The following is a 54,207-nucleotide window of genomic DNA, read 5'->3' on the forward strand; positions in this document are numbered from 1 at the left end:
CACAAAGCGCGCAAGCCCCGAATGAAATCCCGGGAGCCCACGCGAATGCCGCCTTCGCCCTGGATCGGCTCGACCAGAATGGCGCCGGTCTGCGGCCCGATGGCCTTTTCCACCGCGTCAAGATCGCCGAACGCAACCTGATCGAAGCCGGGCGTCTTTTCGCCAAAACCGTCGAGATATTTGGGATTGCCGCCGGCGGCGATGGTGGCGAGCGTGCGGCCGTGGAACGCGCCTTCAAAGGTGATCATGTGGAAGCGCTCGGGATGTCCGTTCGCCGCATTCCACTTGCGCGCCATTTTGATGGTCAGCTCCAGCGCCTCGGCGCCGGAATTGGTGAAGAACACGCGATCCGCGAACGTCACGTCGCACAACCGCCGCGCCAGCCGCTCGCCTTCGGGCATCTGGAACAGGTTGGAAGTGTGCCAGAGTTTTTTCGCCTGCTCGGTGAGGGCCGCGACCAGATGCGGATGGTTGTAGCCCAGGCTCGCCACGGCGATGCCGCCGCCGAAATCAAGATAGTTTTCGCCGGTCGTCGAAACCAGCCATGCGCCCTCGCCGCGCTCGAACGCCAGCGGATAGCGTGCGTAAGTCGGCAGTAGAGCAGAGGTCATGTCGAACTCCCAACTGGTCCTGGCGAAGGCGTGCGCGCGAAGACTCTTGCGCAAACATGCCGTGTGCGGCCCAGAAAATGAAAGAGCCGTCCCCCCGGGGACGGCATCGGCTCATGATCTTAGGGAATCCTCGCGCCCCGGTCAATTGTCGGGCGCCGCGCGACAGTCCGGAGCGTCCGCAATGGGCTGGGGAAAACCTTTTTGCGGCGTTAACGACTCTTGCGCCCGATTCCGCGCTCGTTGTAGATTCTCATCTGTCGGCTACGACATTTTGTTGTGCGGCGCGCGTGTATCGGCGTCGTCCTCGTCAGTCCCGTTGCTAGATTTTTCGCTCGCGGCGCGCTCGTCGCGCCGGCGAAGGTTGAGTCCTGCGCGTCATGACGCACGAAGAATAAACTGGAGATCGCGGTATGTCCTGGACCGATGAACGTGTCGAGCAATTGAAGAAAATGTGGCTCGACGGGTTGAGCGCGAGCCAGATCGCCAATGAACTGGGGAATGGCGTCAGCCGCAATGCCGTGATCGGCAAGGTGCATCGTCTCGGCCTGTCGGGCCGCGCCAAGTCGCCGGCGCCTGCTGCTGCTGCGGCGGCGGCCGTCCGGCCACGCAAGGATGAGCCGGCGCGTCCAGCCCCCGCTCCGATGACCCATGGCGCGCTGGCGCTGGCGATGGACGCGCGTCCGGCCCCCGCGCCGGCGCCGCGCGTCGCCTTCGATGACGTGGTCATCCCCATTTCCGAGCGCGTGACCATCATGGACCTGCGGGAATCCATGTGCCGCTGGCCGCTCGGCGATCCCACCAACACCGACTTCCGCTATTGCGGCGCCAAGATGCAGATCGGCGCCGGGCCCTATTGCCTGGCGCACGCCCGCATCGCTTACCAGCCGGTGCAGGACCGCCGCCGCGAGCGCGAAAAGCGCGCGGCGCGCGGCTGAATTCCATTCAGTAGCCCTCACCCTGCGGAGCAGGCGTCTCGAAGGGCGAGGGCGGTTCACGGCTGAGGGGCGCTACGGCGCCCCTTTTGTTTTGTCCACGGCGCTCGCTTCCTTTTCGGGACGGGCGTGCTCGGCAGGACATAGCAGGCTCCACAGGGCCGCGCGCATCCCGTAATCCGCGCGGCTCGGCGTGGACGCCCCTGGACAAGCCCGGCCATGACGGACGGACAGGCGCGCAAATTGCGGCTGTCGTCGACAGAGACCCCGCAAAAAACAAAACGCCCCCGTCTCCGGGGGCGTCAAACGTTCCGCGCTGTCGCAAATCTCAGAGCACGTTGACTCTGGTTCCGATTTTCACGCGGTTGTAGAGGTCGATGGCGTCGACATTGCGCATGCGGATGCAGCCCGACGACACGTGCTGGCCGATCTTGTCCGGCTCGTTGGTGCCGTGGATGCGGTACAGGGTGTCCTTGCTGCCCTGGTACAGGTACATGGCGCGCGCGCCGAGCGGATTGTCCGGACCGCCCGGCAGACCGCCGGCTTCGGCGGTGGGACGCAGGTGCGGCCAGCGCTCCAGCATGTCGGCCGGCGGCATCCAGCCCGGCCATTCCGCGAGCTTGCCGATGGTCGCCGTGCCCTTCCAGCCGGCCGCCTCGCTGCCGGTGGCGACGCCGTAGCGGATCGCCTTCTTGTTCGGCATGGAGAAATAAAGCAGGTTCTTGCCGGAATCGATGGTGATCGTGCCCGGCGCGGCGCCGGTCGGGTCATCGACGACATAGCGCTCGAACTCGCCGCCGACATTGGCGCTGGGCGCGAGCGAGAGAAATTCCTTGTCCCTGGCGTTGAGCGCCGGGTCCGGAGAGCGGACGCCGCCCACGCCATTGCAGCCGGCCAAGGCCGCTCCTATCAAGCCTATCGTTGCAAAGGTTCGAAACTTCATCGCCCGCCCCAAAAAGATCACGCCCAAGCTGACCGCCCGTTAACGACCATATGAAGCGGCAACTTGCCCCGTTGCAACCGTGAAGGCGGCCGTCCGCCTGCGAAACCGGGGCGATGTGACACATGCGCCACACAGTTGCCCACCCGCGACACAGTGCGGGATTGGCGCGCCATGTCCGAGCGTCATCTGCGAACATGGTGAATTTGTTGGCCTAAGGGCACGACTTTCGACGAAAGCCATAAACAACGTTGGACAGATGCGGCAAATAGCGCGATGTTGGTTTTCAGAGTGGGAAAGCATGGCTTTGCCGCCAACAAGCGGGGCGCGCGCCGTCAGGCGAAGCGTCGCGCCAAATCAATAACGGTGAGGCGAGGCGAAGCGCTGAGTCGAACCAAAGGGAAGGAAGACGCCGAGGTTTTTCCCGCGCGGAATGCATGGCCGGCGACCCTGCGGATCATTTTCGTCCGCCAAAGGAGCGCTCGACATCCAGACAGGGGGAAATGCCCGGAGTTCGCCGCCCGCCGGCCGGCGGAGGCGGACCTGTCGAGGACATTGGCGAGTAGAACTTGAACACGTTGCTGATTACGCATCCCAGCGGGCTCGATCACGACAACGGGCCCGGGCACCCCGAGCGCCCCGATCGCGTCCGCGTCGTCGAGCGCATCCTTGAACACGAGCGTTTCATGACGCTCATCCGCGACCAGGCGGTCGAAGGCTCGCGCGAACAGGCCTTGCGCGTCCATCCCGAATCCTACCTCGCCGCGCTGGAGCAGACCTCGCCGCGCGACGGTTTTGCGCGGCTCGACAGCGACACGACCATGAGTCCGGGGACGCTGGCGGCGGCCTATCGCGCCATCGGCGGCTGCTGCCAGGCCATCGACGAGGTGATGACCCACAAGGTCAACAACGCCTTCGTCGCCATGCGCCCGCCGGGGCATCACGCCGAGCGCGCCACGCCCATGGGCTTCTGCTTCTTCAACAATGCGGCGGTCGCCGCCCGCCATGCGCTGGCCATTCATGCGGCCGAGCGCGTGGCGATCATGGATTTCGACGCCCACCACGGCAACGGCACCCAGGACATTTTCTGGTCGGATGCGCGGGTGATGTACGCCTCGACCCACGAAATGCCGCTCTATCCCGGCACCGGCGCGACCGGCGAGCGCGGCGAATACAACAACATGGTCAACGCGCCGCTCGCCGCCGGCGACGGCAGCATGAACTTTCGCGAGGCCATGGAAGTGGCGGTCCTGCCGCGCCTGGAGGCGTTCAGCCCCGACCTGCTGATCATTTCGGCCGGCTTCGACGCCCACCGCCGCGATCCGCTCGCCAACCTGAATCTGGTCGAGCAGGATTTCGCCTGGGCCACGGGCAAGCTGATGGAGGTCGCCGACCGCAAGTGCAAGGGCCGCGTGGTGTCGCTGCTTGAAGGCGGCTACGACCTCGACGGCCTCGCCCGCTCGGTCGCCGCCCATGTGCTGACGCTGATGGGGATGTGACGGGAGTGTTCCCTCGCCCCGCGAGCGGGGAGAGGGTTAGGGTGAGGGGGACTCCGGCGGCTGTCCTCGACGGCCGACCCGCCTCCTAGAGGCTTTTTCACGTTTCATGAAAACATGAAAAAGCTCTAGATTTTTGTTTTGACGCATTTTCTTCACGCGAACCGGCATCCACTTCGCTTGAAAATGCTCTAGAACATTCAGTATCCCTCACCCTGAGGAGCCCGCCTTGGCGGGCGTCTCGAAGGGCGGGGGCGGTCCACGGATTTTTCATAAGCCGACTAAACCGGAAATCCCCCCAGCTTTTTCGTCAGCGACAGCAGCAGGCTGGACGCGGATTTGCGCCAGCGGGGCAGGCGCTGCGCTTTTATGCGCTCGCGCAGGTCGCGCACGGTGGCCTCGCGGGTGACATGCACCTCGACCACTTGCTTCAGCGCCTCCGGGTCCTGCAGCGCGGCGCGTGAAATCAGGCCGTGCTTGACCAGGGCCGAGGCCTGGCAGGCGATCGCCATGACCAGCCGGTCAGCCACAGGGTCGCCCGAAAGCTTTTCGCAGCGGGCGAGGTTGGCGAGCAGGTCCTGTCGCGCGTGAAAAAGCGCTTCGGCGTTGTCGGTCGAGCGCGAGGCGGGACGGACGCGATAGATCTGGGTGGGCGCCATCACCGCCTCGCCCTTGAACCCGGCGAGGCAAAAGCGTGCGTAAAACTCCCAGTCCTCGAACAGGGCGCGCATCGCCGGGGCATAGCCGCCCAGCGCGTCGAAGGCGGCTTTGCGCACGAGAACGGCGCTGTGCGCAAAATTCTCGTCGAGCACGGTCATGGGATTGGCGTCGGTGGTGAACCAGAAATGGTTGCGTTCGCCATGGGAGCGCTGGACGCCATAGGCCATGTCGATGTCGGGGTTGCGGCGCAGGGCCGTCCGCGTGGCGCGGAATCCGTCGGCGTCGAGCATGTCGTCGGCGTCGAGGAATTGCAGCGCGTGGATGTCGCCCACGGCGGTCGCGCCGGCGTTGCGGGCCGCCGAGGGACCGCCGTTGCGCGCGAGCAGGATCAGCCGCGCCTCCGGCGTCCCCGCCGCATTGGCCGCCGCCACAATCGTTTTCGCGCGCGCGACTTCCTCCGGCGAAGAGCAGTCGTCCACCACGACGATGGCGTCGCCCTCGTTGGCGCAGGCCCGGATGGAGGCGAGGCAATCGGCGAGATCGGCGGTGGAATTGTAATGCGGCACGACGAAGCCGACGGAAAAATCCGCGCCCTCGGCGGGCGGGGGCGCGACCGGCGCCTCGACCAATGCAAAATAGTCGCGGATCATCTTGGCGTTGGACTGACGCGCCACGTCGTCGAATTTTTCCCGCGCGCAAGAGTCGGGTTGGGTGGGGCGAAGGGCGGCGAGGAATGCAAGAATCGCGTCGGGCGCGTCGGGCGCCAGCGGATCGTAGCGCGTGATTTTTGGGAAGGGGGCGGCGATCTCCGGCATGCCGCCGCGCGCGCTCACCAGCGTCGGGCAGCCATAGGGCAGGGTTTCGAGCAGGGCGTTGGGATAATTTTCGAAAATGGAGGGAAAGACGAAGGCGTCGACGTGGCCGAAAAATTCGGTCGGCAGCGCCTGCTGGTCGACATAGCCGAAAATCGCGACATGGGCTTCGAGTCCGGCGGCGGCCACGGCGGCGCGGATAAGCTCGCCATTGCTGCGCTTTTCGTCATGGGGCAGGTCGAGCCCGACCAGATGGAATTGCAGGTTGCGGTCCTTGATCAGCCGGACGATCTCGGGCGAGGCCGCGATGGTGTCGAAGAAGGTCGCGATTCCCTTGCGGTTTTCCAGCCGCCCGACATAGCAGAGGGTGAGCGGGCGATCCTCGGGGCGCAGCGCCAGCGGCGGCGGCGGCGCCTCGGTGAGGCCGAACAGGCCCGGCTCCGCCTTGGGATGCGGGATTTTTTTCGTGCGCGCCGAAATGTCGACGCCGTAACGCCCGCAGATGTTTTCGATGCGGTCGCGCATCGCCTCGGCGCCGTAGAGCAGGACGTCGGCGTGGCGATAGCAGAACAGCTCATAGACCAGCGACTTGCGTCGAATCACGGAATCGATGTGGAGGGGATCGCCATTGTCCTCGAACAGCATGAGCAGCGGCGAATGCAGCCGCACCGCCATCCTGTCGGCGCGCAACTGCCCGTGCCGGCGCATTTTCAGGCTGAAATAGCCCTCCATGCCGTAGTCGGGGAATTCGATGAAGCGAAACGCGTGCCCGTGCTGTTGCAGCGCCTGGAGCGTCTCGGCCACGGCGAGCGAAAAGCGCATGTGGTCGTCGCCGACATCCTCGACATGGAGGCCGCGCCGGTGGTGGATCGGCGGCGCGACAATGACGCAAACCTCCGGCAGCAGTTTGCGCAGGCGCGGATCGGGTTCGACGGCGCAGATCAGCAGGATCGATGTGTGCCCGGCGTCGCGCGACAGCAGGCGCAGCAACAGGCGCGAATAGGTGCCGATGCCGCCGGTGACCATGCTCAGCGGCTCGTAGCAGGTCAGGACGAAATCCCATGCGCGGGGCGAAAGTCCAAATTGGGCATGGCGATCTTCGAAAAAGGCGCCGAACGGGGTCGGCGCGTCTTCGGCGACGAGAGGCATGTAAAAATCCGAAAAAGGTTGTTTCCCTCTCTAGCAGGCCGGGCCCTGGAAATCGAGCGTCGCGGCCGGCTGGCCCATCCTTGAACGCGCGCGACATTTTTATTAAGAGGAGCAGAATCGCGCCGGCGGATTGAAGACGCGCGTCATTTCGCGCAATGCGCGAATCGAGACAGGCTTTGCCCGGCATGAAACGCAGATTTGCCTTCCTCGTTTGCCAAAATCGTCCTGGCCTCGTTCAGGACGACGAGATCTTCACTTCAATCACGCTCGACGCGGGGAAGGCGGACGCGCCGACGACGCCGTTGCGCGACGATTCCGGGGACTCGATTTCGACAAAATCCTCCGCCTTCGCCGAGCTCACCGCGCTCTACTGGATGTGGAAGAACCTGGACGCGGACCATTACGGCTTCTTCCACCACCGGATCTGGCCGAATTTTGCCGAGGCAAGGCCTGAGTTCACCGCCTTCCAGGACTTCAGCCCCGAGCGCCAGGACGCTTTCGGCTGGTCGCAGGAGCGAATCGCGCGCGTGTGCCAGGACCACGACATCGTCGCGCCCCCGTGGATGGATACGACCGTACACGGCCTGTCCCAAAGGGTGATGACGAATTACGAGCTCTATCGCCGCGACCACGTCATCGACGACCTCGACCTGGCGCTGCGGCTGATCCGGGAACGGACGCCGGCCGTCTATCCCTTCGTGGTGCGGCGGCTGCATTGGCGCCGCCAGCGGGCGGGCCATGTCTTCGTGATGCGGGCGGACCGTTTTCGCGCCTATGCGCAATGGCTGTTCGACATCCTGTTCGCCTGCGAGGCGCAGATCGACCTCGCCGCGCGCCGGCGCGAACCCGTGCTCGCCTGTCTCGCCGAGCAACTGTTTCCCGGCTACCTCGATTATGTCGCGACGACCCATGGCGCGTGGATCGCGGGTTTTGGCGTCGCCTACGGCCAGTTGGACCGGCCGGTGCTCGACGGGGCGCCGATCCTTGACACGGTCGCGGCGCAACAAACCGAGGCGCCAAGAACGCGGGTCGCCGAGCGCATTCACGTCACCTTTGCGATTGACGACAATTACACGCCGCATTGCGCGGCGGCGCTGGCGTCGCTGTTCGCCCACCTCCACCCGCAGCAGCGGTTGACGGCGCACATTCTGCACGACGACAGCCTGTCCAGGGACAGCCAGGCGCTGCTCGCGGCGCTGCCGCCGAATCCGCACGTCGAATTGGATTTCGTCCCGGTCGCGGCCGAGGAATTCGAGCGCTATCCCCACAACCGCCCACACATTTCGCGCGCCACCTATTACCGCCTCGCCTTGCACCGACTGCTGCCGGACAGCGTGGACAAGACCATCTATCTCGACGCCGACATCATCCTCGCCGACAACATCGCCAAAATCTGGCTCGATCTCGGCGACCATCTCGCGGCGGCGGTCGCGGACGAGGGCGGGGTGTCGCAATCGCGCCGGCTGGCCTTGCCGCTGTCGCACGCCTATTTCAACGCTGGCGTCTGCCTGTTCAATCTCAAGGCGCTGCGCGCCATGGACGCCGACGCGCTGTACTGGCGCAGTTTCGACAGCCGGCGCGAGGACATCAACCTGCAGGATCAGGACATTCTCAACATCGCCTTCTGCGGCCGCACCCTGCGGCTGCCGTTGCGCTGGAACGCCAACGGCCGGCTGTTCCGCACCAACGAGCTCGATTACGATTACACCGAGGCCGAAGCGCACGAGGCGGCGCTTCGCCCGGCGCTGATTCATTACACGGACGTCCACAAACCCTGGCTGCCCGACTGCCCCCATCCGCTGACGCCGCTGTACTGGCGCTGGCGCGAGGCGGCCCTCGCGGCGCAGGACAAGCAGAAGGCGAAGGCTTGAAGCTTATTTCCGCCGGGCGCGGCCGAGGCGGCGCGCGACCGACAGCGCCAGCCGGGCCAGTTTTTTCCGCCACACTGGCAAGGGCTGGGTTTTTAGCTGTTCCTCGAGGTCGATCAGGTTGACGATCTCGACGGTCCGCTGCTGCACGCTCTGCGACCGGCTTTGCCCGGCGGCCGGACAGAGCAGCCCCGCATGTTCGAGTTTCGCGGCATAGACGGCCAGCGTCGCGGCGAGCCTGTCGCGGTGGGGGTGTCCTGAAAGTCTGGCGCGCGCGACATGGGCCATGAGCGCCTCGCGCGACTGGTTGGTCTTCTCGGCTTTTTCGAACGTGCGGGAGGCGTGGCCCATGCGGTATTGCTGGGTCTGCGCCACGACCATTTCGCCGGCGAACCCCGAGAGGTGCAAGCGCACATTGAACTCCCAGTCCTCGTAATGGCGGCGCAATGCGGTCGCCTGTCCCCCCAGCGCCGCAAACACGGCGCGGCGCACAAGCGGCGCGCTGTGACAAAAATTCTCGTCGAAAATCGTGAGCGGGTTGGGGTCCATGGTGACCCAATAAAATCGGTCCGCGCCGAAATTGCGCTGCATGCCATAGACCATGGCGAGGTCGGGATTGAGCAGCAGGGCGCGGCGGGTCGCCCGAAACCCTTCGGGATGGAGGGCGTCGTCGGCGTCGATGAACTGCACCAGTTCGGCGCGCCCCAGTTTTTCCACGCCGGCGTTGCGCGCCGCGGCGGGTCCGCCATTGTGCGGCAGTTCGTGCAGGACAATCTCGGGCGCGCCTTGCGCGTTCAGCCGGGCGACAAGATCGCGCAGCGCCTGCTTCTCTTGGGGGCGCGAGGCGTCGTCCACCACCAAAATTTCGTCGCCCGGTTCGGCGCAGGCGCGCACCGACGCCAGGCACCCCTCGATGAAGGCGGCATTGTTGAAATGGGGAATGACGAAACCGACGGGAAGATTTTCGGGTTCGGCCGGGAGGCGCGGAGGCGGCGGACGCAAGGCGCTCCACAGCGGCGCGGTTTCGCGCCGCGCGCGCGCCTGCGCGTCGAAGCCGAACCGCCGGCAAAGCTTTTGGACGCGCGCCCAGGTCGCGTCGTCGCGATGCACCAAAATATCGGCGCGGCGCAGGCAGGCGATTTCCTCGACCAGCAGATTGCGGGCCTCCGTACTCATGTCGTGCAGCGGCGCCGCGCGATCCTCGAACGCCAGCGCGGTGGGGCCATGCAGCCGCACGGCCAGGCCGTCGAGGCGCAACTGCCCGTGGCGACGCATCTTTTCGATGAAAAACCCTTCGGCGCCCCGGTCGGCGCAGCAGGCGAGGGCGAATTCATGGCCGCGCCGCTGCAGCTCCAGCAAAAGTTCGGCGGCGGCGAAGGCGAAGCGCAGGGCCGGCGCTTCGAGGAAGTGGACATAGCGTCCAAAAGCATTCTGGCGCGGCGGCGCCACCAGCACGGACGCCCCGGCCAGCGCCGGTCTGAGAGCATTTTCAAGCGAAGTGGATGCCGGTTCGCGTAAAGAAAATGCGTCAAAACAAGAATCTAGAGCTTTTTCATGTTTCGATGGAACGTGAAAAAGCTCTAGCGCGGGATCGAGGGGTTCGGCGCAGATCAGCAGAATGGCGCGGTCGGGCGCTTCCGCCGCCAGCGCGCCCAGCAGGCGCAGGGTCTCGCCAGCCAGCCCCTGGTCCCCGGGGGCGAAGGGTTCGCCGCAGGTGAGCACGATGTCCCAGCGTCGCGGCGCCGGGAATGAGTCTGCCGGACAATTGGCCTCGTTGGCCCAATCCTGGTCGTTGAAAAAACCTGCCGCCATCTCTCAAAACCCGCATGCGCCGTTTGGCCCCTGTTCGGATCGAATCCGCGCTGGAAGACCAATCAGGCCAAGCCGAAGCCATAATTCCTTTTTGCCCGCGCGCCAAATCCGCGGCGAGACACAAATAGCCGACCACCCCAGCGGTTGTTAAGAGAAAAGCAACCTGGGGTGAACATGGTGCTGATCGTGCAACTTTAAATTGAATTTGCTGGTGTTTTGCCACCGGCGAATTCCCGCGAGGACGCCATGGGCCGTTTGGTTTACCGTTTCGAGGATCAGAGCCGGCCGCTGGGAAAATTCGACGGCGCCGCGCAGACCGTCCAATTCCTTGGCCGATTGGTGTTGGCGACGCTGCTGGTCGGCTTCCTCGCCGGTCTCTCGTGGATGATGGCCAGCGGCGACACCCGCTTCTTGATGCGGGTTCTGCATCAATTCTTGTAATCGGACGCCCGCGCCTGGTCGCGCGGGCGCCTGAAGGCCGCGCTCACGCCGGCTGAAACGCCGCGCAGGCCCTAAAACCTTCGCGCAATTCCTTTTCCTTGAGCTTGCGGCCGATGAAGACGATGCGGCTGTTGGGCTTTTCCTCCGCCTTCCATTCCCGCTGCAAATCGCCGTCCAGAATCATGTGGACGCCCTGGAAGACATAGCGCCGGGGCTCGTTCGGAAACGCCAAAATTCCTTTTGAGCGCAGGATGTCGGGCCCGTCGCGCTGCACCACTTCGTTGATCCAGGGCAGGAACAGGTCGGGGTCCACGGGACCGTCGATCTCGATGGCGACCGATTTAACCTCATCGTCATGCAGCACTTTTGGCGCGTGATGATGGTCCTCGTGATCGCAGTCGGGCGCGCAATCGTGGTCGTGATGGTGGTGATGGCCGTGATCATGGTGATGATGATCGTGGCCGTGATGGTGATGCTCATGACCATGGTGGTCATGGTCGTGGGCGTCCACCTTCAAAAAATCCGGGTCGAGATCGAGGATGCGGTCGAGCTCGAAGGCGTTTCGGTCGAGCACGTGCTCCAGCGCGATGTCGCAACGGTTGGTGCGGTGCAGTTTCGCATAAGGGTTGAGCCCGCGAATGCGCGCCTCCACCTCTTCGAGTTCGTCGCGGTTCACCAGATCGGTCTTGTTGAGCAGGATGACGTCGGCGAACACGATCTGGTTCTTGGCTTCCGGCGCGTCCTTGAGCCGGTCGGCCAGAAACTTGGCGTCGGCGACGGTGACGATGGCGTCGAGCCGCGTCTCCTTCTGCACGTCGGCGTCGACGAAAAAGGTTTGCGCGACCGGGGCGGGATCGGCGAGCCCGGTGGTTTCGACCAGAATGGCGTCGAACTTGCCTTTTCGCCGCATCAAGCCCTCGATGATGCGGATGAGATCGCCGCGCACGGTGCAGCAGATGCAGCCGTTGTTCATCTCGAAAACTTCTTCGTCGGCGTCGACGACGAGTTCATTGTCGATGCCGATCTCGCCGAATTCGTTGACGATCACGGCGAATTTTTTGCCGTGGTCCTCGGTGAGGATGCGGTTGAGCAGCGTGGTCTTTCCCGCGCCGAGATAGCCGGTCAGCACGGTGACGGGAATTTTTTGTTCGGACATCAAAACTCCATTTCGGTTCTCGACCGCGAGGGGTCGCGGTCAATCGCTCGCACAGGCTCGACGCCGCGTCCGCTCCCGAGCCTCGCGAGCGAGCCCCGGTCAGCTGTGGGGGGCGAGCGCCTTCTTCAACTCATCCATATTGTGATTCATCATGTCGATGTAAGTGGGCGCCGGCCCATCGTTCGCCGAGAGCGCGTCGGAAAACAAGTCGCCGCCGATTTTCGCGCCGCTTTCCTCGCCGATGCGCTTCATCAGCCGTGGATCGGAAATGTTTTCGAGAAACACGGCGGGAATTTTTTCGCGCTTGATCTGCTGGATCAGCTTGACGATGTCCTTGGCCGAAGGCTCGGCGTCGGTTGAAATCCCCTGCGGCGCGAGGAATTCGAACCCATAGGCGGCGGCGAAATAGCCGAAGGCGTCATGCGTGGTGACGATGCGGCGGTTTTTCTCGGGGATTTCGGCGACGCCGGCGCGCACCCGCTGCTCCGTCGCGTCGAGCCGCGCCAAAAATTTTTCCGCGCGGGCTTTGAAAAATTCGGCATCGGCGGGATCTGCGGCGACAAGACCGTCGCGGATGTTGGCGGCGTAGATTTTGGCGTTGGCGATGCTCTGCCAGGCGTGGGGATCGACGCCTTTTTTCCCGTCCTCCTCGCCTTCGATGGTCTTGACCCCCTGGCTCGCCACCACCACCGGCGCCTTGGATCCGGACGAGGCGATCAACCGGGGGATAAAACCTTCGAGGCCGAGGCCGTTGACGACGATCAGCTTCGCCTGCTTCAGCGCCTGGGCGTTGGCCGGGCTCGGCTGGAAGGCGTGGACGTCGCCGTTGGGGCCGACGAGAACGCGCAAGTCCACCTTCTCGCCGCCGATCTCGCGGACAAAATCGCCGAGAATGGAGAAGCTGGCGACCACGCGCGGTTTTTCAGGGGTTTCCGCCCAGGCGGCGCAGGGCAGCAGGAGGAGTGCGGCCAGCAGGCTTTTCATACGCATGAAGGCGTCCTAGTTTCGATGGCGCCGCCGACGTGACGGTGTATGTTATAACATATCAGATCGAAACGAATGTCCAGCCCGCAACTCAACGCCGTGCAGAGCCAGATCCTGGACTTGCTGACGGCGGCGCAAAAACCGCTGTCGGCCTATGACGTCATCGACGCGCTGAGCGGAGAGAAGCGCATGGCGCCGCCGACGGTCTATCGCGCCCTGCAAAAACTGATGGATACGGGGTTGGCGCACCGGGTGGAGTCGCAAAACGCCTATGTGGCGTGCCGAAGCCAGGGGCATGCCCTATGCGCGGGTTTTTTGATCTGCCGGTCCTGCGGCGCCACGCGCGAATTTTCCGGCGCGGCGCTGGAAAGTCTTTTGGGGCAGACCGCACGAAAAAATCTGTTCGCCGCCGAAGCCGTTTCGATCGAGGTGCGGGGCCTGTGCGCCGGCTGCCAGAAAATCACCCCTCCAGATGCGACCTTGGCGTGAACCTGCGCAGCATCCCGCCCGCGGGTCCGGCGACCAGCGACAGCACATAAAGCCCGCCGCAGGCCAGAATGATCAGCGGCCCCGAGGGCAGCGCCCAATGATAGGAGGCGAGCAGGCCGGCATAGGCCCCGATCAGCCCGAACAGCGCGGCGAGCGCGATCATGCCGCTCATGTTTTGCGTCCACAAACGCGCGGAAATCGCCGGCAGCATCATCATGCCGACCGACAGCAGCGTGCCCAGCGCATGAAACCCCGCGACCAGATTCAAGGCCACCAGCATGAGAAAGACGCTCTGGATTGCCGCGCCGGCCCGGCTGACGGAGGCGAGAAAACCGGGGTCGAGCGTATCCAGCGCCAGTGGCCGGTAAATGGCGGCCAGCCCCACCAGGGTGACGCTGGCGATCGCCGCCAACAGGATCAGGGTGGCGTCATCCAGCGCCAGCACGCTGCCGAACAGCACGTGCAGCAGGTCGACATTGGAGCCGCGCACGGAAACCAGGGTGACGCCCAAGGCCAGGGAGATCAGGTAGAAAGCGGCCAGCGACGCCTCTTCGCGCAACACGGTTGCCCGCGCGACGGCGCCGGAGCCGAGCGCCACGGCAAAACCGGCGAGAACGCCGCCAAGCGTCATGGCGGGCAGCGACAGGCCGGCGACGAGATAGCCCAGCGCCGCGCCGGGCAGGATGGCGTGGGCGAGCGCGTCGCCGGACAGCGCCATGCGCCGCAGCAGCAGGAACACGCCCAGCGGCGCCCCCGCGAGCGCCAGCGCCCACGCGCCGATCAGCGCGCGGCGCATGAATTCATAATCGGCGAAGGGCGCGACCAGCCAAGCGTAGAGCATGATCTGTGTTTAGCGGCTTATGGCGCAGGCTCAACCCCAACTTTGCGCGCTCCCGCCGGCGGGGCTTTTGATCCGCCTTCCGGCTCCGCGCGCGCGTCAAGATAGCCGAGATCGGCCAGGGTCAGCCGCCGCGAGGCGGCGTGGCTCGGCTTTTCGATCAGGCGATAGGTCAGTTCCGCGCAGACGAGGGCGAAACCGAGCGAGACCAGATAATAGACGAAGGTCCAGGAGCCGAAGGACCCCGTCGGCTGGCGCAAGCCCAGCTCCTTCAAAAGCAGGATCGCCAGGGTGTTTGCCGGCACATGGCACAGATAGAGCGAATAGGACCGCGAGCCCGTCCAACGGACGAGGGGCCGCATGCCAAAGCAACTGACGAAGCCGCTGCTTCCCGCCGCGAACCAGACCAGCGCGCCCGATATGATCGAGGACAGCAGCAGACTGTAGGCCAGGTTCTGCATGAAACAGGCGGCCATGGCGATGGCGGCGAGCAGGCCCAGCGTGGTCAGCGCGCGCGCCCAGCCGCGGTCCAGCAGCGCCACGCGCGGCGCCGCGACGCCGAGCCGCCGATGGACGAAATAGACGAAGATTCCGATCACGACCCCGTAGAAGCGGAACATCCACCAGCCGCCGCCGCCCGGCAAGACATAGAGAAAGGCGACCACCGAGAGCGCCAGCAGCGTGAGCCGCCACGTCATGTCGCGAACGAGCAGCAGCAGCAGCGGGAAGACGACGTAGAACTGCCACTCCACCGAGAGCGACCAGAAATAGCCCAGCGAACTCCCCTTGGCGTATTCCTGGAAATTGAACAGATAGACCATGCCGGAGACCGCTTTTCGCAGCACCTCCCCGGGCGGCGGCATGATGTCGATCCCGTTGGCGTTCAAGACGGCCGACACCAGCACGTTGGCGAGCAGCCAGAAGGCCATGGCCGGCCACAGCCGCAGGCAGCGCTTGGCGTAGAACAGCACGACCGCGAATTTCTGGCGGAGCGCCTCCTGCGCCGTCCTCACGCTCCAGAGCTCATGCAAGGCGCTGGAAATCACATAGCCCGATATGACGAAAAACAAGTCGACGCCGGCGCCCAAGTGTTCTTTCGTAAGAAAATCCTGCAAGCCTTTCGTTTGCGGCGGCGAGTTGAGAATGAAATGCAAGGCCATGACCATGGCGACGGCATAAGCGCGCAAGTAATCGAGTTCGACTAATCGTTTGGGCATCGCGTCACGTCTTTACGGCCGTGCGGCGTATATCTTGGGTTGGCAAACTCGGGGCAAGCCTACCATGGCCTTGGCAAGCCAGCAAATCCATGGTTTACCGCCGTCTCAAGGCGCGCGACGCGCCAAAAGGGAAAGCCAAATGTCCGAAACCCGCGATTCCAACGGCGCGATCCTCAACGAAGGCGATAACGTCACCGTCATCAAGGATTTGAAGGTGAAAGGGTCGTCCACCGTGCTCAAGCGCGGCACGACGATCCGCGGCATTCACCTCACCGACGACCCCGAGGAAATCGAGGGCCGCACCGACAAGGTGAAGGGCCTGGTGCTGAAAACCTGCTTTTTGAAGAAGGCGTGAACGTCGCTTTTGTACCAAAACGAAAACATCCCGCGGACGATACCGCGGTTCGTGTCGTCATGGCCGGGCTTGTCCCGGCCATCCACGCCAGCATGGAGCGCAAAACGCGAGCCGCTTTGCGAGCAGGGTGTCCAGTCCTGAAGCGGTGAAGCCATGTCCCGCCGTGGAAGCCCGTCCCCGGGTCAGACTCATTCAGCGGGACATCACCACATGTCCAGCGCCACGCGCGCCTCGTCGGACATGCGGCTCTGGTCCCACGGCGGATCGAACACCATCCGCACGTCCACCCCGGCGACGCCGGGCACGGAAGCCACCGCGTTTTCCACCCACACCGGCATTTCCCCGGCCACCGGACAGCCCGGCGCGGTGAGCGTCATGTCGATCTTGACAAAGTGGCTGTCGTCGATCTCGACGCGGTAGATCAATCCGAGCTCGTAAATGTCGGCCGGAATTTCGGGATCATAGACCGTCTTCAGCGCGGCGACGATGCCCTCGCTGAGCTGGTCGAAATCCTGCGGCCGCAGCTCCGGATTGGCGGCGATTTCGGGATGATTGGGCTGTGTGTCGGTCTCGGTCATCGCATCATCCATCAGGCGAACAAATCGGCGGCGCGGATCAGCGCCGCGACCAGCGCGTCCACTTCCTCGCGGGTGTTGTAGAGGGCGAAGGACGCCCGGCAGGTGGAGGTCACGCCATAGCGCGCCAGCAGCGGCTGCGCGCAATGCGTGCCGGCGCGCACCGCGACGCCGGAACGGTCGATCACCGTGGCGACGTCATGGGCGTGCGCGCCGGTCATTTCGAACGAGAACAGCGCCCCCTTGTCCGGCGCCGTTCCGATCAGGCGCAGGAACGGCAATTCGGCGAGCCGCGCGCCGGCGTAAGCTGCGAGATCGGCCTCGTGCGCCCGGATGGCGTCGCGGCCGAGCGAGTCCATATAGTCGAGCGCGGCGCCGAGCCCGATGGCCTCGACGATCGGCGGCGTGCCCGCCTCAAAACGCTGCGGCGGAACGCCATAGGTGACGTTTTCGCATGTCACCGTCTCGATCATCTCGCCGCCGCCGGCAAACGGCGGCAGCTTTTCCAGCCATTCCTTCTTGCCATAGAGCGCGCCGATGCCGGTCGGTCCATAAAGCTTGTGGCCGGTGATCGCATAAAAATCGACGTCGAGATCGCGCACGTCCACTTGCGCATGGACCGCGCCCTGCGCGCCGTCAATCAATACGGGAATGCCGCGCGCATGCGCGATCCGCACGATCTCCTTCACCGGCGTCACCGTGCCGAGCACGTTGGACATATGCGTGATCGCCACGATTTTGGTGCGCTCGGTCAGCGCGTCTTCGAACCGTTGCAGCGAAAACGAGCCGTCGTCCTCGACATCGACCCATTTCAACACGGCGCCGGAACGCTCGCGCAAAAAATGCCAGGGCACGACGTTGGAATGGTGCTCCATGATCGACAGCACGATTTCGTCGCCGGCGCCGATTTTCGCGCGGCCAAAGGACGAAGCCACCAGATTGAGCGCCTCTGTCGCGCCGCGGGTAAAAATGATTTCGTCGGTCGAGCCGGCGTTCAAAAAGGCCCGAACTTTTTCGCGCGCGGCCTCGTAGGCGTCGGTGGCGGCATTGGCCAAAAAATGTAGGCCGCGATGCACATTGGCGTATTCATGCTCCATCGCATGGGTCATGCGCGCGATCACCTGACGTGGTTTTTGCGCGCTCGCCGCATTGTCGAGATAGACCAGCGGCTTTCCATAGGGCTTTTCGGCGAGGATCGGAAAATCCGCGCGGATTTTCGTCAGGTCATAGATCGGCTTCATCTGGTTCATGACGCCGGCTCCTCTTCACCCAAGAGATCGGACAGATCGGTCCGCAGCAGATCGCGCAAAACCTCGCTTTCGAGCGCGTCGAACACGTCAGCGGCGAAAGCGTCGATCAAGATCTTTTCCGCTTCGATATGAGGAACGCCGCGCGTCTCCAGATAGAAAAGCTGTTGCGCGTCGAGTTTCGTCACCGCCGCGCCATGGCCGCAGGCGACATCGTCGGCGAAAATTTCGAGTTCCGGCTTGGCGGACATCGCGGCCTCGTCGGAGAGCAGCAAGGCCCGGCACATCATCTTGCCGTCGGTCTTTTGCGCATGCGGCGGCACGACGATTTTGCCCTGAAAAACCCCGTTCGCGTGGTCGCCGAGCACGTATTTAAAAATCTCGCGGCTGACGCAGGCGGGCGCGTTATGGTGCACGACCATGGTCATGTCGGCATGGTCATTGCGGCCCAAAATCACGGCGCCGGCCAGTTTCAACTCCGCCCCTTCGCCCGCGAGCGACACGAAAAATTGCCGGCGCAAGAATGGCGTCTGCGCCAGCAGCGACACCGCGCGCAATGTCGCCCGCGCCGCCAGCATCACATTGACCGTCTGCACTTCGACTCCGGCCGTTTCGCGACAGCGGCAGGCGTAATCGAGTTGCGCGTCTTCGCCCAGTGCGATGAACAAGGCGCTGTCGCCGAAGCCGGCAAACCCCTCGTCGCGCGTCTCCAAAATCTCCGCGCGCGCGCCGGCGCCAAGGCGGATCAGGCTGCGGCCGAAACGGCTGCGGTCGGTTTCGGCGCCGGTCAGCGCGACGATCTCGATCACGCGATCTATGCGCGCGCCGACGGCGATGTCGAGCAGGAAGCCGCCGCGCGAAAAGGCGGCGTTGAGGTCGAGCATGGGATCGGCGGCGCCGCCGAAAAACTCCGCCTCGCCAACCGGCGAAATGTCGATCCCTGCAACAGCGGAAATATCGTCCGAAAGGTCCGGGGCGAAGAAACCATCGACGGTGACCAGGCGCAGCCGCTCGCTCGCTTCGAGCTTGTGCCGCGCGACCGCGCGCGCCGCATCGTCAGGCGCGTGCGCCATTTCCGGAACCGCGCGCAGTTTCGTGCGCAGATCGGAATAATGCCAGCTCTCCACCCGCCGGCCGGGCAGGCCGGCGCGCTGGAACTGATCGAAGAACAGCCGCGCGGAAGGGGTTACGTCGGCCGGCAACAGCCGTCCAAATTCGTCTTCCGCCTTGCTGGAAAGCCCGGTCACGCGGCGGCTCCTTCCGCATATTCGGCGTAGCCGCTGGCCTCCAGCGCCAGCGCCAGTTCGGGACCGCCGCTCTTCACGATTCGTCCGCGCGACATGACGTGCACGACATCGGCCGTGATGAAGTTGAGCAGGCGCTGGTAGTGCGTGATCACCAGAAAACTGCGCCCCTCGCCGCGAAGCGCGTTCACCCCTTCCGCACAGGTTTTGAGCGCGTCAATGTCGAGGCCGGAATCCATCTCGTCGAGAATGGAAAAGCGCGGCTCCAGCAGCGCCATCTGCAAGATCTCCATGCGCTTCTTCTCACCGCCGGAAAATCCGACATTGACCGGACGCTTGAGCATGTCCTGCGAGATGTTCAATTTCGCGGCGGTGGCGCGCACCTGTTTCATGAATTCGATGGTGGGAAGCTCCGCCGCGCCGCGCGCCTTGCGCTGCGCATTCATCGCCGCCTTCAAAAACGTCATGGTGGCGACGCCGGGAATTTCCAGTGGATATTGGAACACCAGAAACAGCCCCATCGCCGCCCGTTCGGCCGGCGACTTTTCCATGATATCGACGCCGTCGAGCCGGATGGTTCCGTCCTGCACCTCATAGTCGGCGCGCCCCGCGACCACATAGGACAAAGTGGATTTGCCGGACCCGTTCGGCCCCATGATCGCCGCGACCTGTCCGTCCTCCACTTTCAGCGTGAGTCCGTCCAGAATTTTCCTGCCGGCGACGGAGACGTGCAAATTGTCAATTTCAAGCATGGTGCAAAACCTTGTCAGCCGACGCTGCCTTCGAGCGAAATGGCGATGAGCTTTTGCGCCTCGACGGCGAACTCCATCGGCAATTGCTGCAACACGTCGCGCACGAAACCATTGACGATCAGCGCGGTCGCTTCTTCCGCTTCAAGCCCCCGCTGCATGCAGTAAAACAGCTGGTCGTCGGAGATTTTCGACGTGGTGGCCTCGTGCTCGAACTGCGCGGAGGAATTTTTGGCCTCGATATAAGGCACGGTATGGGCGCCGCACCGATCGCCGATCAGCAACGAGTCGCAATTGGTGAAATTGCGCGCGTTCTCCGCCTTGCGATGCGCGAACACCTGGCCGCGATAGGTGTTTTGTGACCGCCCCGCCGAAATCCCCTTCGAGATGATTCGGCTCGACGTGTTCTTGCCGAGATGCAGCATTTTGGTCCCGGAATCGACCTGCTGCCGCCCATTGGAAATGGCGATCGAATAGAACTCGCCGCGCGAAAAATCGCCGCGCAAAATGCACGACGGATATTTCCAGGTAATCGCCGATCCCGTCTCCACCTGCGTCCACGAAATTTTCGAACGCGCGCCGCGACAGTCGCCGCGCTTGGTGACAAAATTGAAGATGCCGCCGCGCCCCTCGCTGTCGCCGGGATACCAGTTTTGCACCGTCGAATATTTGATCTCGGCGTCATCCAGCGCGATCAGTTCGACCACCGCCGCATGCAACTGGTTTTCGTCGCGCTTGGGCGCCGTGCAGCCCTCCAGATAGGACACGTAGGAGCCGGCGTCGGCGATGATCAGCGTGCGCTCGAACTGCCCGGTATTCTGCTCATTGATACGGAAATAGGTGGAAAGCTCCATCGGGCAGCGCACGCCGGGCGGCACATAGACGAAGGAGCCGTCGGAGAACACGGCGGAGTTCAGTGTCGCAAAATAATTGTCGGTGACCGGGACGACGGAGCCCAGATATTTGCGCACCAGTTCGGGATGGGAATGCACGGCTTCCGAAATCGGACAAAAGATTACGCCCGCCTTGCCCAGCTCCTCCTTGAAGGTGGTGACCACGGAAACGGAGTCGAACACGGCGTCCACGGCGACGCGGCGCTCCTGCACCCCGGCCAGAATCTCCTGCTCGCTCAGGGGGATGCCGAGTTTCGCATAGGTGCGTAAAAGTTCGGGATCGACATCGGCGAGCGTGCGCGGCCCGTCGGTCCCCTTTGGCGCGGAATAGTAATAAAGGTCCTGGTAGTCGATTTTTGGATAATCGACCCGCGCCCAGCGCGGCTCCTCCATGGTCAGCCAGCGCTTGAAAGCGTCCAGGCGCCATTGGGTGAGCCAGTCCGGTTCTTTTTTGCGCGCGGAGATGAAGCGAACGATGTCCTCGTTCAGCCCCTTGGGCGCCTTGTCGGATTCGATATCGGTCGTAAAACCGTATTTATAGGCGTCGACGTCGAGCGTCTTCACCGTGTCGACCGTCTGCTGGACCGCCGCCATTTACAACTCCTCACCTAACGCGGGTTCAAGGCCCGCTGGTTGAGTATGGTCCGGAGCGCGACTTTATCCCTAACGCATGATCTTGTCCGAAAGCCGGTTTCCACTTTTCGGGATCATGCTCTAGCGCCGTTGCGACATCCTTTGTCGCACTTTAGCCAAAATATCGGGAAAAGCCACGCCCTCCTGCTCACTATTTGGCCATCCGAGTGAAATCCGCAAGGCGCAGCGCGCGACCTCGGGCGCCACCCCCATGGCCCCCAGCACGGCCGAAGCGGAAACTTTGCCGGATGAACACGCGGAGCCCGAGGAAAGCGCGACGCCCTCGACATCGAGCGCGGCGACCATGGTCTCGGCGGAAAAGCCGGGCAGGGCGAAGGCCAAAGTATTTTGCAATCGCGGCGCCCCAGCCCCGAACACGACGGCCTCCGGCGCCAGCGCCAAAACGTCAGCTTCGATCCGGTCGCGCAGCGCGCCGAGCCGCGCCATCTCGGCGGCCCCCTGCGCCAAAACCTCAGAAAAAGCCGCGGCGAAGCCGGCGATGGCGGCCACATTCTCGGTGCCGCCGCGAAAACCGCGCTCCTGACCGCCGCCGCGCAGCAGCTTTTCGGCTGGCGTGACGGCGCGTCGCGCGAAAATGGCGGCTCCAACCCCCTTGGGCCCGCCGATCTTGTGGCTGGAGACGAACAGGACGTCGGCTCCGGTCGCGGCAAAGCCGCAGTCCACCCGCCCCAAAGCCTGCACGGCGTCGCACACCACCACGCCCCCGGCCTCGTGAACGAAAGCGGCGGCCTCGGCCACAGGCTGGATCACGCCGGTTTCATTGTTCGCGGCCTGAAGCGCCAGCATGGGAACGCCCGGGCCCGTAAGTTTCGCCCGCAGGTCGGCGAGATCGAGCCGCCCCTCGCCATCGAGCGCCACCCGAACCGCCTCGGCAAACCCGTGGCCGGAGACCACGCAAGGGTGCTCGCCGCCGCCCAAAAGCAGCCGGTCGCACGCAAGCCCCGCCAACGCCGGCCGCAACACCATATTGGCGGCCTCGGTGGCGCCGGAGGTGAACACGACAAGCTCCGGCCTGACGCCGAAATGCCGCGCGATTTTTCCGCGCGCATTCTCGATTTTCGCCCGCGCCGACCGTCCCTCGGCATGGACGGACGAGGCGTTGCCGGCGTCGAGCGCGGCGATCAGCGCCTCGCGCGCCGCTGGGCGCAGCGGCGAGGTGGCGTTATGGTCGAAATAGAGGCGCGCCATAGAAAACTCCGGGCAAGCCCCGCATAGTCATTTGGGCCGCCAGCGCCAAGCGGATTCGTACAAATGACCGACGCCGAAAAAAATCTCGACCCCGAAAACTGGGAGGACTTCCGCCGCCTGAGCCATCAGGCGCTCGACGCCGCCCTGGACGATCTCATGGCGGTGCGCCAAAACCCGGTCTGGCGCGAGACCCCGCCCGAGGTTCTCGCCCGCCTCGACGACGCCGCGCCCGAAACTGGCGTCGGCCTCGAACAGGTCCTGGCCGATTTCGCCCGCGACATCCAGCCGTATGGCGTCGGCAACCGCCACCCCGCCTTCTTCGGATGGGCGCATGGCGCGGGAACCCCGGTCGGCATGGTCGCCGAAATGCTGTCGGCGGGCCTCAACCTCAATTGTGGCGGCCGCAACCACATCGGCGTGGCGCTGGAGCAAAAGATCGCCGCCGCCATGGCGCGAAAATTCGGCTTTCCCCAAACGGCATCAGGCCTGTTCGTCACAGGCGCCTCGCAGGCCAATTTCCATGGCGTGGTGATCGCCCGCCGCGCCGCCCTGGGCGCGCAGGTTCGCACGCAGGGGATAACAGCGCGGCTGCGCGCCTATGCCTCGCAGGAGGCCCACGCCTGCGTCGAACAGGCCATGGACCTCGCCGGCCTGGGAACGGACGCGCTGCGCAAAATCCCCACCGATGCGCAGGGCCGCATCCGCCTCGACGTTTTGCGGCAAGCCATAGAAGCCGACCGCGCCGCCGGCGATAAACCCTTCCTGCTGGTCGCCTCGGCGGGCACGGTGAATTTCGGCGCCTTCGACCCGCTGAACGAACTGGCCGACATCGCGGCGCAGGAAAAACTCTGGCTGCACGTGGACGGCGCCTTCGGCGCGCTGACAATCTTCTCGGAAAAACTCAAGCCCAAGCTCGCCGGCATTCATCGCGCCGATTCCATCGCTTTCGACTTCCACAAATGGGCGCATGTCCCCTATGACGCGGGCTTCATCCTGGTCCGCGACGCCGCCGCCCAGCGCGCCGCCTTCGCCGCGCCGGCGGCCTATTTGTCGCGCACCAACACCGGCTTGGCCAAAGGCGAAACTTGGCCCTGCGACCTCGGTCCCGACCTTTCGCGCGGGTTCAGGGCGCTCAAAGTCTGGATGACCCTGCGCGCCTACGGCCTGAAAACCCTCGGCGAGAGCATGGAGCGCAACTGCGCCGCCGCCCAAAGACTCGCCGAACTCATCGACCAGTCTCAAGACTTCGAGCGCGCGGCGCCGGTTCCGCTCAACATCGTCTGCTTCCGCCTGAAAAACGCGCCCGACGCCGCCAATCGCGCGCTGGTCGAACGCCTGCAAACCCAAGGGATCGCGGCCCCGTCGCTGACCCGCCTCGACGGTCGCACGACCATCCGCTGCGCCATTTTCAACCACCGCACCGGCGCGGAGGATGTCGTTGCATTCTTTGCTGAGGCGCGCGCGCAGGCGAAGGCGCTGACATAGGTCGCGAGACATGCCATCTTGCGCGCATTGTTCGGGAGGACATCATGGACGACCTCGTTCGCAAGCTCAAAACCCTGCACACAAGCCTGATCGACGCCCGCAGCGGCTATGAGGAGGGCTTGAAGGACGCCCACGGCAAGGGTTTAAGCCCTCTGTTCCAGGAACTGATCGCCCTGCATGGGCAGGACGCCGCCGCCGTCGCGGAACAGCTGAAACGCCTTGGCGCGGCGGTCGACGATCACGGCTCCCTCATGGGAACGTTCGACCGCGTGGTGATGAAGTTCACCTCGCTGATCACCGAGCTGGACGAAAAAATCCTGCCGAACCTGATTGATGGCGAGGAGCACGTCCTGGTTCATTATGACGACGCCATAGAAGCCTCGGCGCCGGAAAATGCGGAATATCCTGTTCTCGTCGCCCAGCGGGACGCATTGAAGCAGAGGATCGCATCGTTGCGCGAACGCGCGAGGCAGGCCTGATAGGATTTCCGAACGATCCGTTCGGAAATCCTATTCTGCTCGCGCGGAAATCCGCCCTTCGCCTGGAAAATTTCCGCGCGATTTCGTTTTCGCGGATCGCGAAGCGATCTTGCGGAAACCGTATCAAGCGGCTCGTTCGGCGGTCGTGACGCCGAAGGCGCGCCACCCCCCCCTTTGATGCGGCGGCCTTCGCCGGATCAAAGGACGGCCGCGGGCGGCGCGCGGCGATCACTCCTCGGGCGCGTCGAGGATCGGATCATATTGCGAGGCGTCAAAGCCGAACAGCTCCCACGACCGCTTCATGTGCGCCGGCAGCGGCGCCGTAACGTCGACCACGCCGCCGCGCGGATGCGGCAGGATCAGCCGCCGCGCCAGCAGGTGCAGTTTTTGGTCGACGCCGTCGGGAATGTTGCGGTTGGGATCGGCGCGGCGGCGGCGGTCCTCGTCGCCGTGGCCATATTTGGGATCGCCGACGATGGGGCAGTCGATCGCCTCGGCATGGGCGCGCAGCTGGTGGGTGCGTCCGGTCATCGGCTTCATCGACAGCCAGGCGCAGCGGGGGCTGAGCTTGTCGACGATGGCGTAATAGGTCAGCGAATGCTGGGCGTCCTCGTCGCCATGTTTGGCCACGCGCATCTTTTCGATGTCGCGGCGCTCCTCCATGCCGTGGCGCCCTTTTATTGGACCACGCTGGTCGCCCATGGCCTCGCCCTTGGCGAGATAAAGCGAGATGCGCCCCTGCGCCGGTCTCGGCACGCCTTCCACCAGCGCCCAATAAATCTTCTTCGCCGAGCGCGAGCGAAAAATCTCGCCGAGATCGGCGGCCATTTTGCGCGTCTTGGCGATCAACAGCACGCCGGATGTGTCGCGGTCGAGGCGATGCACCAGCACCGGTCGCTCGCCGCGCTCGTTGGCCAGCGAAGCCAGCATGCCGTCCAGATGAATCTTTGTTCCGGACCCGCCCTGGACCGCGAGGCCGAACGGCTTGTTCAGCACCATCAAATCGCGGTCTTCAAGAAGGACCATATCCTTGATGGCGCGCTGATCGGCCTCCGACTGCGCCGGCTTTTTCACCGCCGGAGCCTTGGGCGCATCCACGGACAGCGGTGGCACGCGCACGCTCTGGCCCGTGGCGATGCGCGAAGCGGTCTCGACGCGCTTGCCGTCGAGCCGCACCTCGCCCTTGCGGCAGATTTTCGCCAGATGCGACAGGGCCAGCGTCGGAAACCGCCGCTTGAACCAGCGGTCGAGGCGCATGCCGTCCTCGTCCTCGGTGACGGCGAGATTTTGCACGCCGGTCGCCACCTTGACCGGTTCTTTTTCTTTTTCGGGCGCGGTTGTTTTCGCCGCAGGCTTGTCCATGGGCTTGGGCTTGCGGGCCGCCGGCGCGGCGGGTTTGCGCGGATTGATCATGACAGCGCCCTCATCACAGCAAGCCCGGAAAACACGCCAAGCAGCGCCAAGGCGACGGAGCCGCCGACATACAAGGCCGCGGCCAAAAGATCGCCGCGCTCGTAGAGCAGGGCGGCGTCGAGCGAGAAGGCGGAAAAGGTGGTGTAGCCGCCCAAAATGCCGGTGAGCAGGAACAGCCGAACGTGCTGCGTCCAGGCCTCGCCTGAGCGGAACGTCAGAAAGCCTGCGATCAGGCCCATGGTCAGCGATCCCGAGATGTTGATGAAGAAGGTTCCCCATGGAAAACCTGTCCCCAGCGTCCGCGCCGCGAGGAGGTTGATGAAATGCCGGAGGCACCCGCCGAAACCGGCGCCGAGGAAGACGATAAGATAGGCCATCGCCCTCCTTAGCGCGGAAAAACGGCCACGTCAGTTCTTTTTGCGCAGAGCAAGGTCGAATGCTTGAGTAGAGTTCCCAAGCTTCAGGCCGTCATTGCGAGCGCAGCGAAGCAATCCAGGACTCGCCGCAGCGACGGATGACTGAAATGCAGCGCGTGATTGCGATCACACTACAACGGGATGGAGCTGGATTGCTTCGCCGTGCTCGCAATGACGGTGGATGAGTGTCCGAGCGGGTCACGACATCGACGCATTCAAGACCTGCCGCGCTCCCGCCGCAGCTTCTCCCAGTAATCCAGTCTTTTGCCGATCTCGCGCTCGAACCCGCGCTCGACCGGCTCATAAAGCTGTTGCCGCCCTAAAGCCTCCGGCCAGTAATTCTGCCCGGAAAACGCGTCGGGCTCGTCGTGGTCATAGGCGTAATCGGTCCCATAGCCCTCGGACCGCAACAATTTGGTGGACCCGTTCAAGATCACCTTCGGCGGCATCAGCGAGCCATGCGCCTTCGCCAGCCGCATCGCCCCCTTGTAGGCGAGGTAAGCCGCGTTGCTCTTGGGCGCGGTGGCGCAATAGATCACGGCCTGGGCGATGGCGAGCTCCCCCTCCGGCGATCCCAGGAAATCGTAGGCTTCTTTCGCCGCATTGGCGATGACCAGGGCCTGGGGGTCGGCGAGGCCGATGTCCTCGACCGCCATGCGCACGACGCGGCGGGCCAAAAACAGCGGGTCTTCGCCGGCGTCGAACATGCGGGCGAGATAATAAAGCGCCGCGTCGGGATCGGAGCCGCGCACGCATTTGTGCAGGGCGGAGATCAGATTGTAATGGCCCTCCTGGCCCTTGTCATAGATCGGCGCCCGCCGCTGCACGACCTCGGCGAGCTGCGCGCCGTCAAAAGATTCGCCGGGACGCGCGGCGCGCCAAATCTCTTCCGACAGGGTGAGCGCGGCGCGGCCGTCGCCATCGGCCATGCGCACCAGCGTTTTACGCGCTTGCGCGTCCACCGGGAGCGGCTTGCCCTCAATCGTTTCCGCACGGGCGAGCAGTTTTTCAATCGCCGTGTCATCGAGGCTTCGAAACGTCATGACTCGGGCGCGCGACAGCAGCGCCGCGTTGAGTTCGAACGAGGGATTTTCCGTCGTCGCCCCGATCAGGGTGATGATTCCCTCCTCCATCACCGGCAGAAAGGAATCCTGCTGCGCCCGATTAAAACGGTGGATCTCGTCGACGAACAGCAGCGTGCCCTGTCCGGTCCGGCGCCGCGCCCGCGCCTCTTCAAAGATTTTCTTCAGGTCGGCGACGCCGGAGAAGATGGCGGAGGCCTGAACGAAATGCAATTGTGTCTCATGCGCAAGTAATCGCGCCACCGTTGTTTTTCCGGTGCCCGGAGGCCCCCAGAAAACCAGGCTTCCCAGCGACCCGGATTCGATCAGTCGCGTCAGCGCGCCGTTGGCGCCCAACAAATGGTCCTGGCCGGCGACTTCGCGCAAAAGCCTGGGACGCAGCCGTTCCGCGAGCGGACGCGGCGCGTCCTGCTCCAATCCAGCTCCGTCGAATAGATCACTCATGTGTCTCAATCCGTAAGTTTACCTGCGTCTGGTTTACTTGCGTAATGCGCGGCGTTCCTGTGAATAACTCTTTAAAAAGCGTGTCAACGGTTTTTGGTCTGGTAGCTTCGGTTTTGGGCCGATGTCCACTTGCACCAACGTTCATACTGGGAGAGTTCGATGCGAAGGATCGCCATGGTAACGCAAAAGGGCGGCGCGGGAAAAAGCACGCTGGCCATCTGTCTCGGGGTCGCGGCGCGTGAAGCGGGCGAAAGCGTCGCCCTCGTCGATCTCGATCCCATGGGCTCCCTGACCGGCTGGGGCAACCGGCGCAATGGCGGGGATATCATGGTCATGGCGGCCTCGCCCGGCGAACTCAGCGAGATCATGGGCCAGTTGGAGGCGCTCGGCGTCACCCTGGCGATCATCGACACCCCGGCCGGCGACAGCGCACTGGCGGAGGAGGCGATCGCGGAAGCGCAGCTTTGCCTCGTGCCCGCGCGCCCCAATATTTTCGATGTCGCCGCCAGCCAGGGCACGCTGCAAAAGCTGAAACACCGCGATTATTCCTTCGTTCTCAACCAATGCCCGCCGCAGCGCCAGGCGCCGCGCATCCAGCAGGGGATCAACGCGCTCGCCGACATGGGGGTGCTGCTGACGCCGCTGGTCGCCGCCCGCGCCGATTATCAGGAGGCCGCGCGCCGGGGTCTTGGCGTGACCGAATTCGCCGCGTCGGGCGCGGCTGCGGCCGAGATGCGCGAGTTGTGGCGCTCGACGCGCGACCGGCTCGACGGGGTCGCCGAACACCGGAAGTCGGACGCCGCGTGAGCGGAAAATTCTCGCGCATTTTCAAGCTGGAAGCAATTTTCCCGGCTGGGATGCGCGAGATCGCGTAACGTCAAGTATAGCCCCCAAGACTCCGAATGAGATCGCGCCATTATTTCTGCTCTCGCCTTCCCGGTATCTGGTCTTGAATCGAAGTGTCTGATTCAAATGACGTCACGGCGATTCGGCGCCGTGGAACGGAACGGGGGGAGCGATGCGTCGCGTCGCGTTTGTCACGCAGAAGGGGGGCGCCGGCAAGAGCACGCTGGCCGCCTGTCTCGCCGTCGCGGCCCGTGCGGCCGGCGAGCGGGTGTTTCTCATCGATCTCGACCCCCTGCAGTCGCTGTGCGGCTGGGGCTGGCGGCGGGACTGTGACGACATTCCGGTGGTCGCGGCGCCTCCGTCGAAGCTGGAAAAGGTTTTGGAGGAACTCGCCGCGCGCGGGATCACGCTGGCGATCATCGATTCGCCCGGCGGCGACGGCGCGGCGGTCGACGCCGCCATCCGGGCGGCGCACATCTGCCTCGTGCCGGCCCGTCCCAACGCCTTCGACCTCGTCGCCGGCGAGAAGACCCTCAAAAAGATCAAGGAGCGTGGGCGGGACTACGCCTTTGTGCTCAACCAGTGCCCGACCTCGCGGCAGAACGCGCGAATCGAAGAGGGCATGGCGACCCTGCAAGCCCTGGGCGTGCTGATGAACCCGCTGGTCGCCACGCGCGTCGACTACCAGGAGGCCGCGCGCCGGGGGCTTGGCGTCGGCGAGGTCAACGCCAATGGCGCGGCGGCGGAGGAAATGCGCGCGCTCTGGGCCTCGGTGCGCAAGCGGCTCGGCAAGAAACCCAGGAAAATGGCCGCCTGATTTGACGGCGGGGCGGAGGGCGATTTAAGGATCGGAAAAAGGGGTTCCCATGTCCGACCTGTCGCCCGCCGCGCTCGAAAAACAGCTGATCGCCGAAGAAACCGCCAAAATGCTGCTGGAGGTCGGCGCCGTTCTGTTCAACGCAGAAAAGCCGTTCATCTTCACTTCGGGCTGGGCGAGCCCGGTCTACACCGACATGCGCAAGCTGATCGCTTTTCCCCGGCTGCGCTCGCGCCTGCTCGATTTCGCCGTGACCACGATCCAGCGCGAGATCGGCTATGAAAGCCTCGACATCATCGCCGGCGGCGAAACGGCGGGCATTCCCTTCGCGGCCTGGATTTCCGACCGCCTCAGCCTGCCCATGCAATATGTACGCAAGAAGCCGAAGGGTTTTGGCCGCAACGCGCGGATCGAGGGCGAGCTGCGCGACGGCGCCCGCACGCTGCTGGTTGAGGACCTCGCCACCGACGGCGCCTCGAAAGTGAATTTTTGCAACGCGATCCGCGAGGCCGGCCAGTCCTGCGCCCATACTTTCGTGTTCTTTTTCTACGACATTTTTCCTTCGGCGCGCGAGGATTTGGCGAAGGAGGGGATCAGCCTGCACCAGCTCACAACCTGGTGGGACGTGCTGACCGTGGCGCGGCGCACAAACTACCTACCTGCGGCCACCCTCGACGAAGTCGAAAAATTCCTGCATGCTCCGGCCCAGTGGTCCGCCGCGCATGGCGGGGCCTCGGATTTCGGCAAGAAGGCGTAAGCGCAATGCGGCGTCTGATTTTTTATTTTGGCGCCGCACTGATTTCAACGGCGCCGGCGCTTGCCGCGGATTGCTCGGGCGTCACCTTTGCGGACATGCCCTGGCTGCGCTTCGGCAAACCGTCCGGCGCTTCGGTCTCCGGCGGCAAGCTCGCGGTGGCGCGCGGCGAACTTGTGGCGCTGGGCGCCAGTTCGGGCGCGCAGGTCTGCGCCGAAAAGCTCAAGGGGCAGGGGGCCGGCTGGCTGCCGGCCGACGCGCTCGAAATCGTCCCGCGCATCAACGACACCGGCTCGTTCGTCGGCTCCTGGCGACGCGGCGCTTCGGTGATCCGCATCAGCTGGCAGGACGACGGCCGCTTGACCGTCCAGGGCTCGGGCGCCGGCGCGTTTTCCGGCGAGATGGACATGCGCGACGGCATTGGTCTGTATTTTGGCGACGGCGTCGATCCCGACACCCCCGAAGCGCCCGGCTGCCGCTTGCGCATGGCGCGCGGCGGCGAAATTTTGCTGGTGCGCGGCAACGGGCAATGTGGCGGCGCCTCGAATGGCATTTACGCGCGCGAAAAGGACAAGGCGGCGGCGCGATAGTGACGCAGCACGGCGACGCGCAGGGCCGATGACAGGTTGGCGGCGCCGCGCGCCGAATCGATGTCCGCGACCAGTGCGGGAACGCTGATGCCGCGTGCGGCGGCGATGTCGCGCAGCGCGTCCCAAAAATCGTCTTCAAGCGAAATCGAGGTGCGGTGGCCGGCGATGACGAGGGAGCGCTTGCGCAGCTTTTCGTCGGTCATGCCGAAACCGCAGTAAAGCGCGACGCCCATCCCCTCGCCCCGCTTGCGGGGAGAGGGCTAGGGTGAGGGGCAGAGGCGTGATCCTCGGCGTCGTCAGGACAGCAAGCTGTCCCACCGCCCCTGCCTCTCCCGGCAAAAGCGGGGCGAGAGCGCAGGTCGAGGCTTTCACGAACCATCTGGCGTTCAGTCTTTATCTTCGGGCTCGAGCCTGTGCCCCTCGAGCTTGCGCGCATCCTGTTCGCGGCGCGCGACGGAGAGAGTTTTCTCCGCCTTGCTCAGCCCGTGCTTGACCCGATTGGCCTCGGCATCGCTCGCGCGCGCGTCGCGGTCGCGGCGTTTGCGCGCCTGCCGGAGGTTGACCACCTCGCCCATCAGGTTTTCTTGCGGAACGCGTCGATGGAGACGATTTTGGCGCCCTCGTCGCCGGCCTTCTCGTCGGCTTCCGCGGGTTCGTCAGACTTTTCCGCTGCCGTCGCCTTCGACTCCGCGCCGCGCGGCTTCTCGGCCTCGCGGGGGACCGGGCGGGGCGGATTGGCCACCGGACCGAACTCGATCGCCTCTTCGTCCGAATCGTCGTCTTCGTCGCCCTCGGCCTGGGCCTCGAACTTCAGCCCGAATTGCACGGAGGGGTCGTAAAAGCCGGCGATGGCCTCGAACGGCACGATGAGCCGCTCCGGCACATTCTTGAAGTGCAGGCCGACCTCGAACCCGATCTCATCGACCTTCAGATCCCAGAACTGGTACTGGAGGATGATGGTCATCTCTTCCGGATATTGCTCGCGCAACCGGTTGGACAGTTTTACGCCCGGGGCGTGCGTGCGGAACGTGATGTAAAAATGATGGTCTCCGGGCAACCCGTCACGGGCGGCGTCGGCCAGCACTTTTCGCACGACGCCGCGCAGGGCGTCCTGAACCTGAAGATCGTAGCGTATCAAATCCTTCGACATGCCCGCCTTGCCGCGCCTGAAAAGAAGTGGAGGCTTCTGTTGCCAGGCGCCTCCGGGCCCCGCCTGAAGCGGCTAAGCCTCAGGACTTCAATTTCGGTACTATCACCGCATTACGCGGCGACGGCCACCGGAGCATAGTTGTCGTTGGCAACTATAGGTTTGACCCGATAACGGCGGTATCATGCCGGGCAAAAGAACACCCTTTACACCCTCGTCTATCCTATTTCGCCCCCGCCGAAATCCATCTTTCTCAAGGCGCAAGACAAGCTTGCGCATGGACTTGGGTGGAGGCGCCGGGTACCGCCCCCGGGTCCGATAGGCTTATTTCGATGACCATTTATCGCCATAGCCGTCCGAGGACGGCGAACTGAATATAGGGGAGCCGGTTGCGCCGCGAAAGGGGAAAAACGCGGCGCCCGCGTCTTGCGCAGGCGGCCGCGCCCGCCCAAGGTCGCGCCAGAGCGTTTTCGAGCGAAGTGGATACCGGTTCGCGTGAAGAAAACGCGTTAAAGAAAAATACTGGAGCCCGTTCGGTGAACTGGAGTTCACCGAGCGGGCTCCAAGTCGCGCGGCGCGGCGGCTTCCGTCGCGATTTCGTCAAGCCGCGCGCCTAGTTTCCACTGGCAATGCGAACAAGACAGGCGACAAGATGAAGATTGAGACCATCGGCGTGATCGGCGCCGGCGTGATGGGGGCGGGCATCGCCCAGGCCTTTGCGACCAGCGGCTTTCCCGTGCTGCTGCGCGACATTTCCCAGGCCGCGCTCGACCGCGGGCTGGCCACGATCACGACCAGCCTGTCGCGCCTCGTCGCCAAGGAAAAGCTCACGCAAGCCGAGGTGGACGCGGCGCTGGCGCGCATCACGCCCACGCTGACGCTCGAGGATTTTCATGATCGCGACCTGATCGTCGAGGCGGTCGTGGAAAAATTCGAGGTCAAGAAGGCGATCGTGGCCGATCTTGACCGCATCTGTTCGGACCAGGCGATTTTCGCCAGCAACACCTCCTCCCTGTCGCTGACCAGGATCGCCGCCGCCTCGAAGCATCCGGGGCGCGTCATCGGCATGCACTTCTTCAATCCGGTGGCGATGATGCAACTGGTCGAAGTGATCCGCGCCATCCAGACCACCGACGCCGTCAACGCCGCCGTGGTCGAGACGGTCGCCAGGCTCGGCAAGGAGGCCAAGGTTGCGCGCGATTCCTACGGCTTCGTCGTCAATCGCGTGCTGATCCCCATGATCAACGAGGCGATCAATTGCGTCTATGAGACTGTGGCGACGCCGGAAGACGTGGACGCCATGATGAAGCTTGGCGCCGCCCACCCCATGGGCCCGCTGGCGCTCGGCGACCTGATCGGCCTGGACATCGTTTTGGATGTGATGGAGGTGCTGTACGAAGGGTTTGCGGACCCGAAGTATCGCCCCAGCCCGCTCTTGAAACAAATGTGCGACGCGGGTTATCTCGGCCGCAAGACCGGGCGCGGCTTCTTCAGCTATTGAGCGGCATGGACCCGGGTTCGCCCGGAGTCCGCCATGCAGAACCGCCATCCCGAATATCAATATCTTGACCTGCTGCAACAGGTGCTTGAGCATGGCGACAAGCGCGTCGACCGCACGGGGGTCGGCACCCTCTCCGTGTTCGGCGCGCTCACCCGGTTCGATGTCGGCGCCGCCGCGCCGATCCTGACGACCAAGCGGGTGTTCTGGAAGACCGCTGTCAAGGAAATGCTGTGGTTCCTGACCGGCGACACCAACATCCAGCCGCTGCTCAAGGACAATGTGCGGATCTGGTCGGATTGGCCGCTGGCCCGCTATCGCCGGGAGACCGGCGATCCGGTCAGCCAGCAGGCTTTTGAGGACCGAATCGTCGCGGACGACGCCTTCGCGCAAAAATGGGGCGATCTCGGCCCGGTCTATGGCAAGCAATGGCGGCGCTGGCGCGGCCCCGACGGCCGCGAGCACGACCAGATCGCCGGCGTCATCGACGCCCTGAAGAACAACCCGTCAAGCCGCCGCATCCTGTTCCACGGCTGGAACGTCGCCGAAATCGACCAGATGGCGCTGCCGCCGTGCCACATGGTCTATCAGTTCCACGTCAGCAAGGACCGGCTGTCCTGCATGATGTTGCAGCGCTCGGTGGACCTGTTTTTGGGATGCCCGTTCAACTGGGCGGGCGCCGTGGCCTTGCAAGCCATGATCGCCCAGCAATGCGACCTCGAACTTGGCGAGTTCATCTGGGTCGGCGGCGACGTGCATCTCTATCTCAACCAGTTCGACCAGGCGCGGCTGCAACTGTACCGCGAGCCCCGGCCGATGCCCAGGCTGCGCCTGAAGCGCAAGCCGTCGTCGATCGACGGCTATCGCATCGAGGATTTCGAGGTCGAGGGCTATGACCCGCATCCGCATATCGCGGCGGAGGTCGCCGTCTGATCCTTGGTGGCGACTCATGCGCTTCTGATCTAAAATTCGCATCCCCCACCGCGAACGTATCCCGGAACTTTCTCGTGTCGACGCCAGCAATCCCGCGCCATGCCTTCCGTCCGCCGCACATGCGCGGGGCTTCGGCATGAATGGTGTCCCCAGCGATCTGCCGATCACCATCGTCGCCGCCGTCGCCCGCAACGGCGCGCTGGGTTTCCGCAACGCCATACCCTGGCGGGCGCCGAGCGATCTCAAACGCTTCAAGGAGATCACCTGGGGGCGCCCGCTGATCATGGGCCGCAAGACTTTTGAGTCGATCGGCAAGCCGCTGCCGGGCCGCGAAACCGTCGTCGTGACACGAGACCCGAATTTTTTCGGCGGCGAACCACCCGCCCGCGCCCATCTCGCCGGCGATTTCGAATCGGCGGTGGCGCTCGCCAACGACATCGGCAGGAGCCTGCACTGCGCCGAGATCATCGTGGCCGGCGGCGCCGCGTTTTTTCGACGCGCCCTGCCGCTCGCCCGCTTTCTTCGGCTCACCCGCGTCGATTGCGAACCGCAGGCCGACGTGTTCTTTCCCGACGTCGATTGGCGGCAGTGGACCGAATTGCGCCGCGAAACACCGCCGCGCGGCGAAAAGGACGAGGCCGACCTCGAATATGTCGACTACAGGCGGGTCTGATACGGTTTCCGCAAGATCGCTTCGCGATCCGCGAAAACGAAATCGCGCGGAAATCCTTCAGGCGAAGGGCGGATTTCCGCGCGAGCGGAATACGATTTCCGAACTGATCCTTCGGAAATCGTATGACGGATAGGGGCGGGAGCAGGGGCATGGCCGATCCGCACGTCGGATTTTTTTGCAAGTCCTATGCGTTCGACTTCAAGCATTTGCGGGGGATGCTGGAGTCCTTCGCCGCGCACAACCCGGACAACCTGCCCCTGACCCTGTCCCTGCCGTCCCGCGACATCAAACCGTTTCTGGTCCTGCTCGGCGCGCCAAAAAACGTGACGATCGTGGCGGACGAGGACTATTGCGGCTTCGACCTCTCCGCGCTGCCCGGCTGGTATGCGCAGCAGGTGTGCAAGCTCGCCTCCTGGCGCGCGACCGGGCTCGATCACCATGCCGTGCTGGATTCCGACAGCTATTTTATTGCCGACGTGACCAGGGCGGACCTCACGCCGCCACCGGGCAAGACGGCGATCGTCTGGGGCTCCGGGGTGCGCACCGTGCTGGAGCCCAGCGGGAGCGAGCGGCTGCTGGCCTATGTCAGGGACGGCTGGACGCCCGGCCCCCAAGATTTCCCGCCCGTTCGTCCACAGCCCCGGCTCGATTTTTCCCAGCTTCACGCCATCCGCTCGCTGAGCCAGGAGCAGATGTCGCTTGAGGCGCGCAGCGGCGCGATTTACAAGTTTTTTGGCGCAAAACAGTGGTTTTTCTACCAGCCAGGACAAATTTTCGCGCGAAAAATACTTGTTGAATTCGAACGCTGCATGGCGTCCGGCGATCTCGACCTCGTCGAAACCATCAAAATCGCGCCATGGGAGTACAATTGGTATGGCGAATACGCCGCCGCCTACCATTCCGCCGAAACGGACTTCCGCGTCTCTCCGGTGTTCCATGTCGCCAACAAGGAGGCGGCGCGATCGGCGGCGGACCAGGGCTTGACCGAAGCGGTGCTGGCGCGCAGGTTTAAATGGGTGCAAATGGCTTCGCGCCACCTGGACCTCCTCAAACTTTGACGCCAGATGCGTCGTTTCTGGAGAGGGCATGAATCCCGCGGATTTCAGAATCCACATGCGGCTGCTCTGCGCCAATCCGCCGGTGCTGCTGACCTCAACGACCAATCTCGTCAACATTCCCGGAGACAGTGGGCACGACTCCCTGTCGGTTTTCGCAGAGCTCCTGGGCGACGAAAAACCCTACTTCCTGATCCAGCCCACCTGGCATTTCGCGGATGTCGCCAAAAACGACACCTATCGCGCCATTCTCACACGGGCGCTCGCCAGCCATGGACCCGGCCATGTGATCATCCTCATCGCCGAAGCCGAGGACGCTCGCGTGGCCCACGCGCTTGGCCTCGACTGGTGGAACGTTCATCACAACGCCCTGGTCGATGAAACCGTGTTCACACCGGGCGCCGGCGCGAAACAGTTCACCGCGCTCTACAACGCGCGCTTCGACGCCTTCAAGAACCACCACCTCGCCAAGTCGGTCGACAATCTCGCCCTGCTGTTCAGCGAGGCGCACTCGGCGCATGACGCGGCCCGCGTGGAGCGGATGCTCACCTATGCGCATTTCATCAATGGTAGCGCGACGGATCCGGCGCGCTACCGGCGTCTTTCGCCGCGGGAAACCGCCGAGATCATCCGCAAGGCGCGGGTCGGGCTGTGCCTCTCGTTCGTCGAAGGCGCAAATTACGCCTCGATTGAATATCTCCTGTGCGGCGTGCCGGTCGTCAGCGTGCCCAACAAGGGCGGGCGTGACGAATTCGCCGACCCCGCTTGGTGGCGCGTCTGCGAACCCACGCCGGAGGCCGTGGCGCGGGCGGTCCGCGAGATGGCGGAGCGGCGCATCGATCCGCACATGATCGCCAAAGGGGTGCGGCTGCGAATCGCCGAGCATCGGCGCAGGCTCATCGACTTGATGCGGCGCATTCAGCAACAGGCCGGAGCGCCGCCAGACTGGTCGACCGACTGGAGTTTTTTGCGCGGCGACGCGTTCGGCGGCATGGCCCATCAAAGTTTTGCTCAGGTGATCGCCATGTTGCGCCGGGTCAGGCAAGGCTGATGGCGCCGTCCGGGCGCCAATGACGGCGCCGCAAGGAAATCTCAAGATTTCGGACGCATCCTCCCCCCATGACCGCCGTATTTGGACGACGCAATCGCGCCCCCACGCCCGCCCTCAAGCCCGCGCCGTCGCGCGCCGAACTGGCGCTGACGCCGGAGCAGCGCGCCTATCTGTTCGCCGGCGACCAGCCGCAGGCGTCCGAGCGGACTTCGGCCGGCGCCGAGGCGGCGCCGCGCCTGAACCGCCGCGCCGGACTGATCGCCTGCGCCGCCCTGACGGCGGTTACGGTCGCGCTTGGCTCCATCGGCAAGCATGACGTCGCGCTCCTGGGCATGCCGAGCGCGATGGAGCCGATGAGCCAGGATTTCCTCGCCTTGATCGGCCCCAACGCCGCAGCCTTCGTCCTGGCCTGGACTGTCGTGATCACCTTCCTCAATTTCAGCGCCAATCTCTGGCTGACTCGAAAACTCGCCGGCGCGTTCAGCCTTCGCAACCTTCCCGCCTATGCGGGCGTTGGCGCGAGCATCGGATGGGGCATGGCCTGGCTCGCCGAAGCGCTCGGCCTCGGCGCCTCCGAGATCGGCTTGGGAATGGAGGCGCTCGCCGGCGCCGGCCTGTCAGGGTTTTACCGTTTGCTGTCCGGGCCAGCCCGGCTGTAACCCGCCGGGCCGGGTGAACGCACGGGCCAGCATGAGCGCGGAGTCGAGCGCCGAGCGCAGCAGCAGCAACATGCCGCCGAGCGCGTCGTGAGGGAAGGGCTGGCCGTGCGCCGTGGCCTCCGCGCGCATGGCGTCGAACTCGGCGATCGCGAAAAGGATATCCACCAGCGCGCGTTCAAGATGTTCGCAAATCGGTCGCTCGCAGTTCATTCGTGCTTTTTCTCCATGACGACGCGAATGCCAGCGTCTCGCTTTTTCAAGGCCTTAGCCCATCGGAACGGAGCTGAAGGGCCGCGCTGGCGTGACGGTGTGATCGGGACGTTACGCTCGGGTCATACGAAGCGGTGTCTTACCGGCGCTTGACGAAATTCGCGCGCATTTCAGCGATTTTTGACCATAAGTCGCGCCGCCGCGTCGAGCTCTTCCCGAGCCAGCCGCGCGCGTCGGACGACGGCGTCCGGCGCGGCGCGGCCAGCGAAAACGGTGGAAATGCCGCTTGGGCATTGCGGAAACAATGGCCGCGCGCTATCGAAACCTCATGTCCGCACCCCCTCCCACCGCCTTCGTCAATGCGAGCCTTGTCGATCCCGAGACCGGCGTGGAATCGCGCGGCGGCCTGCTGGTGGAGGACGGCCGCATCCTCGATTTCGGCGAAAAAATCGCGTCCGGCGCCTTTTCGCGCGACATTGGCGTCATCGATTGCGCCGGCAACGTGTTGTCCCCCGGCCTGATCGACCTGCGCGCCTATCTCGGCGAGCCCGGCGGCGAGCACCGCGAATCCATCGCCACGGCGACGGCGGCGGCGGCGGCCGGCGGGGTCACGACCATCGTCGCCAGCCCGGAAACCAGCCCGGTCACCGACGACCCCGCCGTCGTGGATTTTTTGAAACGCCGCGCCCGAGACCATGGCCGCGTCCGTGTCCTTCCCGCCGCCGCGATCTCCAAGGGGTTGGAGGGGAAAGAAATTTCCGAATTCGGCCTGCTGCGCGAAGCCGGCGCGGTCGCCTTCACCGACGGCTCCCATTCGATCCGCAACAGCCAGACTCTGCGCCGCGCGCTCACCTATGCCCGCGATTTCGACGCGCTGATCGTGCATTTCCCCGAGGATCGCGATCTCGCCGGCGCCGGCGTGATGAACGCGGGCGAACTGGCGACGCGGCTCGGCCTTTCCGGCGCCCCGCGCGAGGCCGAGGCCATTGCGCTCGACCGCGACATCCGTCTGGTGCGCATGACCGGCGCCCGTTATTGCGCCGCGCCGATTTCGACCACGCTGGCGCTCGACTCCATCGCCAAGGCCAAGGCGGAAGGCCTGCCGGTGTCCTGCGGCGTCACCATCAACCATTTGACGCTCAACGAAAATGACATCGGCGACTACCGCACCTTTTTAAAGGTGAAGCCGCCGCTGCGCCGCGAGGAGGAGCGTCTCGCCCTGGTCGAGGCGCTCGCCAGCGGCCTCATCGACATCATTTTTTCGGATCACGACCCGCAGGACGTCGAGACCAAGCGCCTGCCGTTCGCCGAGGCCGATTTCGGCGCGGTCGGCCTGGAAACCCTGCTTCCGGCCGCCTTGCGCCTCGTCCACGCCGGCGCCGTATCTCTGCCCCAGGTCTTGCGGGCCATGACCGCCCGTCCCGCGGACATTCTCCGGTTGCCGCAGGGCCGCCTGAAAAAGGGCGCCCCGGCCGACCTGATCGTGTTCGACCCGGACGAGCCCTTTGTTCTCAACAAGGACAGTCTCAAGTCGCGTTGCAAGAACACGCCCTTCGACGAGGCGCGTTTGCAGGGCGTGGTGAAGATCACCATGGTCGCGGGCGCCGTGGTCCATGGCAAGGATGCGAGGATTTTTTCATGAGCGGCGTCATCCTGCTGGCGGGGGCGGCGGTCGCCGGCTATCTGCTGGGCTCCATCCCCTTCGGCCTGCTGCTGACCAAGGCAGCGGGCCTCGGCGACGTGCGCGACATCGGCTCCGGCAATATCGGCGCGACCAATGTCTTGCGGACCGGGCGAAAAGACATCGCCGCCGCCACCCTGGTGCTCGACGCGCTAAAAGCCACCGCCGCCGCGCTGCTTTTCGCCCCGTTTTCACCGGATGCCGCGGTCGTCGCCGGCTTTTTCGCCTTTCTCGGGCACATTTTCCCGGTCTGGCTGAAATTCAAGGGCGGCAAGGGCGTCGCGACCTATATCGGCTCGCTGTTGGGCGTCGCCTGGCCGGCGGGCCTCGCCTTCGCCGCGATCTGGCTGGCCACGGCCAAGCTCAGCCGCTATTCCTCGCTTTCAGCCCTCGTCGCCAGCGCGGCCTCGCCGCTGGTCTTGCTGGCGATGGGCCAAAAGCTCGCGGCGGGCGCGGCCTTGGTCATGACCGCGATTCTCTGGGCCAAGCACAGCGAGAACATCGCGCGCCTGCGCGCCGGAACCGAAGGGCGCATCGGCCAGAAATGAAGGCGGCGGTCCTCACGGACGAACAGAGGCTGGACTGGCTCCAGCTGATTCGTTGCGAGAACATCGGGCCGCGCAGTTTCCATAAATTGATGCTTCGCCATGGTTCGGCGGCGGCGGCGCTGGCGGCGCTGCCGGCGCTGATTCGCCAGGGGGCAGGGCGAAAGATCGCCATCGCCTCGCGCGACTCCTGCGCGCGCGAACTGGCGGCGGCGCAAAAACTCGGCGCCCGCTACATCGCGCTCGGCGAGCCCGATTACCCGCAAGGCCTCGTCCACATCGACGCGCCGCCGCCGCTGATTTGCCTGCGCGGCGACCCCGGTGTTTTCGCGCGGCCCATTGTCGCGGTGGTGGGCGCCAGGAACGCCTCCGGCGCCGGGCTGGCCTTCACCGAGCGCCTGACCCGGGGATTTGGCGCGGCCGGTTTCGCCGTGGTCTCGGGCCTCGCCCGAGGCATCGATTCGTGCGCGCATAAAACCGCGCTGGCGAGCGGAACCATTGGCGTGCTCGCGGGCGGGCTCGACCGGCCTTATCCGCCCGAAAACCTCGGCTTGATCGAGGCCGTGGCGACGCGTGGCGCGCTGCTTTCGGAAATGCCGCTCGGCTGCGAGCCGCGCGGGCGGGATTTTCCCCGCCGCAACCGTCTGGTCTCCGGTCTGGCGCTGGGCGTGGTGGTCGTCGAGGCCGAGCGGCGCTCGGGCACGCTGATCACGGCGCGCTTCGCCCGCGAACAGGGCCGCGAGCTGTTCGCCGTGCCGGGATCGCCGCTCGACCCGCGCGCGGAAGGGACCAATGATCTGCTGGCCGAGGGCGCCTTCATGTGCCGGAGCGCGGCGGATGTGGTGGACAGACTGGCGCCGCTGGCGCGTCGGGGCGCGGCGAGCTACGGCATGCTGGCCGAACCCGGGGCCGGCTACATCCATGAGGCCCTGTGGGACGAATACGACGACGACGCGCCGTTCGTGGAGTCCCAGGGCGCCGAGACGCGGCCGATCGGGATTGCGGCGGCGCCCCTTGCCGAAAAACCGGCGCCCGCGCCCATCGAACAGATTTTGGGTCCGACGCCGCTGTCCGTGGACGAACTCGCCCGCGTATCCGGCTGGACGCCGGCGGAGATTCGCATGCGTCTTCAGGAGCTTGAACTGGAAGACCGCATCGAGCGCCACAGCGGCGACCGCGTGTCGCTGCGCCAGCGCCCTTAATCGTCGGCGCTGTCGGCATCCTCGCTCTGGCGCGATTGCAACTCCGCCTCGACCCTCGCCATGTTCAGCAGATAGGTGAGGAGGTCCAGCCGCGCCTCGCCGGCCATGGCCGCCAGCGCGCCGACCATGTCGGCGATATAGCGCGCGGTGTCTTCCGCGCAGCCGACGAGGTCGGGATCGCTTTCGGGCTCGTCATAGCGCAGGTCCGCCTCCCCGGCGGCCAGGTCCTGATGGGCGTTCTCCTCAATGGGAGCGGGTCGGGTTTGCGCTGATGTCGCGCGTTTGGATTTCTTGAACATGTCGCCTCAAGCCAGCCTTATGCTTGTTTCCGTAGCGCGTTCACGGGGAAACCACCTGCTTCCGCAACAATCGTTGTCTCCATGCGAGACACAACCAATGGTTGTTTACCATACGCTCAACGCCGTGCATGTGACAAACGATAATTTCCATTCATGCGGAAAGTTCCATCAGGTCGCGCCATTCCCCTAAGTTATAAGAATAACCAGTAATTATGGCGTCGTCGAGGAGGAACAGCGGACAGTTTTTCAACCTTTCGTCACCCGCGCCAAACGGTCGAGCGCCCCTTGCAGGATGTAAGCCGCGGCCATGCGGTCTACAACTTCCGCGCGTTTCGCCCGGCTGGCGTCCTGGGCGATGAGTTCGCGGGTGACCGCCGCTGTGGACAACCGCTCATCCCAGAAAACAAAGGGAATTTTCGCCATCGGCGCGGTCTGGCGGACGAACGCGCGGGTGGATTGCACGCGCGGGCCTTCGCTGCCATCCATGTTGAGCGGCAGACCGATGACGAAAGCAGCAACTCCATGATTGCGCGCAAGCTCGATCATCCGGGTCACATCCGCCGTGAATTTCGTCCGTCGGATCGTTTCGAGCGGCGAGGCCAGCCGTCGCTCGACGTCGGACAGGGCAAGACCGATGGTTTTTGTTCCCAGATCGATTCCCATCAGCCGCGCCTTTCCGGGCAGGCGGAGGCTGAGGTCTTCGAGGGTCAGGACGGGAACAAAGTTTTCTTCCATCGGGCGTTTCACTTGCGTCTCGAGGCGGGATAGACTTGCTCTATAGCAGAGGGGGACGCGATGAAACTGACCTGGCTCGGCCATTCGGCCTTTCGCCTCGATCTCGGCGCGGCGAAAATCCTCATCGACCCCTTTTTGCGCGGCAATCCCAATTTCAGTCTGGATTTCGACGAAGTCACCTCCGGCGTCACCCACATCGTCATCACCCACGGCCATGACGACCATATCGGCGACGCCGCCGAAATCGCCCAAAAACACGACGCGCAGGTGATCGCCAATTTTGAAATCTGCATGCACCTGAACGGGCTGGGCGTGGAAAACGTCAATCCCGGCAACACCGGCGGCGTGATTCCCACCGAACATTTTTCCGTGGCGCTGACGCCGGCGCTGCATTCCGCCGCCGCGACCATAGACGGAAAACTCACGGCGCTGGGCAATGCGAACGGCGTGGTGATTCTGCCGGCCAGCGGCCCGCGCGTCCATCATTTCGGCGACACCGCCATGTTTTCGGACATGGCGCTGACGCACGAGTTTTATAAGCCGCACATTGGCCTGATCCCGGTTGGCGGCCGTTTTACCATGGACGGGGCGACAGCCGCTCTGGCGACGCGCCGCTATTTCGACTTCAGCGACGTCATCCCCATGCATTACGGCACGTTTCCAATCATCGACCCGACGCCGGAGAGGTTTGTCGCGGCGATGCAGGGCGCCAAAACCCGCGTTCACACGCCAAAACTCGGCGAAACCTTGACTTTTTGAGGCCGGGCCATGCGCATTCTGCTCCTCGTCGCCCTCATGCTCACCGGCGCGGCCCGTGCGGAGCAGGCCCTTCCCAGGGAAGGCGAAGCCGGCTGCGCCAGCCCGGTGGCGGCCAACGACACCGCCGCGAGCCTGAAAAAACGCTTCGGCGCCGAAGCCAAAATCACCCGCGTTTCCGGGGCCGAAGGCGAATCGCTGAAAGCCCTGGCGCTGTTTCCCAAAGACCCGGCGCGGCGGATCGAAATAATCTTCTCCGATGACAAGCTGACGACGGTTTCGGGCTATCGACTGCCGGAGCAGGGCGGCAAATGGACGGTGGCCGGGCTCGCCCCGGGCGCGGATGTCGCGACGGTTGAGGCCGCCAACGGCAAGCCTTTCGAGGTGAGCGGGTTTGACTGGGATTACGGCGGCTATATCGAGGATTTTCATGGCGGCAAGCTTGCGAAACTTCCGGGCGGCTGCACGCTGTCGATCCGTTTCGCCGTGGAGGGCGACCTGCCCAACGGCATGAGCGGCGACGGCGTCAAGATCGCCTCCACCGACAAGCGCCTGCGCGCGGCCGGCGCAAAAGTCTCTGCGATCATGGTCAACTTCCCCGCCCGCCCATGATTGCGCGGCGCGAGAGCGGGCTGTATAGCCAATCCGTCCTGTTTGGCTACGGAGTCCGAAAATGTCGGTCGATCTGGCGACGGTGCGGCGCATCGCCCACCTGGCGCGCATCAGCGTAAGCGAGGATGAGGCCCCGCACCTGCAAAACGAGCTCAACGCCATTCTCGGCTTCGTCGAGGAACTGAACAGCGTTGACGTTGACGGCGTCGAGCCCATGACCTCCGTGCTGCCGATGCGCATGAAGAAGCGGGTGGACGAAATCACCGACGGCTACATCCAGCAAAAAGTGCTCGCCAACGCGCCCGCCCGCGAGGACGGTTTTTTTGTCGTGCCCAAAGTCATCGAATAGGTTTTCGAAATGACCGATCTGACCCGCCTGACCCTGGCGCAAGCGCGCGACGGCCTCAAGGCGAAGCGTTTCACCTCCGTCGAACTGACGCAGGCCCATGTCGACGCCGTCGCGAAAGCGCGCTCGCTCAACGCCTATATTGTGGAGACGCCGGAAAAGGCGCTCGACATGGCCAAGGCCTCCGACGCGAAACTGGCGAAAGGCGAGGGCGGCGCGCTCGAAGGCCTGCCGCTGGGCATCAAGGATTTGTATTGCACCGAGGGCGTGCAGACCACCGCCGCCAGCCACATTCTCGAAGGGTTTGTCCCGCAATACGAATCGACCGTCACCACAAACCTGTGGCGCGACGGCGCGGTGATGCTGGGCAAACTCAATCTCGACGAATTCGCCATGGGCTCGTCGAACGAGACCTCTTACTTCGGCCCGGTGGTCTCGCCCTGGCGTCGGAAAAATTCGGACGCCAAAATCGTTCCCGGCGGCTCCTCGGGCGGGTCTTCCGCAGCGGTGGCCGCGCATCTGTGCCTGGGCGCCACCGCGACCGACACCGGCGGCTCGATCCGCCAGCCCGCAGCCTTCACCGGCACGGTCGGCATCAAGCCGACCTACGGCCGTTGCTCGCGCTGGGGCATCGTCGCCTTCGCCTCGTCGCTGGATCAGGCTGGCCCCATCGCCCGCACCGTGCGCGACGCGGCGATCATGCTGCGCTCCATGGCCGGCCACGATTTGAAAGACACGACGTCGGTCGACGCTCCCGTGCCCGATTACGAGCAGGCGGTGGGCGCCTCCGTCAAAGGCAAGGTGATCGGCATCCCGCGCGAATATCGCCTCGACGGCATGTCCGCCGAAATCGCGGCCTTGTGGGACCAGGGCGTAGCCTGGCTGAAGGCTGCGGGCGCGGAGATTCGCGAAATCTCGCTGCCGCACACCAAACACGCGTTGCCCGCCTATTACATCGTCGCGCCGGCGGAAGCGTCGTCAAACCTCGCCCGCTACGACGGCATCCGCTACGGCTTGCGAAAGACCGGCAAGGACATTGTCGATCTCTACGAGAAGACTCGCGCGGAAGGGTTTGGCAAGGAAGTGCGTCGCCGCATCATGATCGGCACTTACGTGCTGTCGGCCGGCTATTACGATGCTTATTATCTGCGCGCGCAAAAAATCCGCACGCTGATCAAGCGCGATTTCGATCTCGCCTACGCGTCCGGCGTGGACGCCATTTTGACGCCGGCCACCCCGTCGCCCGCCTTCGCCCAAGGGGAAAAGGGGTCGGCCGATCCCGTCGAAATGTACCTCAACGACGTCTTCACCGTGACGGTGAACATGGCGGGCCTGCCCGGCCTCGTCGTGCCCGCCGGCATGTCGTCGGACGGCCTGCCGCTCGGCCTGCAACTGATCGGCCGCCCCTTCGAGGAGGAAACCCTGTTTTCGCTGGGAGAGGCCATCGAGCAGGCGGCGCCGAAAATCGTGCTGCCCGAACCGTGGTGGGGCTGATGACCCCGGAAACACCGATGGCGGACGTGCGCCAGAGCATCGACGATCTCGACAACGAACTCGTCGTCCTGCTGGCGCGTCGCCAGCGCCAGATCGAGGCCGCCGCCCGCATCAAGCGCGCCAACGGCATTCCCGCGCTGGTGCCGGAGCGGGTGGACGAAGTCTTGAAAAATGTCGCCGCGCATGCGGAAAAGCAAAATCTCGATGGCGGTCTGGCGAAGTCGCTGTGGACCACCATCATCGACTGGTCGATCGCCTATGAAGAGCGCCTGATGCACGAGGCGGCCGAGAAGGATCGCACATGAACACGCCAGCCAAACACAAATTGATCGCGGGCGCGACCGGCGACTGGGAAGTTGTCATCGGTCTGGAAATCCACGCCCAGGTGACGAGCAAATCCAAACTGTTTTCCGGCGCCAGCACCGAATTCGGCGGCGAGCCCAACACCCACGTTTCGCTGGTGGACGCGGCCATGCCGGGCATGCTGCCGGTCATCAACGAAGAGTGCGTCAAGCAGGCAATCCGCACCGGCCTGGCGCTGAAGGCGCAGATCAACCATCGCTCGGTCTTCGACCGCAAAAACTATTTTTACCCGGACTTGCCGCAGGGCTATCAGATCAGCCAGTTCAAGCACCCCATCGTCGGCGAGGGCGAGGTGCTGGTCGATTTGTCGCCCACCGAGCAGATCAAGGTCGGCATCGAGCGCCTGCATCTCGAACAGGACGCCGGAAAATCGCTGCACGATCTCGGCGCCAACGACTCGCACGTGGACCTGAACCGCTCCGGCGTGGCGCTGATGGAAATCGTGTCGAAGCCGGACATGCGTTGCGCCGACGAGGCCAAGGCTTACGTTTCAAAACTGCGCACCATCCTGCGTTACGCCGGCACCTGTGACGGCAACATGGAGCAGGGGTCGCTGCGCGCCGACGTCAACGTGTCCGTGCGCAAGCCGGGCGATCCCTTGGGCACGCGCTGCGAAATCAAGAACGTTAATTCGATCCGCTTCATCGGTCAGGCCATCGAGGTCGAAGCGCGCCGCCAGATTGGCATTCTGGAGGACGGCGGCAAGATCGACCAGGAGACGCGGCTCTACGATCCGGCGAAAAGCGAGACGCGCTCGATGCGCTCCAAGGAGGAGGCGCACGACTACCGCTATTTCCCCGACCCCGACCTGTTGCCGCTCGAATTCGACGGCGCTTACGTCGATGAACTGGCCAAAGGTCTTCCTGAACTGCCCGACGAAAAGAAGGCCCGCTTCATCGCGCAATATGGGCTCACCCCCTATGACGCGGGCGTGCTGGTTCTTGAGCGCGCCTTCGGCGATTACTTTGAGGAAGCCGCCAAGGGCCGCGATTCAAAGCTCGTCGCCAACTGGGTGATCAACGAACTGTTCGGACGCCTCAACAAGGAAGGCAAGGGGATTGAAGACTCCCCCGTTTCGGCGGCGCAGATCGGCGGCATCGTCGACCTGATTTCGGCCAACACCATTTCGGGAAAGATCGCCAAGGACCTATTTGAAATCGTGTGGAGCGAAGGCGGCGATCCCGCGCAGATCGTCGAAGCGCGCGGCATGAAGCAGGTCACCGACACCGGCGCGATCGAAGCGGCGGTGGACGACATCATCGCCAAAAATCCCGACAAGGTGGAGCAGGCGAAAGCTAAGCCCACCATGCTCGGCTGGTTCGTCGGACAGGTGATGAAAGCGACGGGCGGCAAGGCCAATCCGCAAGCGGTGAACGATCTCCTGAAGAGCAAACTCGGCATCTGATTCGCCGCGCTGTTTGCGCGAAGAATCGGTGATCAAACAAGACGCGCGCTGTTTTCGGCGCGCGTTTTCAGTTTTCCCAAAAAAGTTTTCGCGCATGGCGACACATGCGAAGGAAGCGCCGAGCGCATGTGCGAAGCGCCGACTCCTGCGCGCGCGCGTGTGATCACCGTGCGCGCAATCTTGCGGCAGTCTCATGAAAATAAAAGTTTTTCGGCGGTGGCGCGCGGCGGAGGCTCCGATGCGCCGCGTGGGCGCCGACGTGGTCAAGGACAGTTGCGACATTGTAATTGTCATCGACGACATCGCGCTTGCGAACCAAGTCTTGCGCAAGTCTTGCCGCGCGGAAGACTTGCGCGCGGCGTGAACAGGTTTAGGCTCAATTTCGCCATTCCGGCCTGAAAGCGCCGGCCGCAAAGGGGGACTTGAGATGGCGCAAGCACCGAAATCGAAATCCGCCGCCGCCAAATCGCCGGCGAGCAAATCCGCGAAGGCTCCGGGGAAGACGAAGGCGCCTGAGGCGCCGGTCGAGACGAAGAAGGCGACGAAGACAACCACCGCCGCGCCCGCTGCGAAGAAGAGCGCGGAAAAGACGGGCAAGACCGCGGCGAAAGCGCCGGCGAAGAAGGCCGCGGCCAAGGCCCCTGCACCCAAGACCGTCGCGAAGACATCCGCCCCGAAAATTTCGCCGCCGCCAAAGGCTGAGGCCAAGATGACCAAGAAGGCCGCGACCAAGAAGGTCGCGACCAAGGCGCCCGTCGCGAAGCCCGCCGCCAAATCCGCTGAAAAGAAAGCCACCGCCACCAAACCTGCGGCGAAGAAGCCCGCCGAAAAGCCGGCCAAGCCCCCCAAGAGCGCGGCCAATCCGAAGAGCGTCGCGAGCCCGAAGAGCCGCGCCAGCCAGAACGCCCGAACCAAGGCGGCCGAGCCGACCAAGGCAAAACCCGCCGCCGCGAAAGCGGTAGCCAAATCCCCCGTCGCCAAGGCGCCCGCCGCGAAGCCGGCCGCCAAAAAGCCCGCGAAGTCCGCCGCCGCCAAATCGGACGCGGCGAAGTCGGACGCAGCCAAGCCCGCCAAGGCGCCCGCCGCGAAGAAGGCAAAGACGGAAGCCCCCGCGCGCACCGCCGCCGCGTCGCGCCGTGTCAGCAAGAAGGTGACGGAAGCCGCGCCGCCCCCGCCGAAACCCAAGGCGCCGCCGAAAGCCAAGGCGACCGCAAAGCCGAAGGTCACGCGCAAGCCGAAAGCGGCCGCGCCGACCGAAGCTCCATCCTCGGAAAATGAGGGCTGAGGTCACAGCCGAATATCCAGGGCGCGCCGCCGGCGCGCCCGGTTCTCTAGAGCCCGTTCACCGAATGGGCTCTAGTTTTTTGTTTCTACGCGTTTTCTTCACGCGAACCGGCATCCACTTCGCTTGAAAACGCTCTAAGAATAACAATTCATACGATTTCCGAAGGATCAGTTCGGAAATCGTATTCCGCTCGCGCGGAAATCCGCCCTTCGCCTGAAGGATTTCCGCGCGATTTCGTTTTCGCGGATCGCGAAGCGATCTTGCGGAAACCGTATCAGTAGCCCCTCACCCTGAGGAGCCTGCGGCGCAGGCGTCTCGAAGGGCGAGGGCGGTCCACGGGTTATTGTCAGCAGTCGCCCGCGCGCCGTCGGAAGATGCGCCGCTATTTCACCAGACACTGTTCGGCGAAGGTCCGCCACGTCAACCCGCCCGCTTGCCCGGCGAGCTTCATCGCCCGCCATTCCTCTCCGCAGGCGCGCATTTTCGCGCGTGACGCCGGGGGGAGATTGTAAGGCTGCAGGCTCTGCACATCGACATCGACCGGTTGCCGTTCGAGCGGCTGAGCCGGCGTTGTCGTCTCCGGGGGCCGCACCGGAGGTTTGGTTGCGGCGGCGGCAAGCCCGCACGCGACCATCGTGAGCATCAGCGCGCCAGAGACGTGATACGATTTCCGAACGATCAGTTCGGAAATGGTATTCCACTCGCGCGGACATCCGCCCTTCGGCTGGAGGATTTCCGCGCGATTTCGTTTTCGCGGATCGCGAAGCGATCTTGCGGAAACCGTATGACGATGTTTCATGCTTCCGTGATGCTCAGCGCCAGTGCGGCTTTGTGTTGGCGCGGATGGTGGCGGAGAGGGCGTCCGCCAAAGCATCCACGCGATGTGAGACCTTGCGAAGCAAATGCGCCGGAAAACGCACGAAACGCAAGGGGGCATCGGAAGTCATCCCACGTCCTTCACGCATGGTTTATGCTTTCGCAAGCAGAACGGCCGAAAACCGCGTTCAGGCCGGCCCGGCGAGAACGAGAAACAAGGACGCGCGCTGAAAACCTCAGGCTTCGCCTTCCGCCTTGGCGTTGGACGCCTTGCCTGACAGCAGGACGGCGATCCAGCGGCTTTCGGGGAAATGTTCGCACAGGGTCAGGCAGGCGATGGCGATGGGAACGCCGATGAACGTTCCCGGCAGCCCCCAGATAAAGCCCCAGAAGAACACCGAAAACAGCACGAGGAAGGGCGAGATCGTCAGGTTCTTTCCCGCCAGCAGAGGCTCCAGATAGCTGCCGATCAGGAACTGCAGGATGGCCAGGGTGACGAGCACGATGAGGGCCAGTTCCCACGATCCCGTTTGCGCCAGGGCGAACAGGGCCGGCAGCGTGGTTGCGACCAGCGGGCCGATGAAGGGAATGTAGTTCAGGGCGAAGGCGATCACGCCCCAGGCGGCGGCCAGCTCCAGGCCGATCAGGAAGGAAAATCCCCACACGACCAGGCCGGTGAGCAGGCTCGCCCAGGTGCGCACCAGCATGTAGCGCCTGAGCTTGCCGCCGATCTCGACGCCGGCGGCGATCAGCCTGCTTCCCGTCACCTCGCCGCCCACGGTCCGCAGGTTTTTCGAAAACGCCTCGGCTTCGAGCAGCCCCAAAGCGAGGAAGACGAACACCAGCAGCGAGAAGCCGACCAGGCTGTTCAGCCGCAAGGCGACCTGTTGCGACAGACGCAGCACCCAGACGACGTTGAACCGTTCCGAAATCAGCGTCGAAAGGAAAATGTCGTGTTGCTCCAGCCATTGCGCGCTGGCCGCGTAAAGGCCTTGCAGGCGATCGAAATTCCGGGTCAGCCAATGGGCGACCTGGCCTCCGCCCCAGGCGATCAATGAGGTCAGGGTGAAGACGATCACCAGCCCGACGACGACGGTGGCGATCAGCGCCACGGTCTTCGGCGCGCGCGTCTGCAGCGCCTTTTGCATGGGCCAGCTGATGGCGATGAAGAAAAACGCGAAGGCGACAGGCTCGAAAACCGCCGAGGCGAAATAGAGGGCGCCAATGACGATCGAGGCGATGATCAGCGCTGCGGCCAGGCGCAGGGGCGTGTTGGGCACGTCAGTCCTCCAAATCTTTTGCGTTCACGACTGCGGCAAAGAAAACGTCTTTTCCAATGGCGCGACGACTCTATCATCTTGAGGCGCGCTCAGCGCGCGGCCGCCGTCAAACCTTCTTCGATCCGACCGATCATATAGGGGAAGAACGGATTCGACGACATGCGCAGCAGCGCGTCCAGGCTGACGATCAGCGTTCCGCGCTCCCCGCGCGGCGCGATCGCGCCGAGGTTCAGGCCGAAGTCCTCGTCTTGGTCGGGCTGCAAGCCATAGAGCGAATCGCTCAACGGAAACGGCAGCGCGACATGCGACAGCGAAAACACGCCGGGCGGATAGGCCAGGCCCAGCGCGCGCGTTTGCTCCGTCTCGGCGCCGGCCTCGGTCACGCGCTCGGCGACCTCGCCGCTGTCGGGCGATGCGTTGGAGATGATCGTCGTCCTGAACGCGCGCGGCGGCGGCGTCAGCAGCCGCGACACCGTCGTGTTCGCGGCGATACGCAGCAACTGGCCGAATTTCGCGGTGCGGTTCAGGTCGAACAGCACGAGTTCGCTGCCGTTGGCCGGCAGGCGCGCGTAAAAATTGGTGATGATCGCGCGCGTCGACACGGTGAAGTCCATGATCGACTGGAAGGTGAGGACCGGCGCCAGCGCGTCGAGCCGTTTCTCGTCGGCGAGCCGCGCCACCTGCTCTTGCAGCACCTGGGTGACGAGATGGGACTGGCGCGCGCCGTTCACCGGAAACGAATTGTACTTGAAGGGATTGAACTCGGGCACGACGCCGAGCCACGCCGCCTTGGCGAAGGACGGAAACACGGCCGGCAGCGCCGCCAATCCGGCGAAACGCGCGAACTGGGTGATGCCGATCATCGGCGAAATCAGCACGAGCCGATCCGGCCGCGCCAGCTTGGGATCCTCGATGGCGTCGAGCCCATATTTCAGCGCGAGCGCGCCGCCGTTGGAAAAGCCCACGATGTGCAAGGGCAGAGGCGCGGCGACGCGTCGCCGCGCTTCCCGCACCGCCAACCGGGTCGCGGCGCTCCAGTCTTCCCAGGCGACATCGGTCAAGGCGGCGGGAACCGTGCCATGCGCCGGCAGACGAATCGCGATGACGAAATAGCCGCGGTCGCGATAGACGCGCGCGATATGGCGCAAACTGTAGGGCGAATCCGTCAGGCCGTGCAGGAGCACAACGGCGCCGGCTGGCGTCCCCTGCGGCTCCAGCGTGTAGGAGCGATTCCAATCCTGCTTGAAATGCCCGGGATAGACGGGGCTGTCCTTGAAATAGCGATTGATCGGGATCTGTTCGTCGGCGGGCAGTTCGTCCGTGACGTTTTTGCGAACCTCGGTGAAAGCCTCGTCTTCGGCCTTGAGATAAGCCGCCCAGTCGGCGCTGTCCAAGGCCTTGGCCTTGAGCTCATGCGGCGCAAACGTGTGCCAGAGCTCCAGCGGCGGGCCGCGTTGGCTGTCGTGGACGCGGACGCCGAGCAAGACGACGGCGATGACGGCGAGCAGCAGAATCGTTCGTTTCGCGAGCCGCGTCAGCCGCCCCGGCGACCTCTTGGAATCGACCTCCATGTCAGGCTCCACCGGCAGGAGCGCGATGAGCCCTCGGGCGACCTTGCTTCATCAACGCGCGTTCCTTCCTGCAGTCCTGCCGACGCGCGCACCATAAGCCGCGTTCGCTGCTAAACTCAACCGCCCTACGAAGAGCTGATCGGATTGCGGGTGTTGCGGATTGTCGCATTCGTGTAGAAGATCAAAGCTACGGGTTAGAGGAGCTGGGTCCGGCGCCGGGTCCAAAAAATCGTTTTAGATCAGAATGCCTGTTCCTCGTTTGTTGACACGGAGCCCGCATGGCGAAGAAGCCGACTCCTGAAGCCCAGGGTTCGCGCGAAAAAATTCTGGTCGATCTGGCGCTTCAGGGCGGCGGCTCGCATGGCGCGTTTACCTGGGGCGTGCTCGACCGTCTGCTCGAAGAACCCTGGTTGAAGATCGAGGCCATTTCCGGCACGTCCGCGGGGGCGATGAACGCCGCCATTCTCGTCAGCGGCTATGTGAAGGGCGGCGCGCCCGGCGCCCGCGCGGCGCTCGACGCCTATTGGGCGCGCGTAGCCGACGCCGCTCGTTTCAGCCCGATCCAGCGCTCGATGCTCGACCGGATGATGAACCGCTGGTCGCTCGACGCTTCGCCCGGCTATCTGATGATGGACCTGATGAGCCGGGTGGTCTCGCCCTACAACATCAACCCCTTCGGCCATAACCCGCTGCGCGCGATGCTCGAGGACAGCATCGACTTCGCCCATCTCAACGAGGCGGATATCAAACTGTTCATCACCGCGACCAATGTCCATACCGGGCGAGGCCGCGTGTTTCGCAACAAGGAGATCACGCCGGACGTCCTGCTCGCCTCGGCCTGCCTTCCCACCCTGTTCCAGGCGGTCGAGATCGACGGCGAGCCCTATTGGGATGGCGGCTACGCCGGCAATCCGACGATCACGCCGCTGGTGCGCGAGAGCGAGGCGCGCGACGTCATCCTGGTTCAGATCAATCCGCGCGAGCGTCGGACCACCCCGCGCACGGCGGCCGAAATCCTCGACCGGCTCAACGAGATTTCCTTCAATTCGCCGCTGATGAAGGAATTGCGCATGATCGCGCTGCTGCGGCAGGCGGCCGATCCTGGCGCGGGCGAGGGGCGCCGCTGGGCGGAGATGAACATGCATCGCATTCTCACTGACAAGCTCGCGGATTTCGGCGCCTCGTCCAAGCTCAATGCCGAAAAACCGTTCCTTGACCTTCTCAAGCAGGAAGGCCGCCGCGCCGCCGACGAATTCTTGCGGGTCCACGGCGGCGACCTCGGCAAAAAATCCACCGCCGATCTCGACATTCTCGCCATGGAGTGCTGACGGTCAGCTCGAAATCGTCGGCCTCCTTGGGTCATGTTTGGCGTTCTCGACGCGATTATCGCCCTACGCAGGATTTCCGAAAAGTGGCCACCGGCTTTCGGATGAAAATCCTACGAAAACAAAGGAACCTAAGCAAACATTCGCCGGCCGACCAACGAATGTTTGCTTAGCGGTGATTGTCCGTCCTCCGGTCTCAGACGCGCGCAGTCTTCAACATTGCGATGGGGAAATGGAAATGAAATTGAACAGGTTGATGCTCGGATTGGTCCTGGCGGGCCTGCCCTCCGCCAGCCAGGCGCAGGAAAAGCATTTTGACCCCAAGGGCGCGCCGCCCTCGACCTTCACGATCGAGCTGCGAAAAGGCGTGTCCGCCACGCTGCCCTTCGAGGACCAGCGCGATTTCGAGGAAGCCAAGAGAGGTTTTGTCGCCGAGCCGCCCTACAAAAAGATCATGGCCGACGCCGGCCATGTCGCCTGGGACATGGGCAGCTACCAATGGCTGCTGCAAGGCAAGGATTTCGAGAGCATCCATCCCTCGCTGCAACGGCAGGCCGTGCTCAACATGGCCTACGGCCTCTATGAAGTCGTGCCGGACAAGGTCTATCAGGTGCGCGGCTTCGACCTCGC

At 64.3% G+C, this 54,207-nt stretch carries 57 protein-coding genes and 1 other RNA gene (2 of these 58 running past the window's edge); 31 read left to right on the forward strand and 27 right to left on the reverse strand.

From position 1 onward, the window contains the following. Positions 1-611: the 5' portion of an aspartate aminotransferase family protein gene (locus GJ654_RS14500; RefSeq protein ID WP_155446886.1), read on the reverse strand. It extends 583 nt beyond the left edge of the window; the window shows 611 of its 1,194 coding nt (coding positions 1-611); it begins with the start codon at positions 609-611; its stop codon lies off the left edge, out of view. Between the two features lie 410 nt (positions 612-1,021). On the opposite strand from GJ654_RS14500, the gene GJ654_RS14505 reads away from it, so the two are divergent. Then, positions 1,022-1,546 (forward strand): GcrA family cell cycle regulator, encoded by a 525-nt coding sequence (locus GJ654_RS14505; protein WP_155446887.1) that lies wholly within the window; start codon positions 1,022-1,024, stop codon positions 1,544-1,546. 325 nt (positions 1,547-1,871) lie between these two features. On the opposite strand, the gene GJ654_RS14510 is transcribed toward GJ654_RS14505, so the two are convergent. Beyond that, a complete protein-coding gene (locus GJ654_RS14510; protein ID WP_155446888.1) occupies positions 1,872-2,486 on the reverse strand; it encodes a L,D-transpeptidase in 615 nt (204 codons plus the stop codon). 566 nt (positions 2,487-3,052) lie between these two features. On the opposite strand from GJ654_RS14510, the gene GJ654_RS14515 reads away from it, so the two are divergent. Next, the gene (locus GJ654_RS14515; protein WP_155446889.1) at positions 3,053-3,982 is read left to right on the forward strand and encodes a histone deacetylase family protein; all 930 of its coding nucleotides are present in this window, start codon (positions 3,053-3,055) and stop codon (positions 3,980-3,982) included. A gap of 278 nt (positions 3,983-4,260) precedes the next feature. Here GJ654_RS14515 and GJ654_RS14525 read toward each other — a convergent pair whose 3' ends face one another. After that, complete coding sequence (locus GJ654_RS14525; protein ID WP_155446891.1) at positions 4,261-6,600, reverse strand: glycosyltransferase; 2,340 nt, start codon at positions 6,598-6,600, stop codon at positions 4,261-4,263. A gap of 185 nt (positions 6,601-6,785) precedes the next feature. Here GJ654_RS14525 and GJ654_RS14530 point away from each other — a divergent pair, with 185 nt between their 5' ends. Next, positions 6,786-8,471, forward strand: coding sequence for a glycosyltransferase (locus GJ654_RS14530; RefSeq protein WP_196305570.1), 1,686 nt, complete (start codon positions 6,786-6,788; stop codon positions 8,469-8,471). 3 nt (positions 8,472-8,474) lie between these two features. Here GJ654_RS14530 and GJ654_RS14535 read toward each other — a convergent pair whose 3' ends face one another. Continuing rightward, on the reverse strand, positions 8,475-10,280 hold the full coding sequence (locus tag GJ654_RS14535) for a glycosyltransferase family 2 protein (RefSeq protein ID WP_155446893.1): 1,806 nt from the start codon (positions 10,278-10,280) through the stop codon (positions 8,475-8,477). Between the two features lie 246 nt (positions 10,281-10,526). Between GJ654_RS14535 and GJ654_RS14540 the strand changes: the two genes are divergently transcribed. Continuing rightward, positions 10,527-10,721 (forward strand): hypothetical protein, encoded by a 195-nt coding sequence (locus GJ654_RS14540; RefSeq protein ID WP_155446894.1) that lies wholly within the window; start codon positions 10,527-10,529, stop codon positions 10,719-10,721. Between the two features lie 43 nt (positions 10,722-10,764). Here GJ654_RS14540 and GJ654_RS14545 read toward each other — a convergent pair whose 3' ends face one another. After that, on the reverse strand, positions 10,765-11,877 hold the full coding sequence (locus tag GJ654_RS14545; RefSeq protein WP_155446895.1) for a CobW family GTP-binding protein: 1,113 nt from the start codon (positions 11,875-11,877) through the stop codon (positions 10,765-10,767). Positions 11,878-11,976: 99 nt separating this feature from the next. Beyond that, the gene (locus GJ654_RS14550; RefSeq protein ID WP_155446896.1) at positions 11,977-12,867 is read right to left on the reverse strand and encodes a metal ABC transporter substrate-binding protein; all 891 of its coding nucleotides are present in this window, start codon (positions 12,865-12,867) and stop codon (positions 11,977-11,979) included. A 69-nt stretch (positions 12,868-12,936) separates the two neighbouring features. Here GJ654_RS14550 and GJ654_RS14555 point away from each other — a divergent pair, with 69 nt between their 5' ends. After that, positions 12,937-13,350 (forward strand): Fur family transcriptional regulator, encoded by a 414-nt coding sequence (locus GJ654_RS14555; RefSeq protein ID WP_155446897.1) that lies wholly within the window; start codon positions 12,937-12,939, stop codon positions 13,348-13,350. On the opposite strand, the gene GJ654_RS14560 is transcribed toward GJ654_RS14555, so the two are convergent. Continuing rightward, on the reverse strand, positions 13,322-14,191 hold the full coding sequence (locus GJ654_RS14560) for a metal ABC transporter permease (RefSeq protein WP_155446898.1): 870 nt from the start codon (positions 14,189-14,191) through the stop codon (positions 13,322-13,324). The genes GJ654_RS14555 and GJ654_RS14560 overlap by 29 nt on opposite strands. Positions 14,192-14,208: 17 nt before the next feature. Next, the gene (locus tag GJ654_RS14565; RefSeq protein ID WP_155446899.1) at positions 14,209-15,405 is read right to left on the reverse strand and encodes an acyltransferase family protein; all 1,197 of its coding nucleotides are present in this window, start codon (positions 15,403-15,405) and stop codon (positions 14,209-14,211) included. 139 nt (positions 15,406-15,544) lie between these two features. Between GJ654_RS14565 and GJ654_RS14570 the strand changes: the two genes are divergently transcribed. Continuing rightward, entirely contained in the window at positions 15,545-15,760 is a 216-nt protein-coding gene (locus tag GJ654_RS14570) for an alkylphosphonate utilization protein (RefSeq protein ID WP_155446900.1), read from the forward strand. A gap of 203 nt (positions 15,761-15,963) precedes the next feature. On the opposite strand, the gene GJ654_RS14575 is transcribed toward GJ654_RS14570, so the two are convergent. The 6 genes from GJ654_RS14575 to GJ654_RS14600 form a co-directional block, all read right to left on the reverse strand. Beyond that, positions 15,964-16,338, reverse strand: a complete 375-nt coding sequence (locus GJ654_RS14575) for an SUF system Fe-S cluster assembly protein (protein WP_155446901.1) — start codon at positions 16,336-16,338, stop codon at positions 15,964-15,966. Positions 16,339-16,349: 11 nt separating this feature from the next. Further along, a complete protein-coding gene (locus tag GJ654_RS14580; RefSeq protein WP_155446902.1) occupies positions 16,350-17,585 on the reverse strand; it encodes a cysteine desulfurase in 1,236 nt (411 codons plus the stop codon). Next, complete coding sequence (locus GJ654_RS14585; protein WP_155446903.1) at positions 17,582-18,829, reverse strand: SufB/SufD family protein; 1,248 nt, start codon at positions 18,827-18,829, stop codon at positions 17,582-17,584. The genes GJ654_RS14580 and GJ654_RS14585 overlap by 4 nt, the downstream gene beginning before the upstream one ends. Then, complete coding sequence (gene sufC, locus GJ654_RS14590) at positions 18,826-19,578, reverse strand: Fe-S cluster assembly ATPase SufC (protein WP_155446904.1); 753 nt, start codon at positions 19,576-19,578, stop codon at positions 18,826-18,828. Before sufC ends, GJ654_RS14585 begins: the two co-directional genes overlap by 4 nt. 14 nt (positions 19,579-19,592) lie before the next feature. Continuing rightward, positions 19,593-21,062 (reverse strand): Fe-S cluster assembly protein SufB, encoded by a 1,470-nt coding sequence (gene sufB / locus GJ654_RS14595; RefSeq protein ID WP_155446905.1) that lies wholly within the window; start codon positions 21,060-21,062, stop codon positions 19,593-19,595. A 120-nt stretch (positions 21,063-21,182) separates the two neighbouring features. Further along, positions 21,183-22,310 carry a cysteine desulfurase family protein gene (locus GJ654_RS14600; RefSeq protein ID WP_155446906.1) on the reverse strand — a complete coding sequence of 376 codons (1,128 nt, stop codon included), beginning with the start codon at positions 22,308-22,310 and terminating at the stop codon, positions 21,183-21,185. A gap of 63 nt (positions 22,311-22,373) precedes the next feature. Between GJ654_RS14600 and GJ654_RS14605 the strand changes: the two genes are divergently transcribed. Next, entirely contained in the window at positions 22,374-23,795 is a 1,422-nt protein-coding gene (locus GJ654_RS14605; RefSeq protein ID WP_155446907.1) for a pyridoxal phosphate-dependent decarboxylase family protein, read from the forward strand. 44 nt (positions 23,796-23,839) lie between these two features. After that, positions 23,840-24,274 (forward strand): DUF2383 domain-containing protein, encoded by a 435-nt coding sequence (locus GJ654_RS14610; RefSeq protein WP_155446908.1) that lies wholly within the window; start codon positions 23,840-23,842, stop codon positions 24,272-24,274. A 228-nt stretch (positions 24,275-24,502) separates the two neighbouring features. Here the strand turns inward: GJ654_RS14610 and GJ654_RS14615 are convergent, their stop codons facing one another. From GJ654_RS14615 to GJ654_RS14625, 3 genes are all read right to left on the reverse strand, one after another. Further along, positions 24,503-25,531: an RluA family pseudouridine synthase gene (locus GJ654_RS14615; protein WP_246664768.1), complete on the reverse strand. Its 1,029-nt coding sequence runs from the start codon at positions 25,529-25,531 to the stop codon at positions 24,503-24,505. Positions 25,532-25,683: 152 nt separating this feature from the next. Then, on the reverse strand, positions 25,684-26,064 hold the full coding sequence (crcB, locus tag GJ654_RS14620; protein WP_155446909.1) for a fluoride efflux transporter CrcB: 381 nt from the start codon (positions 26,062-26,064) through the stop codon (positions 25,684-25,686). 254 nt (positions 26,065-26,318) lie between these two features. Beyond that, positions 26,319-27,629, reverse strand: coding sequence for a replication-associated recombination protein A (locus GJ654_RS14625; protein ID WP_155446910.1), 1,311 nt, complete (start codon positions 27,627-27,629; stop codon positions 26,319-26,321). A gap of 159 nt (positions 27,630-27,788) precedes the next feature. Between GJ654_RS14625 and GJ654_RS14630 the strand changes: the two genes are divergently transcribed. The 4 genes from GJ654_RS14630 (at position 27,789) to GJ654_RS14645 (ending at position 30,636) form a co-directional block, all read left to right on the forward strand. Beyond that, positions 27,789-28,436: a ParA family protein gene (locus GJ654_RS14630; RefSeq protein WP_155446911.1), complete on the forward strand. Its 648-nt coding sequence runs from the start codon at positions 27,789-27,791 to the stop codon at positions 28,434-28,436. A gap of 211 nt (positions 28,437-28,647) precedes the next feature. Further along, positions 28,648-29,292, forward strand: coding sequence for an AAA family ATPase (locus GJ654_RS14635; RefSeq protein ID WP_155446912.1), 645 nt, complete (start codon positions 28,648-28,650; stop codon positions 29,290-29,292). A gap of 49 nt (positions 29,293-29,341) precedes the next feature. Continuing rightward, positions 29,342-30,049: an orotate phosphoribosyltransferase gene (locus tag GJ654_RS14640; RefSeq protein WP_155446913.1), complete on the forward strand. Its 708-nt coding sequence runs from the start codon at positions 29,342-29,344 to the stop codon at positions 30,047-30,049. Positions 30,050-30,054: 5 nt separating this feature from the next. Further along, positions 30,055-30,636 (forward strand): hypothetical protein, encoded by a 582-nt coding sequence (locus GJ654_RS14645; RefSeq protein ID WP_155446914.1) that lies wholly within the window; start codon positions 30,055-30,057, stop codon positions 30,634-30,636. Here the strand turns inward: GJ654_RS14645 and GJ654_RS14650 are convergent. The 4 genes from GJ654_RS14650 to ssrA all read right to left on the reverse strand — a co-directional run bounded on the left by GJ654_RS14650 (position 30,600) and on the right by ssrA (position 32,189). After that, the gene (locus GJ654_RS14650; protein WP_246664761.1) at positions 30,600-30,869 is read right to left on the reverse strand and encodes a ribbon-helix-helix domain-containing protein; all 270 of its coding nucleotides are present in this window, start codon (positions 30,867-30,869) and stop codon (positions 30,600-30,602) included. The two genes, GJ654_RS14645 and GJ654_RS14650, sit on opposite strands and share 37 nt — an antisense overlap. A 153-nt stretch (positions 30,870-31,022) precedes the next feature. Next, positions 31,023-31,211 (reverse strand): DUF4169 family protein, encoded by a 189-nt coding sequence (locus GJ654_RS14655; protein WP_155446915.1) that lies wholly within the window; start codon positions 31,209-31,211, stop codon positions 31,023-31,025. Then, positions 31,211-31,786, reverse strand: a complete 576-nt coding sequence (locus GJ654_RS14660) for an SspB family protein (protein ID WP_155446916.1) — start codon at positions 31,784-31,786, stop codon at positions 31,211-31,213. The genes GJ654_RS14655 and GJ654_RS14660 overlap by 1 nt, the downstream gene beginning before the upstream one ends. A 25-nt stretch (positions 31,787-31,811) precedes the next feature. Beyond that, positions 31,812-32,189: a transfer-messenger RNA gene (gene ssrA, locus GJ654_RS14665) on the reverse strand. 246 nt (positions 32,190-32,435) lie between these two features. Between ssrA and GJ654_RS14670 the strand changes: the two genes are divergently transcribed. The 6 genes from GJ654_RS14670 to GJ654_RS14695 all read left to right on the forward strand — a co-directional run bounded on the left by GJ654_RS14670 (position 32,436) and on the right by GJ654_RS14695 (position 37,652). Beyond that, positions 32,436-33,284, forward strand: a complete 849-nt coding sequence (locus GJ654_RS14670; RefSeq protein ID WP_155446917.1) for a 3-hydroxybutyryl-CoA dehydrogenase — start codon at positions 32,436-32,438, stop codon at positions 33,282-33,284. A gap of 33 nt (positions 33,285-33,317) precedes the next feature. Further along, entirely contained in the window at positions 33,318-34,214 is an 897-nt protein-coding gene (thyA, locus tag GJ654_RS14675) for a thymidylate synthase (RefSeq protein WP_155446918.1), read from the forward strand. Between the two features lie 136 nt (positions 34,215-34,350). Then, positions 34,351-34,887: a dihydrofolate reductase gene (locus GJ654_RS14680; protein WP_155446919.1), complete on the forward strand. Its 537-nt coding sequence runs from the start codon at positions 34,351-34,353 to the stop codon at positions 34,885-34,887. A gap of 149 nt (positions 34,888-35,036) precedes the next feature. Then, a complete protein-coding gene (locus GJ654_RS14685) occupies positions 35,037-35,945 on the forward strand; it encodes a hypothetical protein (RefSeq protein WP_155446920.1) in 909 nt (302 codons plus the stop codon). A gap of 28 nt (positions 35,946-35,973) precedes the next feature. Further along, the gene (locus tag GJ654_RS14690) at positions 35,974-36,993 is read left to right on the forward strand and encodes a hypothetical protein (protein ID WP_155446921.1); all 1,020 of its coding nucleotides are present in this window, start codon (positions 35,974-35,976) and stop codon (positions 36,991-36,993) included. 68 nt (positions 36,994-37,061) lie between these two features. Then, positions 37,062-37,652 (forward strand): hypothetical protein, encoded by a 591-nt coding sequence (locus GJ654_RS14695; RefSeq protein WP_155446922.1) that lies wholly within the window; start codon positions 37,062-37,064, stop codon positions 37,650-37,652. Here the strand turns inward: GJ654_RS14695 and GJ654_RS14700 are convergent. Beyond that, entirely contained in the window at positions 37,611-37,862 is a 252-nt protein-coding gene (locus GJ654_RS14700) for a hypothetical protein (protein ID WP_155446923.1), read from the reverse strand. The two genes, GJ654_RS14695 and GJ654_RS14700, sit on opposite strands and share 42 nt — an antisense overlap. Before the next feature lie 328 nt (positions 37,863-38,190). Here GJ654_RS14700 and pyrC point away from each other — a divergent pair, with 328 nt between their 5' ends. From pyrC to dprA, 3 genes are read left to right on the forward strand one after another with little or no spacing between them, the layout of a single operon-like run. Continuing rightward, on the forward strand, positions 38,191-39,504 hold the full coding sequence (pyrC, locus tag GJ654_RS14705; RefSeq protein ID WP_155446924.1) for a dihydroorotase: 1,314 nt from the start codon (positions 38,191-38,193) through the stop codon (positions 39,502-39,504). Beyond that, positions 39,501-40,091 (forward strand): glycerol-3-phosphate 1-O-acyltransferase PlsY, encoded by a 591-nt coding sequence (plsY, locus tag GJ654_RS14710; RefSeq protein WP_155446925.1) that lies wholly within the window; start codon positions 39,501-39,503, stop codon positions 40,089-40,091. The genes pyrC and plsY overlap by 4 nt, the downstream gene beginning before the upstream one ends. Continuing rightward, positions 40,088-41,290: a DNA-processing protein DprA gene (gene dprA, locus GJ654_RS14715; protein WP_155446926.1), complete on the forward strand. Its 1,203-nt coding sequence runs from the start codon at positions 40,088-40,090 to the stop codon at positions 41,288-41,290. Before plsY ends, dprA begins: the two co-directional genes overlap by 4 nt. Here dprA and GJ654_RS14720 read toward each other — a convergent pair. Further along, positions 41,287-41,589 (reverse strand): hypothetical protein, encoded by a 303-nt coding sequence (locus GJ654_RS14720; protein WP_155446927.1) that lies wholly within the window; start codon positions 41,587-41,589, stop codon positions 41,287-41,289. The genes dprA and GJ654_RS14720 overlap by 4 nt on opposite strands. A gap of 246 nt (positions 41,590-41,835) precedes the next feature. Beyond that, positions 41,836-42,324 (reverse strand): Holliday junction resolvase RuvX, encoded by a 489-nt coding sequence (gene ruvX, locus GJ654_RS14725; RefSeq protein ID WP_155446951.1) that lies wholly within the window; start codon positions 42,322-42,324, stop codon positions 41,836-41,838. A gap of 60 nt (positions 42,325-42,384) precedes the next feature. Between ruvX and GJ654_RS14730 the strand changes: the two genes are divergently transcribed. From GJ654_RS14730 to GJ654_RS14760, 8 genes are all read left to right on the forward strand, one after another. Continuing rightward, positions 42,385-43,083, forward strand: coding sequence for a metal-dependent hydrolase (locus GJ654_RS14730; protein WP_155446928.1), 699 nt, complete (start codon positions 42,385-42,387; stop codon positions 43,081-43,083). Between the two features lie 9 nt (positions 43,084-43,092). Beyond that, complete coding sequence (locus tag GJ654_RS14735) at positions 43,093-43,692, forward strand: hypothetical protein (RefSeq protein WP_155446929.1); 600 nt, start codon at positions 43,093-43,095, stop codon at positions 43,690-43,692. Between the two features lie 61 nt (positions 43,693-43,753). Continuing rightward, positions 43,754-44,041, forward strand: coding sequence for an Asp-tRNA(Asn)/Glu-tRNA(Gln) amidotransferase subunit GatC (gatC, locus tag GJ654_RS14740; RefSeq protein ID WP_155446930.1), 288 nt, complete (start codon positions 43,754-43,756; stop codon positions 44,039-44,041). Positions 44,042-44,050: 9 nt separating this feature from the next. Next, positions 44,051-45,532: an Asp-tRNA(Asn)/Glu-tRNA(Gln) amidotransferase subunit GatA gene (gene gatA, locus GJ654_RS14745; protein WP_155446931.1), complete on the forward strand. Its 1,482-nt coding sequence runs from the start codon at positions 44,051-44,053 to the stop codon at positions 45,530-45,532. After that, positions 45,532-45,837, forward strand: a complete 306-nt coding sequence (locus GJ654_RS14750; RefSeq protein ID WP_246664762.1) for a chorismate mutase — start codon at positions 45,532-45,534, stop codon at positions 45,835-45,837. Before gatA ends, GJ654_RS14750 begins: the two co-directional genes overlap by 1 nt. Next, positions 45,834-47,300: an Asp-tRNA(Asn)/Glu-tRNA(Gln) amidotransferase subunit GatB gene (gene gatB / locus GJ654_RS14755; RefSeq protein WP_155446932.1), complete on the forward strand. Its 1,467-nt coding sequence runs from the start codon at positions 45,834-45,836 to the stop codon at positions 47,298-47,300. Before GJ654_RS14750 ends, gatB begins: the two co-directional genes overlap by 4 nt. 238 nt (positions 47,301-47,538) lie before the next feature. Next, positions 47,539-47,664: a hypothetical protein gene (locus tag GJ654_RS21505; protein ID WP_264586230.1), complete on the forward strand. Its 126-nt coding sequence runs from the start codon at positions 47,539-47,541 to the stop codon at positions 47,662-47,664. A 63-nt stretch (positions 47,665-47,727) separates the two neighbouring features. Next, a complete protein-coding gene (locus tag GJ654_RS14760; RefSeq protein ID WP_155446933.1) occupies positions 47,728-48,585 on the forward strand; it encodes a transcriptional regulator in 858 nt (285 codons plus the stop codon). Between the two features lie 382 nt (positions 48,586-48,967). Here GJ654_RS14760 and GJ654_RS14765 read toward each other — a convergent pair whose 3' ends face one another. From GJ654_RS14765 to GJ654_RS14775, 3 genes are all read right to left on the reverse strand, one after another. Beyond that, positions 48,968-49,228 (reverse strand): hypothetical protein, encoded by a 261-nt coding sequence (locus tag GJ654_RS14765; protein ID WP_155446934.1) that lies wholly within the window; start codon positions 49,226-49,228, stop codon positions 48,968-48,970. Positions 49,229-49,637: 409 nt separating this feature from the next. Then, positions 49,638-50,681: an AI-2E family transporter gene (locus GJ654_RS14770; RefSeq protein WP_264586232.1), complete on the reverse strand. Its 1,044-nt coding sequence runs from the start codon at positions 50,679-50,681 to the stop codon at positions 49,638-49,640. Between the two features lie 89 nt (positions 50,682-50,770). Next, positions 50,771-52,252 carry an alpha/beta hydrolase gene (locus tag GJ654_RS14775; protein WP_155446935.1) on the reverse strand — a complete coding sequence of 494 codons (1,482 nt, stop codon included), beginning with the start codon at positions 52,250-52,252 and terminating at the stop codon, positions 50,771-50,773. Positions 52,253-52,530: 278 nt separating this feature from the next. Here GJ654_RS14775 and GJ654_RS14780 point away from each other — a divergent pair, with 278 nt between their 5' ends. Next, positions 52,531-53,580 (forward strand): patatin-like phospholipase family protein, encoded by a 1,050-nt coding sequence (locus GJ654_RS14780; RefSeq protein WP_155446936.1) that lies wholly within the window; start codon positions 52,531-52,533, stop codon positions 53,578-53,580. A gap of 235 nt (positions 53,581-53,815) precedes the next feature. Beyond that, positions 53,816-54,207 carry the 5' portion of an alkyl/aryl-sulfatase gene (locus tag GJ654_RS14785; protein ID WP_246664763.1) on the forward strand. 1,678 nt of this gene lie beyond the right edge of the window, so only the first 392 of its 2,070 coding nucleotides appear in the window; the start codon lies at positions 53,816-53,818; its stop codon lies off the right edge, out of view.

The sequence above is a fragment of the Rhodoblastus acidophilus genome, from assembly GCF_009720655.1.
GTDB lineage: Bacteria > Pseudomonadota > Alphaproteobacteria > Rhizobiales > Beijerinckiaceae > Rhodoblastus > Rhodoblastus acidophilus_A.

What these genes read in the sequence shown, in the direction of transcription:
- GJ654_RS14525 (WP_155446891.1), bottom strand. Translation starts at nt 6,600, where the DNA reads ATGCCTCTCGTCGCCGAAGACGCGCCGACCCCGTTCGGCGCCTTTTTC.
- GJ654_RS14765 (WP_155446934.1), bottom strand. Translation starts at nt 49,228, where the DNA reads ATGCTCACGATGGTCGCGTGCGGGCTTGCCGCCGCCGCAACCAAACCT.
- GJ654_RS14655 (WP_155446915.1), bottom strand. Translation starts at nt 31,211, where the DNA reads ATGGGCGAGGTGGTCAACCTCCGGCAGGCGCGCAAACGCCGCGACCGC.
- gatB (WP_155446932.1), top strand. Translation starts at nt 45,834, where the DNA reads ATGAACACGCCAGCCAAACACAAATTGATCGCGGGCGCGACCGGCGAC.
- ruvX (WP_155446951.1), bottom strand. Translation starts at nt 42,324, where the DNA reads ATGGAAGAAAACTTTGTTCCCGTCCTGACCCTCGAAGACCTCAGCCTC.
- GJ654_RS14535 (WP_155446893.1), bottom strand. Translation starts at nt 10,280, where the DNA reads ATGGCGGCAGGTTTTTTCAACGACCAGGATTGGGCCAACGAGGCCAAT.
- GJ654_RS14505 (WP_155446887.1), top strand. Translation starts at nt 1,022, where the DNA reads ATGTCCTGGACCGATGAACGTGTCGAGCAATTGAAGAAAATGTGGCTC.
- GJ654_RS14650 (WP_246664761.1), bottom strand. Translation starts at nt 30,869, where the DNA reads ATGGGCGTCGCGCTTTACTGCGGTTTCGGCATGACCGACGAAAAGCTG.
- thyA (WP_155446918.1), top strand. Translation starts at nt 33,318, where the DNA reads ATGCAGAACCGCCATCCCGAATATCAATATCTTGACCTGCTGCAACAG.
- gatA (WP_155446931.1), top strand. Translation starts at nt 44,051, where the DNA reads ATGACCGATCTGACCCGCCTGACCCTGGCGCAAGCGCGCGACGGCCTC.
- GJ654_RS14720 (WP_155446927.1), bottom strand. Translation starts at nt 41,589, where the DNA reads ATGTTCAAGAAATCCAAACGCGCGACATCAGCGCAAACCCGACCCGCT.
- GJ654_RS14575 (WP_155446901.1), bottom strand. Translation starts at nt 16,338, where the DNA reads ATGACCGAGACCGACACACAGCCCAATCATCCCGAAATCGCCGCCAAT.
- GJ654_RS14670 (WP_155446917.1), top strand. Translation starts at nt 32,436, where the DNA reads ATGAAGATTGAGACCATCGGCGTGATCGGCGCCGGCGTGATGGGGGCG.
- GJ654_RS14555 (WP_155446897.1), top strand. Translation starts at nt 12,937, where the DNA reads ATGTCCAGCCCGCAACTCAACGCCGTGCAGAGCCAGATCCTGGACTTG.
- pyrC (WP_155446924.1), top strand. Translation starts at nt 38,191, where the DNA reads ATGTCCGCACCCCCTCCCACCGCCTTCGTCAATGCGAGCCTTGTCGAT.
- GJ654_RS14605 (WP_155446907.1), top strand. Translation starts at nt 22,374, where the DNA reads ATGACCGACGCCGAAAAAAATCTCGACCCCGAAAACTGGGAGGACTTC.
- dprA (WP_155446926.1), top strand. Translation starts at nt 40,088, where the DNA reads ATGAAGGCGGCGGTCCTCACGGACGAACAGAGGCTGGACTGGCTCCAG.
- GJ654_RS14700 (WP_155446923.1), bottom strand. Translation starts at nt 37,862, where the DNA reads ATGAACTGCGAGCGACCGATTTGCGAACATCTTGAACGCGCGCTGGTG.
- GJ654_RS14635 (WP_155446912.1), top strand. Translation starts at nt 28,648, where the DNA reads ATGCGTCGCGTCGCGTTTGTCACGCAGAAGGGGGGCGCCGGCAAGAGC.
- GJ654_RS14630 (WP_155446911.1), top strand. Translation starts at nt 27,789, where the DNA reads ATGCGAAGGATCGCCATGGTAACGCAAAAGGGCGGCGCGGGAAAAAGC.
- GJ654_RS14730 (WP_155446928.1), top strand. Translation starts at nt 42,385, where the DNA reads ATGAAACTGACCTGGCTCGGCCATTCGGCCTTTCGCCTCGATCTCGGC.
- GJ654_RS21505 (WP_264586230.1), top strand. Translation starts at nt 47,539, where the DNA reads ATGCGCCGCGTGGGCGCCGACGTGGTCAAGGACAGTTGCGACATTGTA.
- GJ654_RS14540 (WP_155446894.1), top strand. Translation starts at nt 10,527, where the DNA reads ATGGGCCGTTTGGTTTACCGTTTCGAGGATCAGAGCCGGCCGCTGGGA.
- GJ654_RS14695 (WP_155446922.1), top strand. Translation starts at nt 37,062, where the DNA reads ATGACCGCCGTATTTGGACGACGCAATCGCGCCCCCACGCCCGCCCTC.
- GJ654_RS14760 (WP_155446933.1), top strand. Translation starts at nt 47,728, where the DNA reads ATGGCGCAAGCACCGAAATCGAAATCCGCCGCCGCCAAATCGCCGGCG.
- GJ654_RS14600 (WP_155446906.1), bottom strand. Translation starts at nt 22,310, where the DNA reads ATGGCGCGCCTCTATTTCGACCATAACGCCACCTCGCCGCTGCGCCCA.
- GJ654_RS14580 (WP_155446902.1), bottom strand. Translation starts at nt 17,585, where the DNA reads ATGAACCAGATGAAGCCGATCTATGACCTGACGAAAATCCGCGCGGAT.
- GJ654_RS14640 (WP_155446913.1), top strand. Translation starts at nt 29,342, where the DNA reads ATGTCCGACCTGTCGCCCGCCGCGCTCGAAAAACAGCTGATCGCCGAA.
- sufC (WP_155446904.1), bottom strand. Translation starts at nt 19,578, where the DNA reads ATGCTTGAAATTGACAATTTGCACGTCTCCGTCGCCGGCAGGAAAATT.
- GJ654_RS14625 (WP_155446910.1), bottom strand. Translation starts at nt 27,629, where the DNA reads ATGAGTGATCTATTCGACGGAGCTGGATTGGAGCAGGACGCGCCGCGT.
- GJ654_RS14660 (WP_155446916.1), bottom strand. Translation starts at nt 31,786, where the DNA reads ATGTCGAAGGATTTGATACGCTACGATCTTCAGGTTCAGGACGCCCTG.
- GJ654_RS14610 (WP_155446908.1), top strand. Translation starts at nt 23,840, where the DNA reads ATGGACGACCTCGTTCGCAAGCTCAAAACCCTGCACACAAGCCTGATC.
- GJ654_RS14570 (WP_155446900.1), top strand. Translation starts at nt 15,545, where the DNA reads ATGTCCGAAACCCGCGATTCCAACGGCGCGATCCTCAACGAAGGCGAT.
- GJ654_RS14780 (WP_155446936.1), top strand. Translation starts at nt 52,531, where the DNA reads ATGGCGAAGAAGCCGACTCCTGAAGCCCAGGGTTCGCGCGAAAAAATT.
- gatC (WP_155446930.1), top strand. Translation starts at nt 43,754, where the DNA reads ATGTCGGTCGATCTGGCGACGGTGCGGCGCATCGCCCACCTGGCGCGC.
- GJ654_RS14685 (WP_155446920.1), top strand. Translation starts at nt 35,037, where the DNA reads ATGGCCGATCCGCACGTCGGATTTTTTTGCAAGTCCTATGCGTTCGAC.
- crcB (WP_155446909.1), bottom strand. Translation starts at nt 26,064, where the DNA reads ATGGCCTATCTTATCGTCTTCCTCGGCGCCGGTTTCGGCGGGTGCCTC.
- GJ654_RS14775 (WP_155446935.1), bottom strand. Translation starts at nt 52,252, where the DNA reads ATGGAGGTCGATTCCAAGAGGTCGCCGGGGCGGCTGACGCGGCTCGCG.
- GJ654_RS14565 (WP_155446899.1), bottom strand. Translation starts at nt 15,405, where the DNA reads ATGCCCAAACGATTAGTCGAACTCGATTACTTGCGCGCTTATGCCGTC.
- GJ654_RS14545 (WP_155446895.1), bottom strand. Translation starts at nt 11,877, where the DNA reads ATGTCCGAACAAAAAATTCCCGTCACCGTGCTGACCGGCTATCTCGGC.
- GJ654_RS14530 (WP_196305570.1), top strand. Translation starts at nt 6,786, where the DNA reads ATGAAACGCAGATTTGCCTTCCTCGTTTGCCAAAATCGTCCTGGCCTC.
- GJ654_RS14560 (WP_155446898.1), bottom strand. Translation starts at nt 14,191, where the DNA reads ATGCTCTACGCTTGGCTGGTCGCGCCCTTCGCCGATTATGAATTCATG.
- GJ654_RS14680 (WP_155446919.1), top strand. Translation starts at nt 34,351, where the DNA reads ATGAATGGTGTCCCCAGCGATCTGCCGATCACCATCGTCGCCGCCGTC.
- GJ654_RS14550 (WP_155446896.1), bottom strand. Translation starts at nt 12,867, where the DNA reads ATGCGTATGAAAAGCCTGCTGGCCGCACTCCTCCTGCTGCCCTGCGCC.
- GJ654_RS14735 (WP_155446929.1), top strand. Translation starts at nt 43,093, where the DNA reads ATGCGCATTCTGCTCCTCGTCGCCCTCATGCTCACCGGCGCGGCCCGT.
- GJ654_RS14510 (WP_155446888.1), bottom strand. Translation starts at nt 2,486, where the DNA reads ATGAAGTTTCGAACCTTTGCAACGATAGGCTTGATAGGAGCGGCCTTG.
- GJ654_RS14615 (WP_246664768.1), bottom strand. Translation starts at nt 25,531, where the DNA reads ATGCGCCTCGACCGCTGGTTCAAGCGGCGGTTTCCGACGCTGGCCCTG.
- plsY (WP_155446925.1), top strand. Translation starts at nt 39,501, where the DNA reads ATGAGCGGCGTCATCCTGCTGGCGGGGGCGGCGGTCGCCGGCTATCTG.
- GJ654_RS14645 (WP_155446914.1), top strand. Translation starts at nt 30,055, where the DNA reads ATGCGGCGTCTGATTTTTTATTTTGGCGCCGCACTGATTTCAACGGCG.
- GJ654_RS14690 (WP_155446921.1), top strand. Translation starts at nt 35,974, where the DNA reads ATGAATCCCGCGGATTTCAGAATCCACATGCGGCTGCTCTGCGCCAAT.
- GJ654_RS14750 (WP_246664762.1), top strand. Translation starts at nt 45,532, where the DNA reads ATGACCCCGGAAACACCGATGGCGGACGTGCGCCAGAGCATCGACGAT.
- sufB (WP_155446905.1), bottom strand. Translation starts at nt 21,062, where the DNA reads ATGGCGGCGGTCCAGCAGACGGTCGACACGGTGAAGACGCTCGACGTC.